52 protein-coding genes and 2 pseudogenes (2 of these 54 only partly in view) are annotated in these 57,671 nt (G+C 47.1%); 19 read left to right on the top strand and 35 right to left on the bottom strand.

From position 1 onward, the window contains the following. The 6 genes from LEPBO_RS0131620 to LEPBO_RS0131580 form a co-directional block, all read right to left on the bottom strand. On the bottom strand, positions 1 to 1,742 hold the 5' portion of the coding sequence (locus LEPBO_RS0131620) for a type IV secretion system DNA-binding domain-containing protein (protein WP_017291611.1). It extends 169 nt beyond the left edge of the window; only the first 1,742 of its 1,911 coding nucleotides appear in the window; it begins with the start codon at positions 1,740 to 1,742; its stop codon lies beyond the left edge, outside the window. Between the two features lie 70 nt (positions 1,743 to 1,812). Next, positions 1,813 to 2,289 carry a hypothetical protein gene (locus LEPBO_RS0131615; protein WP_026149063.1) on the bottom strand — a complete coding sequence of 159 codons (477 nt, stop codon included), beginning with the start codon at positions 2,287 to 2,289 and terminating at the stop codon, positions 1,813 to 1,815. A gap of 29 nt (positions 2,290 to 2,318) precedes the next feature. Beyond that, positions 2,319 to 2,822, bottom strand: a complete 504-nt coding sequence (locus LEPBO_RS0131610) for a hypothetical protein (RefSeq protein ID WP_017291609.1) — start codon at positions 2,820 to 2,822, stop codon at positions 2,319 to 2,321. Next, positions 2,806 to 3,609, bottom strand: a complete 804-nt coding sequence (locus LEPBO_RS0131605; RefSeq protein WP_017291608.1) for a hypothetical protein — start codon at positions 3,607 to 3,609, stop codon at positions 2,806 to 2,808. The genes LEPBO_RS0131610 and LEPBO_RS0131605 overlap by 17 nt, the downstream gene beginning before the upstream one ends. 71 nt (positions 3,610 to 3,680) lie before the next feature. Then, positions 3,681 to 4,256: a hypothetical protein gene (locus tag LEPBO_RS0131600; protein ID WP_017291607.1), complete on the bottom strand. Its 576-nt coding sequence runs from the start codon at positions 4,254 to 4,256 to the stop codon at positions 3,681 to 3,683. 1,207 nt (positions 4,257 to 5,463) lie between these two features. Next, positions 5,464 to 6,582: a hypothetical protein gene (locus tag LEPBO_RS0131580; protein WP_144056417.1), complete on the bottom strand. Its 1,119-nt coding sequence runs from the start codon at positions 6,580 to 6,582 to the stop codon at positions 5,464 to 5,466. A 641-nt stretch (positions 6,583 to 7,223) separates the two neighbouring features. Here LEPBO_RS0131580 and LEPBO_RS0131575 point away from each other — a divergent pair. After that, positions 7,224 to 7,901: a hypothetical protein gene (locus LEPBO_RS0131575; protein WP_144056416.1), complete on the top strand. Its 678-nt coding sequence runs from the start codon at positions 7,224 to 7,226 to the stop codon at positions 7,899 to 7,901. A 23-nt stretch (positions 7,902 to 7,924) separates the two neighbouring features. Here LEPBO_RS0131575 and mobF read toward each other — a convergent pair whose 3' ends face one another. Further along, positions 7,925 to 10,351, bottom strand: coding sequence for a MobF family relaxase (gene mobF / locus LEPBO_RS0131570; protein ID WP_017291602.1), 2,427 nt, complete (start codon positions 10,349 to 10,351; stop codon positions 7,925 to 7,927). A gap of 865 nt (positions 10,352 to 11,216) precedes the next feature. Then, positions 11,217 to 11,753, bottom strand: a complete 537-nt coding sequence (locus LEPBO_RS0131560; protein ID WP_017291600.1) for a hypothetical protein — start codon at positions 11,751 to 11,753, stop codon at positions 11,217 to 11,219. 621 nt (positions 11,754 to 12,374) lie between these two features. Between LEPBO_RS0131560 and LEPBO_RS42605 the strand changes: the two genes are divergently transcribed. The 7 genes from LEPBO_RS42605 to LEPBO_RS0131530 all read left to right on the top strand — a co-directional run bounded on the left by LEPBO_RS42605 (position 12,375) and on the right by LEPBO_RS0131530 (position 15,863). Beyond that, the gene (locus tag LEPBO_RS42605; RefSeq protein WP_144056415.1) at positions 12,375 to 12,593 is read left to right on the top strand and encodes a hypothetical protein; all 219 of its coding nucleotides are present in this window, start codon (positions 12,375 to 12,377) and stop codon (positions 12,591 to 12,593) included. A gap of 80 nt (positions 12,594 to 12,673) precedes the next feature. Next, positions 12,674 to 12,817: a hypothetical protein gene (locus tag LEPBO_RS43130; RefSeq protein WP_017291598.1), complete on the top strand. Its 144-nt coding sequence runs from the start codon at positions 12,674 to 12,676 to the stop codon at positions 12,815 to 12,817. 229 nt (positions 12,818 to 13,046) lie between these two features. Further along, complete coding sequence (locus LEPBO_RS43730; RefSeq protein WP_051077906.1) at positions 13,047 to 13,502, top strand: ArdC-like ssDNA-binding domain-containing protein; 456 nt, start codon at positions 13,047 to 13,049, stop codon at positions 13,500 to 13,502. Beyond that, positions 13,472 to 13,966: a zincin-like metallopeptidase domain-containing protein gene (locus LEPBO_RS43725; protein WP_017291597.1), complete on the top strand. Its 495-nt coding sequence runs from the start codon at positions 13,472 to 13,474 to the stop codon at positions 13,964 to 13,966. Before LEPBO_RS43730 ends, LEPBO_RS43725 begins: the two co-directional genes overlap by 31 nt. A 126-nt stretch (positions 13,967 to 14,092) precedes the next feature. Beyond that, positions 14,093 to 14,812: a JAB domain-containing protein gene (locus LEPBO_RS38945; RefSeq protein ID WP_081614818.1), complete on the top strand. Its 720-nt coding sequence runs from the start codon at positions 14,093 to 14,095 to the stop codon at positions 14,810 to 14,812. 118 nt (positions 14,813 to 14,930) lie between these two features. Continuing rightward, the gene (locus tag LEPBO_RS38940; protein ID WP_017291595.1) at positions 14,931 to 15,332 is read left to right on the top strand and encodes a DUF6876 family protein; all 402 of its coding nucleotides are present in this window, start codon (positions 14,931 to 14,933) and stop codon (positions 15,330 to 15,332) included. Positions 15,333 to 15,500: 168 nt separating this feature from the next. Then, positions 15,501 to 15,863 carry a hypothetical protein gene (locus LEPBO_RS0131530; protein WP_017291594.1) on the top strand — a complete coding sequence of 121 codons (363 nt, stop codon included), beginning with the start codon at positions 15,501 to 15,503 and terminating at the stop codon, positions 15,861 to 15,863. Positions 15,864 to 16,131: 268 nt separating this feature from the next. Here the strand turns inward: LEPBO_RS0131530 and LEPBO_RS43125 are convergent, their stop codons facing one another. Then, on the bottom strand, positions 16,132 to 16,284 hold the full coding sequence (locus LEPBO_RS43125; RefSeq protein ID WP_154660847.1) for a hypothetical protein: 153 nt from the start codon (positions 16,282 to 16,284) through the stop codon (positions 16,132 to 16,134). 175 nt (positions 16,285 to 16,459) lie between these two features. Between LEPBO_RS43125 and LEPBO_RS0131520 the strand changes: the two genes are divergently transcribed. Both LEPBO_RS0131520 and LEPBO_RS0131510 read left to right on the top strand, forming a co-directional pair. Then, positions 16,460 to 17,629 (top strand): hypothetical protein, encoded by a 1,170-nt coding sequence (locus LEPBO_RS0131520; protein ID WP_017291592.1) that lies wholly within the window; start codon positions 16,460 to 16,462, stop codon positions 17,627 to 17,629. 142 nt (positions 17,630 to 17,771) lie between these two features. Next, positions 17,772 to 18,962: a glutathionylspermidine synthase family protein gene (locus LEPBO_RS0131510; RefSeq protein WP_017291590.1), complete on the top strand. Its 1,191-nt coding sequence runs from the start codon at positions 17,772 to 17,774 to the stop codon at positions 18,960 to 18,962. A 79-nt stretch (positions 18,963 to 19,041) separates the two neighbouring features. Here the strand turns inward: LEPBO_RS0131510 and LEPBO_RS42600 are convergent, their stop codons facing one another. Beyond that, the gene (locus LEPBO_RS42600) at positions 19,042 to 19,269 is read right to left on the bottom strand and encodes a hypothetical protein (RefSeq protein ID WP_144056414.1); all 228 of its coding nucleotides are present in this window, start codon (positions 19,267 to 19,269) and stop codon (positions 19,042 to 19,044) included. A 279-nt stretch (positions 19,270 to 19,548) separates the two neighbouring features. On the opposite strand from LEPBO_RS42600, the gene LEPBO_RS42595 reads away from it, so the two are divergent. From LEPBO_RS42595 to LEPBO_RS42590, 4 genes and pseudogenes are all read left to right on the top strand, one after another. Further along, on the top strand, positions 19,549 to 19,734 hold the full coding sequence (locus LEPBO_RS42595) for a hypothetical protein (protein ID WP_144056413.1): 186 nt from the start codon (positions 19,549 to 19,551) through the stop codon (positions 19,732 to 19,734). A gap of 16 nt (positions 19,735 to 19,750) precedes the next feature. Beyond that, positions 19,751 to 20,803 carry a PDDEXK nuclease domain-containing protein gene (locus tag LEPBO_RS0131500; protein ID WP_036047078.1) on the top strand — a complete coding sequence of 351 codons (1,053 nt, stop codon included), beginning with the start codon at positions 19,751 to 19,753 and terminating at the stop codon, positions 20,801 to 20,803. Between the two features lie 934 nt (positions 20,804 to 21,737). Continuing rightward, complete coding sequence (locus tag LEPBO_RS0131495; RefSeq protein WP_026149061.1) at positions 21,738 to 22,163, top strand: hypothetical protein; 426 nt, start codon at positions 21,738 to 21,740, stop codon at positions 22,161 to 22,163. Between the two features lie 174 nt (positions 22,164 to 22,337). Then, positions 22,338 to 22,433: pseudogene (locus LEPBO_RS42590) on the top strand (IS6 family transposase); the annotation flags it as partial. A gap of 53 nt (positions 22,434 to 22,486) precedes the next feature. Here LEPBO_RS42590 and LEPBO_RS0131490 read toward each other — a convergent pair. Then, positions 22,487 to 23,785: a PDDEXK-like family protein gene (locus LEPBO_RS0131490; protein ID WP_017291586.1), complete on the bottom strand. Its 1,299-nt coding sequence runs from the start codon at positions 23,783 to 23,785 to the stop codon at positions 22,487 to 22,489. Between the two features lie 103 nt (positions 23,786 to 23,888). Here LEPBO_RS0131490 and LEPBO_RS43120 point away from each other — a divergent pair, with 103 nt between their 5' ends. Then, positions 23,889 to 24,059: a hypothetical protein gene (locus tag LEPBO_RS43120; RefSeq protein WP_154660846.1), complete on the top strand. Its 171-nt coding sequence runs from the start codon at positions 23,889 to 23,891 to the stop codon at positions 24,057 to 24,059. 72 nt (positions 24,060 to 24,131) lie between these two features. Here the strand turns inward: LEPBO_RS43120 and LEPBO_RS44655 are convergent, their stop codons facing one another. From LEPBO_RS44655 to LEPBO_RS38910, 13 genes and pseudogenes are all read right to left on the bottom strand, one after another. Beyond that, the gene (locus LEPBO_RS44655) at positions 24,132 to 24,260 is read right to left on the bottom strand and encodes a hypothetical protein (protein ID WP_263970852.1); all 129 of its coding nucleotides are present in this window, start codon (positions 24,258 to 24,260) and stop codon (positions 24,132 to 24,134) included. A 36-nt stretch (positions 24,261 to 24,296) separates the two neighbouring features. Then, complete coding sequence (locus LEPBO_RS0131480; RefSeq protein ID WP_017291584.1) at positions 24,297 to 25,088, bottom strand: endonuclease/exonuclease/phosphatase family protein; 792 nt, start codon at positions 25,086 to 25,088, stop codon at positions 24,297 to 24,299. Between the two features lie 28 nt (positions 25,089 to 25,116). Then, positions 25,117 to 25,386 (bottom strand): hypothetical protein, encoded by a 270-nt coding sequence (locus LEPBO_RS38935; protein WP_071596254.1) that lies wholly within the window; start codon positions 25,384 to 25,386, stop codon positions 25,117 to 25,119. A 112-nt stretch (positions 25,387 to 25,498) separates the two neighbouring features. Beyond that, positions 25,499 to 26,641, bottom strand: coding sequence for an IS4 family transposase (locus tag LEPBO_RS0131470; protein ID WP_017285525.1), 1,143 nt, complete (start codon positions 26,639 to 26,641; stop codon positions 25,499 to 25,501). A gap of 103 nt (positions 26,642 to 26,744) precedes the next feature. Continuing rightward, positions 26,745 to 26,900, bottom strand: coding sequence for a hypothetical protein (locus tag LEPBO_RS43115; protein WP_017291582.1), 156 nt, complete (start codon positions 26,898 to 26,900; stop codon positions 26,745 to 26,747). A gap of 222 nt (positions 26,901 to 27,122) precedes the next feature. Then, positions 27,123 to 27,341 (bottom strand): hypothetical protein, encoded by a 219-nt coding sequence (locus LEPBO_RS43495; RefSeq protein WP_017291581.1) that lies wholly within the window; start codon positions 27,339 to 27,341, stop codon positions 27,123 to 27,125. A gap of 35 nt (positions 27,342 to 27,376) precedes the next feature. Beyond that, positions 27,377 to 29,617, bottom strand: a complete 2,241-nt coding sequence (locus tag LEPBO_RS0131455; protein ID WP_017291580.1) for an ATP-binding domain-containing protein — start codon at positions 29,615 to 29,617, stop codon at positions 27,377 to 27,379. 277 nt (positions 29,618 to 29,894) lie between these two features. Further along, on the bottom strand, positions 29,895 to 30,278 hold the full coding sequence (locus LEPBO_RS41975; protein WP_144056412.1) for a hypothetical protein: 384 nt from the start codon (positions 30,276 to 30,278) through the stop codon (positions 29,895 to 29,897). A gap of 834 nt (positions 30,279 to 31,112) precedes the next feature. Then, entirely contained in the window at positions 31,113 to 31,817 is a 705-nt protein-coding gene (istB, locus tag LEPBO_RS38925) for an IS21-like element helper ATPase IstB (protein ID WP_071596253.1), read from the bottom strand. Continuing rightward, a pseudogene (gene istA, locus LEPBO_RS44960) lies at positions 31,699 to 33,413 on the bottom strand (IS21 family transposase); the annotation flags it as partial. The pseudogene istA (LEPBO_RS44960) and the gene istB (LEPBO_RS38925), both read right to left, overlap by 119 nt. Positions 33,414 to 34,180: 767 nt before the next feature. Then, positions 34,181 to 34,993, bottom strand: a complete 813-nt coding sequence (gene istB / locus LEPBO_RS0131425; RefSeq protein ID WP_144056281.1) for an IS21-like element helper ATPase IstB — start codon at positions 34,991 to 34,993, stop codon at positions 34,181 to 34,183. A gap of 100 nt (positions 34,994 to 35,093) precedes the next feature. Next, positions 35,094 to 36,539 carry an IS21 family transposase gene (gene istA, locus LEPBO_RS0131420; protein ID WP_225885671.1) on the bottom strand — a complete coding sequence of 482 codons (1,446 nt, stop codon included), beginning with the start codon at positions 36,537 to 36,539 and terminating at the stop codon, positions 35,094 to 35,096. A 66-nt stretch (positions 36,540 to 36,605) separates the two neighbouring features. Then, the gene (locus tag LEPBO_RS38910; protein WP_172410518.1) at positions 36,606 to 40,523 is read right to left on the bottom strand and encodes an NB-ARC domain-containing protein; all 3,918 of its coding nucleotides are present in this window, start codon (positions 40,521 to 40,523) and stop codon (positions 36,606 to 36,608) included. A gap of 186 nt (positions 40,524 to 40,709) precedes the next feature. Between LEPBO_RS38910 and LEPBO_RS0131410 the strand changes: the two genes are divergently transcribed. Then, on the top strand, positions 40,710 to 41,036 hold the full coding sequence (locus LEPBO_RS0131410; RefSeq protein ID WP_017291574.1) for a TRADD-N-associated membrane domain-containing protein: 327 nt from the start codon (positions 40,710 to 40,712) through the stop codon (positions 41,034 to 41,036). A gap of 448 nt (positions 41,037 to 41,484) precedes the next feature. Here the strand turns inward: LEPBO_RS0131410 and LEPBO_RS38905 are convergent, their stop codons facing one another. Both LEPBO_RS38905 and LEPBO_RS38900 read right to left on the bottom strand, forming a co-directional pair. Then, positions 41,485 to 41,832, bottom strand: coding sequence for a DUF6788 family protein (locus tag LEPBO_RS38905; protein WP_017291573.1), 348 nt, complete (start codon positions 41,830 to 41,832; stop codon positions 41,485 to 41,487). A gap of 75 nt (positions 41,833 to 41,907) precedes the next feature. Further along, positions 41,908 to 43,740, bottom strand: a complete 1,833-nt coding sequence (locus LEPBO_RS38900; RefSeq protein ID WP_017291572.1) for a helix-turn-helix domain-containing protein — start codon at positions 43,738 to 43,740, stop codon at positions 41,908 to 41,910. Between the two features lie 1,436 nt (positions 43,741 to 45,176). Between LEPBO_RS38900 and LEPBO_RS0131395 the strand changes: the two genes are divergently transcribed. Further along, positions 45,177 to 48,383 carry a plasmid replication protein, CyRepA1 family gene (locus tag LEPBO_RS0131395; protein ID WP_017291571.1) on the top strand — a complete coding sequence of 1,069 codons (3,207 nt, stop codon included), beginning with the start codon at positions 45,177 to 45,179 and terminating at the stop codon, positions 48,381 to 48,383. Positions 48,384 to 49,438: 1,055 nt separating this feature from the next. Here the strand turns inward: LEPBO_RS0131395 and LEPBO_RS41380 are convergent. From LEPBO_RS41380 to LEPBO_RS0131370, 3 genes are all read right to left on the bottom strand, one after another. Further along, on the bottom strand, positions 49,439 to 49,750 hold the full coding sequence (locus LEPBO_RS41380; protein WP_071596252.1) for an antibiotic biosynthesis monooxygenase family protein: 312 nt from the start codon (positions 49,748 to 49,750) through the stop codon (positions 49,439 to 49,441). Beyond that, entirely contained in the window at positions 49,747 to 50,628 is an 882-nt protein-coding gene (locus tag LEPBO_RS0131375) for a DNA-processing protein DprA (protein ID WP_017291567.1), read from the bottom strand. The genes LEPBO_RS41380 and LEPBO_RS0131375 overlap by 4 nt, the downstream gene beginning before the upstream one ends. A 157-nt stretch (positions 50,629 to 50,785) precedes the next feature. After that, complete coding sequence (locus LEPBO_RS0131370; protein WP_199323920.1) at positions 50,786 to 51,451, bottom strand: Uma2 family endonuclease; 666 nt, start codon at positions 51,449 to 51,451, stop codon at positions 50,786 to 50,788. Between the two features lie 183 nt (positions 51,452 to 51,634). Here LEPBO_RS0131370 and LEPBO_RS43110 point away from each other — a divergent pair, with 183 nt between their 5' ends. Continuing rightward, on the top strand, positions 51,635 to 51,805 hold the full coding sequence (locus tag LEPBO_RS43110) for a hypothetical protein (RefSeq protein WP_017291565.1): 171 nt from the start codon (positions 51,635 to 51,637) through the stop codon (positions 51,803 to 51,805). On the opposite strand, the gene LEPBO_RS0131360 is transcribed toward LEPBO_RS43110, so the two are convergent. The 4 genes from LEPBO_RS0131360 to LEPBO_RS0131345 form a co-directional block, all read right to left on the bottom strand. Further along, positions 51,795 to 53,300 carry a hypothetical protein gene (locus tag LEPBO_RS0131360; RefSeq protein WP_017291564.1) on the bottom strand — a complete coding sequence of 502 codons (1,506 nt, stop codon included), beginning with the start codon at positions 53,298 to 53,300 and terminating at the stop codon, positions 51,795 to 51,797. The two genes, LEPBO_RS43110 and LEPBO_RS0131360, sit on opposite strands and share 11 nt — an antisense overlap. Before the next feature lie 272 nt (positions 53,301 to 53,572). Beyond that, complete coding sequence (locus LEPBO_RS0131355; RefSeq protein ID WP_017291563.1) at positions 53,573 to 54,172, bottom strand: Uma2 family endonuclease; 600 nt, start codon at positions 54,170 to 54,172, stop codon at positions 53,573 to 53,575. A 35-nt stretch (positions 54,173 to 54,207) separates the two neighbouring features. Further along, a complete protein-coding gene (locus tag LEPBO_RS43105; protein WP_017291562.1) occupies positions 54,208 to 54,384 on the bottom strand; it encodes a hypothetical protein in 177 nt (58 codons plus the stop codon). Between the two features lie 73 nt (positions 54,385 to 54,457). Next, positions 54,458 to 55,066, bottom strand: coding sequence for a GUN4 domain-containing protein (locus tag LEPBO_RS0131345; protein WP_026149058.1), 609 nt, complete (start codon positions 55,064 to 55,066; stop codon positions 54,458 to 54,460). A gap of 536 nt (positions 55,067 to 55,602) precedes the next feature. Between LEPBO_RS0131345 and LEPBO_RS44150 the strand changes: the two genes are divergently transcribed. After that, positions 55,603 to 56,313: a thermonuclease family protein gene (locus tag LEPBO_RS44150; protein WP_017291559.1), complete on the top strand. Its 711-nt coding sequence runs from the start codon at positions 55,603 to 55,605 to the stop codon at positions 56,311 to 56,313. Positions 56,314 to 56,331: 18 nt separating this feature from the next. Here LEPBO_RS44150 and LEPBO_RS0131330 read toward each other — a convergent pair whose 3' ends face one another. Then, on the bottom strand, positions 56,332 to 57,486 hold the full coding sequence (locus tag LEPBO_RS0131330) for an HNH endonuclease domain-containing protein (protein WP_017291558.1): 1,155 nt from the start codon (positions 57,484 to 57,486) through the stop codon (positions 56,332 to 56,334). Between the two features lie 41 nt (positions 57,487 to 57,527). Next, positions 57,528 to 57,671, bottom strand: partial view of a hypothetical protein gene (locus tag LEPBO_RS0131325; RefSeq protein ID WP_017291557.1) — the 3' portion only. Its footprint extends 102 nt past the window's final position; only the last 144 of its 246 coding nucleotides appear in the window; the start codon falls outside the window, past its right edge; the stop codon is at positions 57,528 to 57,530.

Here is a 57,671-nt window from a genome sequence, read left to right as displayed (position 1 = left end):
ACTCGAAGACGGGGATCGTCATGAGCAAAGCGCAGATAGCCTGGTGTAGACGTTGGAATAACCTCAAAGCGATTGAGAAATTCCCAAGAATCAAAATGACGATGCAGTCCTTGTTTTGGCACTCTGAACACTGCCCAAAGACCTTGAGCGGTTAGATAGTTTACGTCCGAAAGCATTTGAGGGGGCAAACAGGGGCGTTGCCCCGTTGAGTAATTAATCGATTGTGAGATGCTTCCATCTGCTCCTAGGCTGGTACTGTTTGAGCGTAGCTCAACTTCAAATTGACCATACTGGGTTGAAACCCATTGCGCTGATGAATCATCCAGACCGCAGTAAGCGTGATACCGAGCAAGCCCAAAAATGGACTTGAAAACATTTTCTCCAAACGTTTCGATGCCTTGAGCAACATCCTGTAAACCGAGAATCACGACAACGCCTTTCGAGCGACCAATCGCCATCGCTGCCTCAAGACCCCGATGAATAGATCCTGCTTTTGGCAATTCATCTAAAACAAGCCAGAAGCGCCGAGTTTTATCGTCCGGCAAGCTCTGAAGACATCCCATTAAAAATCGGGAGATTAAGGTGTTTGCAACTTCTACTGTCTCGCTGGCTTCTTCATCTACTCCAAGCAAGCCAACGGCGTTACCGTTCAAGATTTCGGTCAAAGAGATCTTAGGGCAATGCTGCCAAATTGCAGCAATCGGATCGAGTAAGTCTACTCTTGATTTGACGGTAAGAACCGCATCATTCTTGTCTTTCTTGCCTGCTTTGAAGTAGTCTGCAACCTTCTCAAAGTTGCGATGATGCGTTCTCAAAAAATTCTCCATTGTTTGAGAACTAGCACAGATTCTCACTAGATCTAATAAAGTCCAGTATATGCCGAAAGCATCGTGCAGAGCCTCAAGGATATTGGCAAGAAGAATGACTGCTACATCGTAGAAGAATTGATTTTGGTTATGTTTGGTCGGTATCTCATCAAAGATAATGCCAACTGCAAATTGTTTAGCACGGAATGGTCCCACAATGTCCCTAGCAATGTCCCAAGCAACGAAACGTGAATCTAGAGGGTTGAGAATGTAGTATTTGATCTGTTGCCCCTCAAGCCAAGGCACCATATCGCGCTTCGCATCCAGAATCAGTGCGCCCCACTTTGGCAAAACGCCAATCCCTCCAATCACTGATCGCAGCAAATGTCTAATTCTGACAGACTTCCCTGATCCCGTCGTTCCTAAAAAGAGGAAGTGATGCGGTTGTTCGAGAAATGGCACTAGAACATTTCCCCAGCCGAACTCCAGTAGATTAGGAATGGGGGAGGATCGGATCGCTGTCTGCACAATTCCTGTAACGGATGAATTGGGAGATTCGGCACGTCTATTTGCAGTCGTTGCGTGAGTTTCAAACGATTTGGCAATCATTGCTAAGGCGACCCAGCCTGCGACGACTGCTACGAAAAGAAGAGAAGCCGCAAAGAACTGAACGGCGACGACAATAATAATTGAGGCAAGCATTGCAATGAGAATCACACTCAACAGTGGCTTCAGTGCGAGTCGAGTCTTACGCTTCAAAGCATCGATCGCAGCAAGCCCCCACCAAGTGAGAACCAGAGCAGCCATAAATCCAACAAGTTGGGCAAGAGCATAATTTCCGCTGAGAAAAAGCACAATTAAGTAGGAGACAACAAAACTAGAAATCAGAATCGCAAGAATCGCGATCGCATTAGAAGCCGAGCGAAGAAAGTTCATAGTATGTGAACTAATGAAGTGAACTAAGCAAACAACAGCACCAATAGAGCTGAAAGCTGAAAGCGGATCGTTAAAAGTACAAAGCAACAATTCGATTGCTAAGTTGAATCCCAGGCGAGTTAAATAAATTTGCGAGTCCGAAGATCACCACCGCAAACATGGCGATGTTAACTAGCCATTCCTCAGCCAAAACCAATATTGGAAATGAACCTCCAAGGGCACGAATGATGGCTTGGAAAATGATCTTTGCAGCTAATGGGGAGAGCCAGCAAAAGATCACATTGCGCCAAAACAAAAAGGCATAGCGGATGAAAGCCCGTACCGCGATTGAAAGCGGTGAGTTCAGGCAACGAACTTCTTGGACAAAACATTGGGTATAACCGAATGATGCGAATAAGGAATAGATATCACCAAATCCGAGCGTTGTTTTTGTAGAGAAAATTTGGAAGGCCAGTTGGATGATCATTAGAGGGATCATCCATAAAACCGCCAGGTGAAGAATTGCGATAGGAAACAGCCAGAAAAAGGACGAATGTGGGAGCAACATAGAGTTGATAAGAGTAAGGTGTGCATCACCTATCGAGCTAGCGAAAAAAGTAAGCAGGCAAACAACAATCCCAGCACAAACGCGATCGCGATCGCAGCGAGAACAATCGGAAGAAATTGCACGGGAACTTTTGTGGCGAGGCTTTTAGCAGCAGATGGGCGATGAGTTAGTTCACGATGGCGATCAAGGTAAGTGAGTTGTCGATTCAGGTTATCGGAGGTGTGGAGCGCTTCTATGACCTCATGGCTACGAATGACAAACTCATCCGCTTTCGTTGACAGACCGCTAAGGGTAAGGTCGATCCGCACCTTGATTGCCTCAATATCTGAACGAGTTTGTTGAATATGGTCATAGATATCTGCGTGAGAGGCAGTTTGCTTCATCGCGATCGCAGCAATTGCCCAGACAGAATCTCCTGGATTCAAATCATAGAGACGGCGTAACTTCTCCAAATCAGTGCGAATCTCTGGAGGAAGTGAAGCATTGATATCCGCAATGAATTGCTGCTGTTCTTGCTCATGATTGAGGGGCATGAAATACTCCTGAAGCTTCAATTTGGGCACAAGCTTGGTTGAAAAATCGTTGCAAACGATGAGATGAGATCGCCCCCTTAGTTTGGCGAATGACTTTGATTCCTTGAGTAAAGGTCAGGTTATGAGCCTTAATAATTTTGAGTTCCTCATAAGGGATTGCAGGTAGTTCGATGACTGGGACACGATGGGCTTTGATCGCAGCTTGTAGCTCATCGTTGCGCTCTAAATCAGTAAAGTCATCGTTGAGTCCATAGTTCTTGACCAAAATATGTGTCATTGTTGGGAACTCTTTTAGACAACGCAGAAAGTGCCGGATTGCATCAGAGTTACCGGAGGTTACGCACCAGTTGATGATGCCAATTCGATTGTCGGCAGCAAATTCAATCAATCCATCTTCATGAAGTGCCTGAAATAAAGCGGTAGAGACATTGGCTGGAGTGTTCCAAATAACATGAGAGTTTGGAGTTTTTAACGCACTCTCCCAAATTTGATCACCCATTCCACGAAGTCGAATATCTTCGCTGTAAAAACCGTGAGTGATCTCTACTAGAGTTGAATAATCAGGATGTCCAACCAAATTCTGAAATAATCGCTTGATATCCGGTTGGGAGCGATCGCCTTCTACAATTATGACTAGAGTCTTTAGAAGGAAGATTAAGTATTCTATGAGTAAGTGCGCCAGGGTGGATTTCCCTTCACCGCCTTTCTCGCTTAGAAATAGGTGAACATAGGCAATAGCCTGTTGTATGATTCGCTTCTTGGTTTCAGAAGGCATTTTCGTAGGCATAAAGCAGGCTCCTTCATAAATAATTGGGAATTTGAAATAGGCTGGCAGATTCACACCAGCCCATTCGTGTACTAATCGGGAAAGTGCCCCGCAGCGTTGTTGAGCGCGTTTCCTTCTGCAATGCGATCCGAAAATGAAAGGGTACTCACGCTGGAAAGGGGGAGCATCTTTGCCAATCTTGATGGAGATGGCAACCAATTATGTAGCATGGCTTCTGTGATCCCAATCCCCGTTTCCACTCGGATAATTTCAACGATCGATCCAATCGTTTCGCCTTCAGCCAGGCGATCGTTTAGCTCTTGAGCGTGATCTTTAATAAATTTTTTAGCTACTCGCTTGGCATCAGATATGTACCGACGAAGTGTTTCGTGCTGAATGCTTAACCCTTGTTGATCAAGAAGATCCGCAATTGTTTTCCAACTCACTCCACGTCTTCTTGCATCGTGAAGATCGCCACAAAGCTGAAAGCATCGCTGCCGCAGAGTATCTGAGTTTCGTCCAAAGCATTTGGAAACTTCATACGCCTGAAGTGTTTCTCGAATTTTATCGTTCGATGCTGCAATTCGATGAACATTGCTGACATCATGATTTGCTATATCATGTGAGCGATCAGGCTTGGATTCGTCAGGATACGCAGCTACAACCATATTTTGAACATCTCCATTTGAATTGATAAGAGGCACAGATTGAGCAGCTATGGGAGCAGAAGCAGCAATCTAGTCGGGATCAAATCTGCTCTCGAAATTGATGCAATCCTAGTAAAAGCTTCACGAGCAACGTTTATCAACGGAAAGGCAAGTGTAAATTGCTCGTCGTACTTCGACTTCGATTACAGATAGGAAAGTTACGATCGAAACCTGATTTGCATCAGTAAATGCGTTTTCTTTAGTTCTGATCGGTAGCCGTTTCTCAAGAGTGAAGGCGTAGCTATTGAACCCACTTGTGATAATGAAAGCAGGTTCTACTACATACTGCATTGGTTCCTTGAAGTACAATCCAGCTTGAGAGCTAATTGTACTATCAAATGACATAACCAAATTCGGTTGCAACGCGCAGTCAGATGTTTTGATAGGCTGCGAAAGCACAGCATTCAGACGAATACTAACTACCCCAAGGTTAGGCAGAAGTGTCGATAGATCAGATTGAAATTCAGTGGCTACTAAGCGCATCAAAACCCCCTTTAAGAAATTAATGTAGATCTGTGAAGCGGTTTGAATTAGGCACAGGTTGTTTTATGAGAGAGCTAAACTGTGCCGGATTTTCAAGTAGGAACCCCTAGAGCGAGATCGCAAGCTCAGTTCACTCTGAACGTTGAGCTGAATGATTGCGAGGGCGTTTCTCAACATCCTCCAAAAGATTTGTCCGAATTGCCTTCAAGAAATTTGCAACGATTACTTTCTCATTAGATATGAACGATGCATTCCCAGCAGCTTGGGCAGTGAACTGTATTGTGACGGTAGTAATAGCACGGGGATCAAACCTGATCTGCTTTGCTAAAACACATCGACCCATTGGAATCAATAGCGAACCCAAGCAAGCCGTCGTCCGATACTTGAGTGCGGACTCAACATTTTCTAATACGATCACAGCAGATCGACTGCCTAATTGAGAGATCGCCCTACTAGATGAGAGCTGCGTCGTCGCTTGAATCTCACAAAGTCCTTCGTCAAGTAGAGTTTTCGTGGCTGAATTAGATGCGGTAAGATGAAAATACTAACAACGAATATGCAGCTAAGAATACAACCCAACTCGTTCTGGATTGATCCCTTCATCCATCGCAGACACCTGAGTTTTCACCAAACGGACTACAGTTTTGAAATGATTGAAAAGCTCATCGAATACCAAAAATCGCCGTTAGCTAGTCTGATCGCTGCGGTAGCACCGACGTACATAAATTTGATCAGGTAAGTCCCAGCTATCACGGCTCAGAATCAGAATTTCAATCTCAGAAAATCCAAGTTTTTTCCGTGCTCTACCAAATGAAGTTTCGTAAAAAGCAGCAAACGTACGCTGCTCATCGCTCCAATCAGGGTACTCTTCGACAGATTTCTTCCAACAGTGTCGGAATTTAGTCCAATTACTATCTTTCAAGAAACCACCCATGTTTAAAGGAGAAAAGCAGCCTTCTTCCAAAGAAATCTCTTCCAATTTATTGATGGCGTACTCAGTAAAGGAAAGGCGCTCACCAGAAAAAGTCTCCCCTTTGAGATGAGCAACAGGCTGATTGTTAATCTTCGCAATTCGCCCGACCCACATTGCAGGACGACTATCGAGAAGTAACTCAGCATTTCCAGAAGCTTTACTAAAGGCTGCTTTACCCCACTGCAAACGATGCTTTTCCTTTGTCTGTTCATCATGAACGTCCACATAGAAGCTGATCTCAATCAATCCATGAGCCAGCTTTGAACTAACGCTCTCCACGAACGTCTCCTGTCTGACTATGGTTGGAGGTGCTTTAAAGAAATCATCCAGAGCGTTGTTCTTAAGGTGAAGGTTGCGGTTGTATTCAGCACACTGATGACCGTAAAGGATAGACATCTGCTGCAACCCTTCATCAGTATGCGAAGCAGTCATCAAGCGACAAATCATGTTTGTTTCAAGTCGCGCGTGATCTTGACTAGTTCTATTTAAACAGTGATCGTCAACATGCTCGATAGGCACTTTTGTTGCTCTCACAGGATCAAATTTGCACTTTACAGAATCAAGGTATTGAACGACTGCACAGAAACAAATGTGTGCTTCCCGATCTGTTGATTCCCCCTTGCTCCAGCGGCTGAAAGTATCAGGCGAAAAGCCTTTTGGAAAAGAGAGCCAGACGTAGCCAGTGTTATACTTCTGAATTCCCTCCATATCATTGCGACTATATAGATAAAGCAATGATGCAAGACGAGAAATCTCTAACGATCGTCTAGGATAGCCTCGTGTTTCAAGAATGCTCGAAACGTGCTGCTGACCTTCAAGATTAATCTTCAATCTCGATGCCTTTGTAAGTTCATCGATTGGCTCAGCGATCTCTCTCAGGATAGGCAGCAGTTCTTCAATCTCTCTCGGTGTTGAAGGAGAAGACGCTAACGGTAAAGGTTGACAAGTCATTGAGTGTACCTCGCACAGCTAATACATTCATATGACTTCAGATTGTAGACGAATTCTTTTAGGCAAGGGGAATAGGGTCGGGCAGAATTCAGCTCTGCGTTGCCCCAGCAAATTCTTGCATATTACAACAAGATAGTATATAATGCTGCTCCTTAACAAGGATTTGGGCTTTAAGAAAGCTACTTGGCTTGTAAAACCTTCGTGTTGAACTTCTTATCTTGGTTCATATAGATTTTATACACGAAGCAAAATAAGAAGTTCAACAATTAAAACCATTCGGACATCCTTGGAGAAAACCTTGAGGAAATGAAGCCATTCTTGGGACAGCGAAAGAACGGCTTCATTCGAATGTACTAGCTAAACTGTCTTACCAGCTTTAATAGCTATATTCTAAGAGGCGGTCAACTCGAAATTGACACAACTCTTTCACCTTGTTCTTAATAATGTATTACGGATTTAGTAGAGAGTGCGAAATTGTCGGACATAATGAGGTAGCGTTAAGCATGTAGGATCTACAAGCTATGACTATCGAGATTAGAAGGCTAAACGACAGCACGCACTCACACATAGTGCATGGAGATAGCCTATATGTTCACGATTTTCTGGGAACTCCTACTCCACCAGAACAGTTAAAGTCATTCATCACAATGACTGTCTATCTACCAGGATATAACAACAATCTTGTTGAAGAATTGCCTCTGTTAACATGGCAATGGTACGGTGATCAGCTTGCAGACTCACTGTTACATCATAAAAAAACCGTAAGGCTTGTGGGAAATTCACTGGGATGCATGATCTCGTTGTACGCAAATCATAAATGTTCAGAACTTATCCAGGAGATTCTGCTCTACCAGGTACCTCGTTTTGGAGTGTTGAGAGAGCCTGTTAAGAAGAAGTACGGTGAGATTGCAGATTTACTTATCAGTAGAGAGGCGTATCTGGAGTTTCGAGAAACCATTCAAGATTCGATTGAACCTAGAATCTTATCCGTAATGGATCAACTGGGATGGCAAAAACTTCAGCACCTTTATCGAGGAGCAGCTCTTTCAGATCTTGTGCTTGAGAATCAATCAATCACAACTCCAGTAACCTGGATTGATGATGGAAGATTTAGTTGGCAACATCCTATTGAAGCAGTTGAAGCGCTCAAGCTTCAACTGCCATCATTAAAGCGAGTTTCTATCGAAAAGCACATCTAAAGACTTCATTTATCTCTTGCTAATTACTGAGTTCGCGTCTGCTCAATCTCAACCGCAAGCTGATAATCTCGCTCAACCTGCATTGATCGAGCGAATTCCCGCAAGATGGGGCTACCTGTCTGCCAACTGTGCAAATGCATTCTCGCACTAAATTGTGATATCTGCGCGAGTGTATGTTCTCTACATACGCCCTCTGTCAACACATAGGCCTGAGCAGGCACTCTTGTCCCCAACTGAGTCGATTGCACGGCATATCCTAACTTGACGTTTTGAGTAGGTTGTAACGATATTACTCGGCGAGCGCCATTATCAAGCTGTACTATTGCCGTTCGCATCAACTTACTGAGCTTCAAAACTGTTGCAGTATCTCCCTTACAAATTCCATCTAGCCGATGATGTTGCTGAAACTGAATCCGATCGCCAACATGAAGCAATATTGATCCCACGCTTAACGGTGTTCCTTGTAACAATCCATGCCGCTTTAAAGTAGCCTGTGCTGTTTGATTCACTTCATGCGCGAGCAAGCGAGAATCAACAATTATTTGATGGTTTCTGAAATCCTGTGGGGCATTTTGTGCCCATTGTTCCACGATCGTGTGAATTGCTTCTCGGCGGCTTGAATGGAGCGTCAATTGATTCCTTTCTAATAAATTCTTGAGTGCTTTCATCGTTTTGCCATCAGCAATCTCTCGAATGAAAGCACGATCACGTTCCTGCACCTGCCGATGAAGTTCTTTCAGTTCAATTGAAGGATGCGATCGAGTGATTGCTTGAAACGCACTACTAAACTGAGATACTTGCCGATCGCCCGATAGGACTAGTTTTGCTTTAGAACGCTCTACCGCAGCCATAAGGCTACTCATTTGAGGCAAACTAAGCCGATGAGCATCATCGATTACAACAACCGACGAGCGAGATAGAGAGATCTGCCCTTGCTCCAATCGCCACAGCAATTGTCCAACGGTGAAATGTTGGGGCTTTTCTTTCAATAGGGACGACAGCAATGATCGCGTCTGCTGAATTCGATCGCTCAGGGATTGTGGGAAATTCGATACAGTGACAACTCGATAGCCCGCCCGAATCAGCGCATCAGAGAGGGAAGCAACTACCTGCGTTTTTCCAGAGCCAGATAGCCCAGTTAGTACTTTGAGTCCAGACGGAGACTGGCATAAATGCTTGAGACACTGCCCCTGCTCTTCGGATAATCCGTAGTGTTGAATCGAGTCAGCTATGATTCGCGATCGCACCAGTATCGGAGAACGACTCTGAATTTTTTCAATTGATCGCATCAACGATTGTTCTTGTTTATACATTCGATGCGTGGTGAAGCGTTGCTCTCCTCGATGCTCCCCTAGAGATCGCACATAACGACTGGCAAGAACTGTCTCAGCAAGTTCGAGGATTCGAGCGGCATTAATTCCTTTACCTTGTGCTGCCTGAGCTAACGAACAGACAAGATCGCGTTTAGAAAAATGGCTCTGGAATCGTACCACATCAGTTCTTGCTTCCCGGAGACATTTCCATTCATTCCACCGCGATCGCAACCAGCCGCTTTCTCTACCGGACTGAATCAAGCGCTCAATGTGTTTCTGAGTTACACCATAGCGTGATGCTAGCAATCGCGTTTGCTCGCACACCTCTTGCCGCGATCGCAGATCTTTATTCGTCGATCGCGTTACCTTAGCAATATGCGCCGCTCCAGATGGATCTTTGGGCTGCTGCTGCTCGATCGCAACACGGCGAGAGGACAGCGTATCCATCAACGATCGATGGATTCCCTTGGCACGAGAGAATGGCTCAATTTCAAATGATTGCTCCGTGCGTCGAATTGCCAGTCCAAGCTCGGATTCTAGTTTTGCCGCATATTCAGCTCGATACAATGCGCCAGCCGCTTTCTGATAACGATAAAGTGTGGTGCTATCGATCGCACCTGTAAAACCATACCCAAGTCCAATATTCGGCACGAGACAGTGGTGATGTAAGTGGGGTTGTCCATCTTGATTCGTACTATGCCCAAAGGCAGCGATCGCAAGCTTAATCGGTTGTCGATCTGATCCGTCTGCGCCGCGACGGCTAAAGGTTTGCGACTCTAGCCAAGTGATTGCCTTTGTCATCGCTTGGGTGTGTAAGGCTTCAATTTGGTTCTGAACATCCTCCGGAGCGATCGCCCAAAATAGCGATACTGATTTGGGTGCTGCAAAAACTAAGTCCCATCCCGCTACGCGATTAGGATGGTCTTTGACCAGCTTTTCACCATAGATGTCTTTCCCATCGAGCAGCAATCTCAGATGCTTTGCTTTAACCATTTCCGGTAAGCCAAGCGACGGAGGCGCAGAGCCGAGCCAAATGCCCGTAGGTTCTCCAGGCTGAGTTCGATCAAAAGCCTGGGTTGAAGTTTGGCACTGCCGCAGATAGTAATTTGCATTGTTAAGCTTGGAGACCGTCAGCATTGGAAGTGCGATCGCGAAAGGTCACACCTAATCTAGCGTCTATAGAGATGAGGTTACCAAGATAGTTGAGTTGATCGCATTTATGATGATTAGCTAAACGAATGAAGTAGAAAGTACCTTTAGCAATGCTGCTGGGATTGTTACAGCAAGGAATAATAAATACTCTCGGAGGGTTGCATTTAGAGTATCTCTTAAACTATCTCAGTTTCGGTTCACACACTACTTCTGTAGCATTTCAGAGAGACCTCAAAAGTATCTCAGTTGCTATCTCACCCGCTATCGCAGGAAGCCTGTAAGAGATGTTCGCTCACTATCTAGTCGATATTTCAGAAACGTCTGAGCAACTTCATCTGCCTCCCTTGATTCATCTTGCCAGCCTCCCTACACTTGATTTCACTACTATCCAATTCGCTTCCTAAATGGCTTTTAGCGTAGTGATCACGGTTCGCTTATTATCTACAATAAAAAAGAAGTCTGACTTCGGATACAAGGAAGAACCTATGAATGAGGACGAAATTACAATCCGGCATCAAGTGATCAAGGATGCGGTCAAAGATGCAATCGCACAGGCGTTGAGTCGCCACCGGAAACTCGGTGAGTCGTAACCTTCGGTTCAGCAAAGCCGTTCGCAGAATAGTAAGACGGCAAAGTAGTCATTTTGAAAGGAGATGAGATTCCAGATGGCAGCCCAAACGCATCATCAGAGCCTGAATTAGGATCTGGTAATCCGAGTTCGATCGAGTCTTGAAAAGATCAGTAGCACGGTTGAAGCTTTCCTCTGTAACGCTGATCAAAAAATGTCCCTACTTCTTTCCCTCCAAAATAACCAATATGGGATGAGACAGTCTCACCCCATCATCCCAGCTCATGTCACAGCCGTATCCCGCAAGAGGATCTGCCCGTGGTCGAAACAACATTCCATCAATGAAGCGCGATCGCTCCCAACCTTAGTCATGAGAGATTCCACGATCACGATCGCAATCTCATCTTGAATATCCTCCTCACATTCAACCGTAGCAAGCGCATCGAGCAGCAGCAGCGCATATTGTTCTACGCCGACCGACTCTACAAACTCGGAAAGCGAACAAGCCCTTAGTTGACAGAGCGAACTACTTTCGTAGTCAAGCAAGCAGCGACGAACGAATTCTTGGCAATACACAATCACTCCCTTGCGGTTCGCGAGTTGTAACTCCTGTTTGAATTCACCCGATCGATCGCTATTGGCGCGAGCTTTTTTAACCTTGAAGTTCCCGATCGAAATTGCCTCAGACGCATAGTGCAGCAACCGCTGAAAGCTTTTCTGCACCAACTCAAAAGCTGCCTCATAGCTAGGCACATCCGATTCTGGTTGGAAGTCTGATGTGCAGAACTGAAATCCTTCTGTCACTTGATCATGAGCCATATAAACCTCTTGTCATAGGGACAGCAAGTAGGGTAACGAGCTGACACAGCGAATCAAGAGAAAAGCGCGATCTCACTCAATTTTTTTCAAATTCAGCGCCGCGATCGTTCACCCATTTTCCTCAGACAGAATGAGAAAAAAATCTCTGGCACGTCATGCACTTACAAATTGCGCGATCGATGAACGTTCAAGCCTTATCAGGAAAAGATTTGAGGGTGTCTACACCCTGTAGACAATTCCACCTTCTTAGTGCTTGAAATACTCTCTGCTCTATACCGTTCCATGTGTCTACAGCGGTTCATTAAAATCGTTTTCACGTACCCAACGTATTCCAAAATTGTTGTTATAATCAATGATGTTAGTGATACTTGTCAGTTTGATTATGAAAGGTGATTAGCGCAAGTAGTCCTACAATTGGATCACCTTCGCTACAGTTTCAAGATTAAAGTTCGAGGAGTCAGCACCTACTAAAAATCCATTTGGATTCTTGGTAAAGCACTGACGAATTGAATTGAGCGTCGATTCAATCTTCGAGTGTTACGAGCACTCAAGGAGCGATCGACTTTGGCAAAAACGAGAGTCATCAGAGACTATTCTGAGACTCCCTTCAGTAAGGATTGAATGTCACACCAAAACATTCGTCTCTTTTTTCTCGTAGGAAGCATTCTAGTCACGTTGTGTCTAGTTGTCACCTACCCTCAGCAACTTTATGCCGGATTATATTGGCTCTATGAGGATGGTTGGGAGACCATTTCTCAAGGGTTCTGGTTAGGCTTTCTTCTCTCATGGTTTATCGTGGGTCGAAGATTTCACCTAACGCGATATGTCCGTCGTAAGTAGCTATAACCTTTTCAGCGGAAAGTGGAATTTTGCTTCAGTAAAGCAGAATTTCGCTTCCGCCTTTTTTAGTGGAGTACGTTATGAATTTACTTCGATATTGGCTTACTCAATTTCAGGAGAACATCATGGATGACGATCGATCGTTCTTCATCTATATGGGCGGCTTGGTCACGGGATTCTTTTTAGATTTACTGAGTATGCTCATTTACAATCTGTTCCACTAGCGATGTTACAGAACGCTACATCCTGCGATCGCGTCGTTGGAACGGATGACGAATGCAGTAGAGTTTGTCTGCCCGCAATGATTGATCAACTTTTGAAAAGAAGGATGAAAACAACTAAAGAATGATTGAGGAAGCCATCGGGCAACCTCTGAGATTTGTATTGGGATTGTTCAAGGGAGACCAACGTTGCCGCGTTAGTCTCCCTTTTTTCTTTATATGGAACTGAAATATGGATACTGCAACTACAACAAAAAAACAAGGAGAAACCTTTGATATTTATCAGGAGGTAACAAACGCGATTATTGAAGCGATCGAAGCTGGGGTAGGGCGGTGGAGGATGCCGTGGTACTCCATTACGGAACTCCCTCGCAACATTGATAGTCAAAAAGACTATCGTGGCATCAACACGCTTATGCTCTGGTGTCAGTCTATTCGACGAGGGTATTTATCACCCGAATGGGGGACATACAAACAGTGGGCTGAACAGAAGACACAGGTTCGCAAGGGTGAAAAATCCACATTGGTAGTCTTTTGGAAGGTAATCGATCGAGATGACAAGCCGGATGCGGATGAAGCAGCGATGTTGAAAGCAAAACTGTGGTCGGTAAGCAAGTTCTCTTCGCTCGTGGATACAGGGTTTTCAATGCAGAACAAGTGGATGGCTATGACCTTGGATCAGCGCTGAAGAGATCGAGACCAGAGCGGATTGCGATCGCGGATCAGTTCTTTGATTCGCTGGGTGGAACAGTGCGTCAGAGTAATCATGCCGCTTATCAACCAAGAACCGATGAGTTATTGATGCCCCCGATTGAGGCATTCATCGCAGCTGAACCCTACTATAGTTGTCTAGCGCATGAATACACCCATTGGACAGGTGCGGCACATCGGCTCAACCGATCGCTCAGTACTCGTTTTGGATCGGAAGCGTATGCAGCTGAAGAATTGATTGCGGAACTTGGAGCGGCGTTTCTCTGCGCGACTTTGGGATTTAGCACAACTCATCGCTCAGACCATGCAGCTTACATTCAAAGTTGGTTGACCCTGCTCAAAACCGACAAAAAAGCAATCTTTAACGCTGCCTCGCACGCGCAGAAAGCAGCGGATTATTTGCGCTCAATCGCAGCACGCAATCAAGTGCAAGCCGCGTAACCCTAGAAGAAAAATCACGAGCGATCGAAGTAGAAACAAACTTCGATCGCTCACTGAAGAAAACAACTTTGGCGAGACCTTTCTACACTCCTGTAGGAAGGCTCGCCTTTTTTATTGGAACTACTCATGAAAACAAACCGAGCCATGAATCAACTTCCTCTCTTTGCTGCCGAAAATGCAGCGTATGCAGAGCGAGAAACCTGTCAATCTTCACCCCCTTTCACTGCAAGAGAAAAGCTGGAGCGGTATGGAGTCGAAGGGCTATCCGACACTGAATTGCTAACATTGATGCTCCCAAGCGATCGACCGTCGGTTGCTGCGGAAATTCTGGCCGTAATAGATACGATCGCCCCAGAAGCTCTCTACGATTCGCTACGATCACTCAGAAAGATTGGCAGCAATCGAGCCGCGTCGTTGAGTGCAGCATTTGAATTAGTTCGCCGTCGCTTACAGGCACACTCATCCAAGGTAAGGGGACCAGAAGATGTGGTGCAACTGCTGTCTTACTTAAATCACAAGGAGCAGGAGCATTTCATCTCGATCTCGCTCAATGGCGCTCATGAAGTCAAGCAAGTTCGAGTGCTGACCGTTGGGCTTGTCAATGTCTGTCAGATTCATCCCCGCGAAGTTTTCAGCCATGCCATTAGCGATCGAGCGGTCTCTCTGATTGTTGCTCACAACCATCCATCGGGGGATACCACGCCTAGCAAAGAAGACATGCGGCTGACTGAAAGACTCGGTGATGCGGCTGACCTCATCGGCATTCCGCTGCTAGATCACATCATTTTTGGACATCGAGGGTTTCTCAGCTTCAAAAGTCAGGGTTTAGCACTTCGCAGTAGTTGATAAGGTCGATGAAATCAGTAGAGATTGCGGTCGGCAATGAATGCGATCGTATGAAACTGTCTACGGCGAGGCGCTTGACCAACGGGGAGGAGTCTCGCCCTTTTGATTGGAATATTCTATGAAAACCAAAGAACAAAAACAGCGAGAACTCCAACACTTAGCTGAATTCATTGGCAATGAAATCTACTATCGCTACAATCCACACCTCTTTCCGAATTTGCTATTGACCGATGGAGTTCGGTTTCTTGCAGAAACAGCCCAATGTTTTTGGCTGCTAGATACGATCGCATTGCTTCAGAAGCATCCAGCAATCTGCAACCATCCCCAGCTACAGCAGATACAGTTCTGGACTCTGCAAGTTGATGAGAATGAATCGGCAACGTTGCGATGCGAGCAGGATACAGATGAAGTAGTCTACCAAGAGAAGCTAGAGTGGACGGATTTTCCACTTCGCATACAACGGCTCTGGGTTTGTCTGGAAAATAAACTTGTTGTGATCATGCTTCCAACCGAGTACTAGAAGAAGGGTTAGTGTTGATTATGACTTGGCGCTATCAACACCAACCCCCACCATTGTGAGGGTTGGGTTAGTCCTCTACGATTCATCCACAGCATTTGTTTCTGGAGCAGCTTGCTTGCACAATTGCTGTGAATCAGAATCGGCGATCGCAAAAAGAAAGAGACTGGAATGGCAAATACAGTAGATCAAACTTGTGTTTGGAAGGGGTTCGGCGATCGCTTTGGCGAATGGGAGTCTCGTTGCCGCTTACGCATCTTCAATGTTCATCCAGAACTCTCGATCGTGATTATCTCGAACCTTAGATGCGATAACGGCACGATAATCACGAATTGTGCAGAGCAGCTTGCGACCAACGTCGTGAAAGATTTCAATCTCGACCCACGATCGCTCACGTGGATAGAGCATCTTCCAGACTCAGAAACCGAATATAGTCAAGTTGAGTTTGATTGGGATCGCTTACAGGCAAGTTATCCCTGCTGGACGTTTCTGCGTCCAGAGCAGGTTGAGTCAATGATTGGAGAGCGTCTCTAGCTTGAAATCAGAGAGGTTCGTCGGGATGAGAAAGAAATTTCAGTTTTCTTGTGTAATAAATCCGAAATAGCTCCCTTATTACACAAGAAAAGCGATCGTTGCCTTGATGAAACCGACGGGGAGTTGCAATTCTCTTGGGAATCGTGCGCCTCGGCTTGATTAGAGATTTCTATCGGATGTTCAATCGTCATGATGCTCTAATTCACTGCCGTTTCCAGATTTCTCAGCATCGAAAGACGGTCGCACCACTCGATGCCTCGTCGTGCTTCTAATTTCGGGGATCATCATGTTTAGAAGGGTGAATCACTGTAACTCGACGAAGCTCGATCGCAGGCTCGAAAATCGGGCGGATCGCTGCCATTGATTGTAGATGTAGGCAACCCACATCAGCCGAGAGTACTGCCCAGCATTTTGAACTCATTATTGATTGAGATCACTAACATCGCAAATTGCAATAGGACATTGATGCGAGTCCCTGCACTTCATGACTGCTGTAGATTAAGCCAAAGACTGGGAATCCTAGTGTCAAGATAACAAGCTGGTTTTATCCAAATTGTCTGATTTAGTCCCCGTTCACTTGAATTCTCATCGCTTCTATGAAACTGAAGCAATTTGTCATCATTGCAACTGCCGCTGTTCTAAGCTGGTTTGGTATTTCCCAAGGGACTAGATTTGCTCAGGCTTATGCCAATCAGCAAAAAACATTCAGTCAGGTCGCTTCTCTTGTCAACGAGATTGGAGACCCAAATCAAGCCCCGAACTTAGACGCTTTGAAGCAGTCCCAGACGAAGCTGCAAGGCACGATATCAGGTCTAGAGGCAATCCCAAATTTTCCAGGATTTGAGTCGGATCGAGCGAAGACTGAGCTTGCAAGATTGCGTCCACTATTTGAGGCAGTCAGCGCTCGTATTCAGCGCGAGGAGAAAGCCTCAGCCGATCTTGCTGCTGCACTCAAATTTGACTCTGAAGCCGCAGAGATGGTCAAAAATTCGCCGCATCCAGCAGAAGTGTGGCAACAAGCTAGAGAGCGATGGCAGCAAGCCATTACTCTACTGGACAAGATTCCCGCCACTTCATTTGTGTCAACACAAGCAAAGACAGGACTTGAAGCCTGTCGCATCAACTTCAAGATTGCCGATACGCAATGGATGGCTGAATCTCAGGCATTCAAGGAAGTTGATCGGGTCATTGCTTCAGTGGAGCAAGCAAAAAAAGCGATTCAAACTCGCCCCTATCAACTTGTAGAACTCTTGAATGCGCGAACTCAGTGGCAACGCTCGCTAGAGCGTCTCAACAAGATTGCAGAAACGACAACCGTTTACTCTGATGCCCAACTCCTAGCAACCTCACATCAAACTAACATCCGTAAGCTGGATGAAGCGATCACTCAAATCAGAAATTGTCAGGGTCGGTATCAACTGACTGAAGTCGATTCAACCAGTACAAGTTTGTGCGGCTATGATGTGAGTCTGGATTTGGAGAATCCAATCGATATCCTTACAGCACAAGCTGAGCCTGAAGTCGATGGGGCAGAGTTCGTTGATGATACAGACGTTACGATCGTTTCAGTGCCAGATACTTCGACAGGCTTTTATTCCCGTTACCGCCAACGTAGAAGTAGCAGCTTCCGTGGAAGCAGTGGAAGCAGCACCACCTGGGTTCGAGGATATACTCGCAGCGACGGGACTTCGGTGCGTGGCCATCATCGCGGGGGGGCTAGAGTCAGTGGAATGGGTTCATCGCGTTCTGGTGGAGCAAGTTCTTAGCGAATTCAATCGACAAATTATAGGTTGTGATGTGAGGAATTCAATCGATGCAGTTAAAGTTGCTGAGGACGAGTATCGTTCAATGCTCTCGCAAAAACGAACAAGTAGATCGTGTCGGAGCGATTGATTCAGGAGCAGGTGCATGATGCTCACACGATCGCAGTTTTATGAACAATATCAGCATTGTTTTAGCTGGTATGACACGGACGAATATGCTTGCTTTGATGTGCTACCTGTTTCTTCTGAGAACATTCAGGCCATTCGCCAAGCCGCAGAAGATGTCTGGCGGGTTTTGGTGGCAGCAGGCGAATTCATGAAAACGTTCGATGATGAGACGCTGTTGGCATATGGGTATCCGATCGAGACTTTAGATTTGATTCGGACCAGTTCTCAGCCCCCCTTTATTGCTCGATGTGATTTCGCAGTCACGAAAACGGGGATTTATCTTCTGGAGTGTAATGCAGAAGTCGCAACGTTTGTCGTTGAGACGTTCAAGATGGATGATCTAGTGGCGCAGCACTTTGGTAGAGCGGGGGTAAACACCGATGCTGAGTCGATTTTGCGGCGAGAGCTAAATCATTACATTGAAGTTGCAGCACATTCAATTGGTAAAAGACCTGAAGACTGTCGGATTGTATTTTCAGCTTTGTCTCAAGCGATCGAAGATATTGGGACGGTTGAGTATCTACGATCGCTCTGTGACTATGACGCGCACTTTTGCGCGATCGAGTTTTTGTCGATGGATGAAGACGGTATCTACGATCAAACCGATGAACCTGTCGATTTAATTTATCGGATTTATCCAACAGAATGGATGATTGAAGATGCAGATCCAGTCAGTGGAATTGGATTATGGGATTATCTAGAGCCTTTAGTCTTCGATCGCAAAGTTGCTTTGATTAATCCTATTTCTTCATTCGTACTGCAAAACAAGGCATTGTTAGCACTCATTACTGAAGCGTGGGGCAATCAAATTGATCATCCACTCTCTGCAATCGTCCATCGGCATTTTCTACCCACGGCAATGACTCCTGATTCGATTTCAGTGCCTTACGTGAGTAAGCCAACATTTGGAAGAGAAGGACAGGAGGTGGAAATTGTCAAAGAAGCAGGTGCAGTCCTCTACAACGCTTCAGCAGAGTATGCTGTTTTTCCTAAGATTTACCAGAAATACGTTGATTTACCAACGGTAGAGCTTGAAGGTGAGTCAGCAACATTGCAGCTGTCATGCTTCTTAATGAATGGAGTTGCCGCAGGCATTTCAGCTAGGGTTGGGGATGCAGTCATCGGGAATCTGTCAAAGTTCCTTCCCGTCTGCTTCTCTCACTCATAACGGCGTGCCAATGTTGAGTGAGGTTATCGTACCGAATTTTGGGTCTTCATGAGCTAGAGACAGTTAGTTTTTCACACAGCTAGAAAGGCGAGCGAGCGTAAGAAGCACTTGCACCATTGTTGATGCGATCGCGAATTGTCCAGGGTGGGACAATTTTGGCGATTCTGCTTACGCCAATCTTTGGGTGGAGTGAACTGTGATATCTAGATGCCCCGCTGTGCGGCTTTCGTAGTTTGTTCGCCTTGTAGTCCGGGAAAGATACTGCCCAACCATTCTGAACCAGCCATTGGGTTGAGGTCGCCAACATTGCAAATCGCGACAGAGCGTTTAATATCGATCTTTGCCCGTTACCCCGCAGCGCAAAGAGTTTGCACCAATTAACGTGCAGGGTAGCTTTCACGTGTTTGCCGCAGTTCCAGACCCGCTTGTTAAATCAGAAAATCTGTTGCTGGTCTGGGCTATCCACGCCTTTGAGACGAATTCTTTGTTTTTCACTTTGAGCGTATCTCCATCAACCACACTCATTATGCCAGTGACTTGACTAGCCGAGATTGCGGGGCAGGGAAGGAGGACACTGAGAAGAAGAATGGCAGAAAATATCGTATTCTCCCAATATCCCACCTTAATGTTGTGCGAAACGGGCGAGATTCTAGCTCAAATACTCGCACTAACGGTGCAAGAAATGACTGGAGAAATATCGGGCTTGAGAAGCGATCGCATCTGGAATGAAGGCTCCGTTCTATGGCACGATCCAAAGGCTTGTTCGCCATAATTCAAGGAAGCTTCCTTTGCCCCGACAACTTTCCTTTCTCCCCGACGATTATGATGAGTTTCTTCGCCTACTGAAGGAACGCATTCGCACAGCGCAACTGCGAGCCGTCCTCTCGGTAAACCGTGAGTTAATACTTCTCTATTGGCATATCGGACGAGAAATTCTCCATCGCCAGAGGCAAGAGGGTTGGGGAGCAAAGGTCATTGAACGATTGGCAAAAGACCTGAAGCGAGATTTTCCTCAGATGAAGGGGTTTTCACGCTCAAATCTCACGTACATGCGGGCTTTTGCTGAAGCATATCCTGATGAGCAATTTGTCCAACAGGTTGTTGGACAAATTCCGTGGGGTCACAACGTGCGGCTTCTAGATATGGTCAAAGACCCAGAGGCGCGGCTTTGGTACGCTTGTAAAGCAATTGAATACGGCTGGAGTCGGAATGTCTTAATCCACCAGATTGAGAGCAATCTTCATCAGCGCCAGGGCAGTGCCATCACCAATTTTGCTCAAACCCTACCGCCATCTCAGTCCGATCTCGCGCAGTCCTTAATTAAAGACCCGTACATGATGGACTTTATCACGCTGAGCGAAGGGGCTTTGGAGCGCGAGTTAGAGCAGGCACTTGTCTCTCACATACGCGAATTTCTCCTAGAGTTGGGGGTTGGCTTCTCTTTCATGGGCAACCAATTCCCGATCGTGGTTGATGGGAAGGAGTACAAAATCGATCTGCTTTTCTACCATGTCAAGCTTCGCTGTTACATTGTGATCGAGTTGAAGATGGGCGATTTCGAGCCTGCGTATTCAGGGCAGATGAATTTTTATGTGTCCGCAGTGGATGATTTGCTGCGACATCCTGACGACCAACCAACGATCGGGCTGATTCTCTGTCGTTCAAAATCTAAGACGACTGTGGAGTATGCACTGCGTAATGTCAGCACTCCGATCGGAGTTTCGACTCATCGAGTACCAGATCAGTTTAAATCAACGTTGCCTTCGATCGAAGAATTGGAACAGGAATTGGAGTCTGCTGCAACCGCCCTAGAAGCAGAGATTGATGTAGACCCAAGCTGAGCAGTTGATCCCATTAACTGCTAATACATGGAACGAACCGCGATGAACTGCGATCGCATCTTGAAATTGAATGTATCTATCAATAAACGCTCGTCTTCTGAGCAGACATAGAAATGACTGCTGCTAATTGTTCCAACTGCATTTTCACCTTTTTATGAAGAAAGAATGAGTTCAGGAAGCCAACTTCGCTGAGTGAGATAATACGAGACATGACTCAGAATAAATTGGCGCAACAGCCAAATGAGTATCATGATCTAATGATTTAAAGAAATAATTGCTTCTGGAGAGATTATGCTGATTCTTGACTGAAACAGCAGATTGAATCAGAAATGATACAAAATCTGTCCATATAATCAATTCAGGGAAACCTCGGTAGAAAATAGTATGACGTTCAAAACGCGTTAAATAGAGTTAGATGGCTAAGCTTTTGACTGCCAAAAATTCTACAGTGATGATTCTGAGTGCAATTGGTTTTTTGATAGGTTACGAACTAATTCGTTTCGGTGCTATCTCTGAGGAATGTAGTAAGCATTTTATTCAAACCAACCCATTATCCAGTGTATAGCACTGCTTGATTGGTATGCAGACTGCACTTTGGTTTATTTTAAGTAAGCCATTATGGAGTGCGTTGGTTGCTCTTAAGCCAAACTTTAAGGGTAATTGCAAAGAAATTTTTCTATCTCTTTTTATACTAGCGTTATTGTTTTTCGGATTACTCTATGCAGTTCCTTTTCGTACTGGCTCCCCACTTCAGAGCCATATCTACAAAATCAGCATCCTGACGTTAATAGCATTTTGCCTCATAATGGCTCCAGCGTGTGTCGGGATTTAGCTTGTTCAAGCTGCTCTGGGAAAAATTAGTTATATTGGACAGCCTACTACAAGCACAATCTTGCATTTTCTTGACCTTCGAGACCGCCTACAGTTCTTTCTTGTGATTGCTGGAACAGGCATCAGTGCTGCAACATTAGGTTCAGGTGCATTGCGTAATACTCTTATTGCTTGGGCAAAATCAGATACACTTTCTTTGGCTTGTATTAAAGTAGCCAAGTCAGTAAATTTTCCAGCCGAGATGGTGTTACTTTATGGGCTATATACGACAGCGCTCCTGACACTTGTTTATATCCCAACCTTTATCGCTTTCCAGTCCAAAGGGCGCGAAATTTGCGGCTCCACCTATCCAAAGCCATCATTCAATTCAGACGCTTCAGATTCGTGGGTGAATTGGTATTCAAATCAGAAAAAGGTAGAAGAACTTCTCAAACTTCAATTAGGTGCAACAGATAGTTTAAAGACAGGCATCTCAATCCTAGCTCCACTTGCTGGCAGTGCTATTTCCTTATTGCTAGGTAGTAAATAGTTGGCTCAGTTATCTCTAAGGTGTACCGTATTGCCATATTTTGAAAACTATCCACTCTGTCTCCCAATTTTGTCAAAAAGCAACCTATTTTAATAGGAGCGAAATTACGAGATCCTGGTTGTGTCCCAAAAATGGTAGGGTGTGGAAGCTCAATTTTCTCTGGCCTTACTCCAAATGACGACTGTCTTCTTGTTCAAATGGCGGCACTTCTTGCCAGAAATCATCTTGCTGAATGTACGCTGGTACTGTCGTTACTCTTGTGCGATTCGTGTTTGTCTTTAAAGATTGCCTGTTTTGCCTCGGCTAATTTAATTCCCAATCGATCAATTCTCATTCAGCGCCTTACCTGTGGAGCGCAAGAAACCACAATTAGCGATCGCCTCCCGGATCACCTTCATATCGCCCTGGATGTATTTCAGCCAGAATGCTCTAATTTTTTCTTGTAAGCTTTCTAAATCCCCATCTTCATAGTCTGAAATGTCGAGAATTGGCACAATACCAATATGGTTCCATTTTGATTCATCAATTTTACATTTGCTTTTCAATCCGCTAATGTTGAGCGTGTTTAGTTCTTGATAAATCGCTTGCTTGATTTCCATCCTTCCAGGACCAATTACTAGATGAACACAGAGATTTTGAGGCTCGTTCCAAAACTCAAAGAGGAAGATTCGATCGCTCCCTGTCCAGCCAGAGCAAGTCTTTTGAAATGCCATGCCATCCCACTCCTTTGGAGCGACTCGAATGTATCGTTTGTCAATGGAGTCTAAATCAATATTTTCTGCTTGAGAAAACTCCTGGATAAGTTGTTTTATGTAGTCTTCGACATCTGATCGCATATCAGGGCGATGCTCGTAGATCAGATCGATCGCTTGACGGTGCTGTTTGTATATTTTGCGGCACAGTTCAGCAATGTCGGACTCGCGCATAATATGTCTCCTGACTAAATCAACGTAATGGCGTATTGCGATGTAAATATCATCTGTAAGGCTTGATCTTCGCTCGTTACATACGGTTTCGATGATCTCTGCGATCGCTCCATAAGCGAAGGAGATCCATCGAGGGCGAGAGGCTGCTGAACCTTCTCTAGTGAGAAAAACAAACATTTTTTTGCAGTTTCGAAACTCTTTGGCAACCACATCCTCGTAGGTGCGGAGTTGATTGGGACTTTCTACGGCATCTACTTTGTTTTCGATGACGCAAACGAAGGAGTTGATGGGCGAATAAATCAAGAGATCGATGTTCTTCCATTCGCGCCGAATCTCGGCATCGGAGAAATCGGAGCGAGCGATATCAAGGCTATCTATAGGGGCTTTTTCGGCATCGGCGAGGATGGCGATCAGGAGTTTTTTCAGGAAGAGATCACCGAGTCGATGTTTCTCGGAGGGGTTGAGGAGAAATTGAATGAAGTTGGAATGCTTGATTTCCTGGCGAACCATGCCAACGGCTTCAAAAATATTGAACTGAGATATTTTTGCTTCTAGGGCTTCCAGGTCGGGATTGTGGATAATAAATTTCTCAAGGATTGCTCTCTGTTCTTCAAGCGTCATGTGAATTGGCTCTGTTTCTGGAATTGCTGGTGTTTTTTGGGAGTCGCTTTGTGAATCACGGGTTAGTTCAGTCATACGCATTCACTCTGTTACAACAGCTTGAGTTGTTGCTCGTCTGGTTCAACATCCGGCCATTGCTTTTTACTAGTCTTCCCTTTTGCCTTCTGCCCCTTGCCTTTTGCCTTCTTTTTATCGTGCAAGCTCTGGGCAACTTCTTCGGCGTAGCATTGATGGTTCAACTCCAACAGTCGATGCTTCAACGCACTTCATGTTCGAGCACTTCCCACCGTGCAGTCTCGCTGATGGTAAAGCGGATGCCTTGCTTGGTTGGGTGAAAGTCGTGCTCTAAGTCGAGATCTTGCTAACCATAAGCGATCTCAACCGCTTGATTCATTTCGATCTTGAGTCCAAACTGATTGTCCTACCATTCTTCAGATGTTGATCGCAGCAGCTTCAAATGCTCCGGATCATGAGCATCTAAGCCTGTGGGGAATACCTTGAGCAGCACAGGCAGGCTCAGAAATGAACCCGATGCTTCAACCAGCGACAACCATTCAGCGTGATGACGTGCAGTAGACTTAGACAGTTAAGACGGCAGGGTAGAAAGGAGAGTTATATCAGATAGGGGAGTATCAGCAGACGGATTCGATTCTTCAGAAAAAGTTGCAATGACCGGATTATGGTCACTCAGTTCCTCCCACATTGGAGATGTCAGTACCTCACATTTATCCAAATAGCGATACCATGCAGCCGGAACAAAGATGCCATCACAGTGATAGGGAGTCACTTTATCTCGGCTCCAACGTAAAGTTTGAGTAAGATTACGGTTCGGGTTTGCTGCCTGCCAACAACTCATCAAGCCAAACTCTTTCCGCAATCGCTTCAGCAACCATAAATCCTGATCCTGTTGCTGTTCACCCGGATGACGCACCCCAACCGTCAGGTTAAAGTCACCCCCGATGATCAGATCTGCATCATTAGTGAGGGTGGCAAGCCAATCAAGGATTCGATTCATGGAGGGTTTATACGGGGCTGGTGCATGGATGCTAATCACCCGTAGCTTCTGTGCTCGAACAGCTGACCACGCAACGCCTTCCACCTCTACCCCGACCACATTCCCCTCAAACTGGGGAACCTCAATCTTTTTGACCGAGCCAGATCGGACAAAGACTGCGCTCCCCCAAGTATTGTTTCCAACCTTTGCCCACTGCACCTGATGCCAGTGACTCTCCCAAAATCGGCTGGTCACGTACTGTTGGGGATGACAGGTCTCCTGAACCAGGAAGATATCGGGATTCGCAACCTCAAAAATTTGACTCCAGTGGACGCGCTGACCCGCCTTTCCACCATATCGAAGATTGTAGGTTGCGATTTTCATGGCTGGTTCTTCTACTTTACGAATTCCATCAGAGTCGGACTGCCGGGTGTTCAATCAAAACGGGACCTTCTGGAATGAATCGTGCTCCATAATTTGCTTTCTTATTCTTCCCACGCAAGTTACCAATCGGAATGGATTTCTGAAGCAGTTCCAACTCCTGTACCTCCCAAAACACAGCCCAGGTTGGCGTATCCGTCACTGTGGATTGAGGGCGGTAGATGGATTTACCTGGATAACGACCTCGACGAGAAGCGACATAGCCCACATACAGCCCTCGCCAAGTGACTTCTGGGTTCAAGGGTTGCTCACCCTTGGCATGAGACGCATAAATGAAAACTTCGATCGCCTTTCCGCCTCGGAGCTTTTCGACCTCGCTAAAGACCTCAAAGTCTCAAGGGGTGACAACGAAGCTAGAGAGCAGACTGGATCAAGGAAATGGCATTGAGACCTCGCTGAAAAAAGGGACGTTTTTGCGGCTTGAGTGCCATCAACTTGGTCGCCAGAGTTGACCACAATTGCAAGGGTTCAATCCACAACCTGCCATACAAGCCAATCCAGAAATTGCTATGTCGGTTTCGGGTTCGCTTCGGCTCCTTGACTCGACCGACGTAGCATTGCACTTGCTTTTGGCGAATGCGTCGTCCCTGAAGCGTTGAGAGCGAATAAGCAATGGCAATCAGAACCAGTAGTGCATTGAATCGGCGTGAATCGGCATGGCAATCTTCGAGATGATAGCCACCGGATTTGTAGTCTTTGAACAGCGGCTCAATGGAGAAGCGATTAGAGTAAGCTTTCAGAGTTTGTTCGGCACCGACGAGATTGGTCAGCAGATACCAAGCATCAGAATTCGATTGACGGTAGGCGCGTTTTTGGCGCAAGACTAAATTATGCTTGCCGAACCCGCGATTTTGCGTGACTTGAATGTGCAGATATTGCTCAGTGATTCCGGGCGTTTGTGGCAAATCGTCGAGGCGAGTAAACGCATCGCTGTCATTCGGTTTGATGGTCGTACTTTTCGGTAAACGGAACACGAATTTGACTTGTTTTTCCACACACCAAGCAGCAAGCTCGATACTGTGAAACTCACGGTCTCCGAGCAAAATGAAGCGATACTTTTTCAACAGATGAAATACCGGACATAACACTTTTCGTTGTTCAGCCAGCGAACTCTGTCCTTGCTTGTTCAGCCACATCCAGTGCAATGGGATTGCCCGCTTCTGGTATACAAGACTCACCATGATCAAGTTATGGTTTTGCCATTGCGTCCGGTCAACCACCAGGTGAAGCGGAGTTCTACCTGAGTAATGTCGTTTGATCCACTGCTTGACAATCGGAAACCAGATCGCTTGTGGAGTCAGTTGCGGCAGACTCAAGAATCGCTGAATATTCCGCCGTCTGCTCTCAAATAGAATCGGTTGCGGAAACAGGGTCGCTATCCGTTCAATCGTAATTCTTCGCTCTTTTTGCAACAGTTCGACCAAGATTTCTAGCGTCACAAATTGCGCTTCCGTTAATTGCGATTGTAAACAGGTTTGATAGAATGAGGGCAACATCTTTTAGATTGATGGGGTGAAACAAGTGGAATCACCTCATTTTTTCTGTCTCTCAATGCTGCTATCCGGCATCCTTTCTACCGTTCAGTCGTGTCGTCACCCCTTAAGCCTCAAAGTCCATACTGCCGAATGCCACTTTGGGCATGTGGTCAGACGGCAAATCGTCTGAGTCCAGTTGAGTAGCAATGGCTTCTAATCCAGAGATCAGGTGCATCTCTGGAACCGGGGCAAGAATGGCGAAGGTATGAGTTTTTTGCATGAATCAAACGCTTTGAATCAGAGATCAGCTTTTCTAGCCTACTAGGGATGGATCAGCTTGTGGGGAATTAGGAATGTGACCGCTAGAGGGAATAATCAAGCCGTTGGGTGTTCAAACCAATTGCGAATCAGGCTCGTCTCCTGTTCAATCTCTCTGGGAATTTGTTCTGCCCTGGCTTTAAGACTGTTCATATTGCGCTCAAACTGCTCCCGTTCTAGCGTGCTAAAATAAGGTCAATTGTTCGACCTGCGGTTCCTCCAACTCCTTCAGGATGATCTTCTGTAATTCCGTCAGAATGGCAGTGATATCGGTAATTTCCTTTTCTGCCCGGTTCTGCAAATCCCGTTGCAGACTCGTGCTACGTTCCCCTTTCCGCACTTCCAACGCCTGCATCAAGGGGTCGGCATACTTGTCCCACATCTGGGCCAACTTTTGCGACACAACCCGAGATCCCAGGGCGATGAATCAAGTTTGCATTAATTCACAGCAACCAACGGCTCGATCTCATCTTCATCCACAAGAGATCGCTGTGACGGTTTCCGATAGGTAAATCTCAGCGTTGTTCCACTGGCAATAACCCGACGAACTTCGTCATAGAGAAGATAATCGGAATACGTATGGGCATCTTTGATTCCCGATAAATGTACCCAAGCTTGAGATCGCGTTAATGCCACAAACAACTGGTTGCGTAGTAAAAGATTGTCTTCCTGTTGAGCAACCGATTCGAGACCAAGGATATACACGAATTTCGCTTCGTGCCCTTTTGCGCGATGAATACGCGAGACGGTTATTGCTCCAGACATCCAGAACGTATCAACATTCTGATTCATCCCGGTAGTAGGTTGATTAGTAGTCGAGGCTCCTGGTAAGTAGTAGTCGATTCCATGCGATCGCAAAGTTTGGGCAAACTGGCGTTGAAGCTCAAAGCTTGCACTATGTCTCTGTGATGACTCCTCAGTCTCAGCACCACCAAGAACAATCACAAGTAAATCACGACTCGGCTGCAAGCCTTCTTCGTCGATATGATGACGTAGCCGCTTCGCGATCGCGTTAAATTGAATTGCACGATCAGAGTACGCTTCAAATTCTAGTAACGGTTGCTGCCAAAGCTGAGGGACAGGATTGGGAGAATTTTCTGGAGGGCGGTGCAATTTGATGGGCTGATGCGATCGACGAAAATCTCCTTCTACTTCGTAGCCCATCTGCTGCCAATCTTGTTGGGTTGTGAACCCACTGAGCATTCCTGTCGGGCGTAGTAAGCCCATTCCCAAGGCATGAGCGGCAACGAGAATCGGACCAGGAGTACGGTAGCACCGTTTCATCACCTCGCTCTTTTGAATCCCACCTGGATAGCTCCCGCCTGTGCGCTGCCCCGAAAGCAACGCTCCTAATTCCGTGCCAAACACTTCTCGGTACGACGGAACTTTCAACGAGTCTAAACTCTGAGCTTCGTCATATGCCCAGATGAGACGACGGATATCAGAATGAGGGTTAACAGGGCGTAAAGCTTGCCAAGCCAACCAGTAAATTGCTTGCTTGTCTTCGATTTGCAGTGTTTCACGAGTCAGTAGGTCTTGCCCCTCATCAATGAGAATGGCATCGAACGTGGGTTGAATCGGGTGATTTTCAAGCAGGCGTTTACAGTTTGCTGCGAGTCGTTCTGGAATACTTCCCGTTACAGGCGCAGATGTTAAGACACTTCCCCCTGCTTGATTGCGCAACAGCGAATAGAGACCTGCACGATCGCGAGCACCCCAAGCGTGAAGCACTTTGAGTTTACCATTGACGAAGTCTGGCTCAAGCTCTCCGTTACTCCATTCGTGTAGCCAAGTTCTCAAAATTTCTGGCACAAGCTGATAGAGGCTTCGCGTGAAAAAGACCAATGCAATATCCCAATCCGGATGCTGAAGGTGCATTCGGGCTGCTTTCTGGCAAAGCAATAAGGTTTTCCCTGATCCCGCAATGCCTCGAATCCGTTGTGGACCTGGCGGAATTTGAATGCCAATCTTCGCCTGCTGCTGATCAAACTCCCCGATAAATGTTTGCAGTGTTGAGAGAACATCTGATCGAGATTGAATCGATGGAGGGGGAACTGGCACAACGGGACGAGATCCGCCAACAATAACGTGTCGAAGTTCTCTCCAATCAGTATTACTGAGATTCAAGGGTTGTTCTCCGCGCTCGATCGGAAGAGCACGATATTCAAGGGCATCTCGAAGACTGCGTCGTCCCAACTCATCTCCAAAAATCAGCGGTGGACAAGTTGGATGATCCACGTCAAATCCGCGAGCTTGCCATTCATCACGAGTAACACAAGGCAGTGCCACAAGCACTCGTCCTGGCATTCGACCTCTGAGTGCTTTTCGGCGATCGCAGCTTCTCAGAATTTGGCGCAGTTGATTTTCTCCCTGCCGGAACGGATAGAGATAGCGCGTGTAGAAGTTCTGCATCTCCCACTGATTAGCGCGAATCTCAACGAGTTGATCGATCGCAAAGGATTTAACCTCAATGACGGTAATGCCCTGGTCACGATTAACTAATAGAACGTCAGGCTGATAGCGCAATTGTCGATCGCGATTGAAGTAGGTGTAGTTAAGACAGGCAATCCCTTCACCCGTCCCTTTGAGCGCCTGTGTAACTTTTTCCCAGATCAGCCGCTCACCATCCTCGCCGGGTCCTCCAAAAACCTCACTGACAATGAACTCCCAATCTGCCATCGCTACTCATCAAATTGCTGCGTTTAGCGTAAGTGTTCCCGCTCATACCGGATTGGGGACAAACCGTAAAAAAGCAATCCCCTCACAAATTCACTACAAATTTGAGGCGCGAACTCGATCAATTTTGAAAGCAATCCTGTTCCTGAAGACGTTGTCATCTATTTTCTTGTGTAATTAAGGATTTATTTTGCAAGTCTTACACAAGAAAGATTATTCGCGATGAGGTCAAGCATAATGTTCTGAAACTGATGGCGTTCTCTCTAAACGCTTTTGAGAGTTACAACATCGATTGTTCGTCCTCTTTCAACTCCAACTGATAGACTCTCATCGACTGATGTTCTGGCATCATCCGCCAGTAATATCCATCCAGCGGTGCTGGAGATCGATCGTCGCAACGGTACATAAAGATTGGTTCTCGACAGCGGGCAGCTTGTTTAAGCTGCTTGCTCATAACTGGAGTATCTTCAGCTTCCATCCAGAACAAGTGCGCTTTTCCAAAATAGTTGTACTGCATCAAACTGAACATCAACCACTCGATAACCTCTTGAACTGTTTGGGGTAGAACTCCGGAGACATCCTGCCCATAGCTTCTCAATGTTGGAGTTGTACTCTGAGCAGCGGAGGAGGATCGAGAAAAAAGTTGAGAAAAAAAGCTTTGCATAGGCTTGAGTGCATCGTTGCCCATTCATAATGCCCACTGATTTCGCTTCTCAAAAAGTTTTTGTCTCGCTTGGTTCTGAAATCTCAGTGCTGGAAACGGCAAAGTTGAAGCGAGCAATTTGCCATGACCTCAGTTGATTTAATTATCGAGCGTGAGATAGACCTCATGTTTCTGAAAAACCTTCTTCCAGATACTCACATCGCAGACCTCGTTTTTTACGCAACGAATGGGAGATAGCCAGTCTATTCAGCAGTATGCACGTTACTCTGCGATCGCGCTTGTCCAGTTGTGGTTGTCCTGGAGTTTCAGTATCCAGTCGCAATCCAAGAAAAATTAGATTGGCGACCACGCTATTGTTCCCTACAAGGTATTGCTCGTCTCCCCAGCGATCGCATCGATATTTGATACATGCTTCAAAAACTAAGTTTCCGCTGAATTCAAAGTCGAGTCTTTCAGAAGAGTTCGATCTCCTTACCCCATCCTAAGTTCAGACACTCTAACGGCACTCAGTTATTCAAAAATTGATTGAGTTCTTCTCTAGGGTCATTCAGCAAGTGGCTTGACAGTTATCTCTGCTGTTCTTCAATGAGCTTGGATGCATTGCTTTGTCAGCGGGAAGGCAATTGTTAGATGTCAAGCACAAGTTCGAGTCGCGACAGTGACAAAGACGGGCTAGTAAGAACTAAGAACATTCTTGGTTAGTCGCGAGATCAAGAACAGTAATCGCTAAAGAATGACAGATTAAAGTTGTGCAGAATGCTCAAGGTAACTGCACGACAATGATGATCAAAATGACAACGAAGATCGAGACGACAATTAAGATCGAAACGACAGCTAGGAACGTTTCGGTTGAACGGTCTCTTTCTTGGCGGTCTTCGATGCTTCAGAACGAGACACTGCCGATTGTTTGCGGTAGCTCTCGGTCTGAATTTCAACAATCAAAGCATGATGCACCAAACGGTCAACGGCTGCGACTGTCATCATCGAATCGGTGAAGATAGCATCCCATTGGCTGAAGGGCTGGTTGGCAGTAATCAGTAAGCTTTTGCGCTCATATCGATGAGCAATTAGCTCAAACAGCACGGAGGTTTCCGCCTCAGTCTTTTTGACATAGCCCAAATCATCAAGCACGAGTAGGTCAAAGCGGTCTAGCTTCTTCAGCATTGCTTGCAATTGCAGTTGCAGCTTTGCTTGCTGTAATTGCTGGACTAGAGCTAAGGCAGAAAAGAACCTGACTCGCTTACCAAACTCCACCATGCGGCGCGAGACAGCGCTTGCTAAATGTGACTTTCCAACGCCTGAAGCTCCGAACAACAAAAGGTTTTCGGCGCGTCCGAGCCAAGTAGGATCATCCGCCATCTGCATCAAGGGAGCAGGGTTGAAGCTCGGACAATGGGAAAAGTCAAAGTTGGAAACCGTTTTTCCGCTTGGCAGTTGGGCTTCTCTCAGAGCGCGTTGGATACGGTTGCTCCATCGGTGTTGGACTTCCGATTCGCACAGAACCAGCAAGAACTGTGCGTAAGACCAGCCTTCCTGCATCGCTTGTTGTTCGAGTGTTTCCCAGTGATGCAGCCATGTGAGGTAGGTGCAGTCGTTTGAGGTGGAGGCTGAGATTCTGATACGGACTGGTGGGCGGGTTCTCGGTGCAAGAGTTGGTCATAGTGTTCTAAATTGTGTTGAGTCGTCGTGAGATTGGGCAGGCTTAGATCGCTCAAGAGTTGAAACTGCTTGCGGAGTGTAGCCAGGGTCAGGCTATTTGCATTGAGTTGTGCTTGCAGGTAGCTTGCTACTGCGATTTCTTTGTCTTGCGTGGTCGCAATGTACAGAGCTTCTACCATCAGCACCGCAGCACTGTCGAGGTCGAACCGGCATTTGAGTTGCGACCAAAGCTCCCGCCATATCTGATTTGGCAGAAGTTCTTGTTGCCAGGTACAGTACAAGAAAGCTCTGGGCTTGAGACGTAGCCCTTCTGCAATATGCCGATAGTTGATGCACCGAGCGCGCCGTTTTGCTTTATCACTGACTCGAATGCGAGGGAGCTCCACGACTGAGTGACGATTGAGGTAGCCGATAATCCGGTCATGGTAGAGATGCAGTTCGAGTGACTGTCCAATCAGTCGAGATGGAACCGTGTAGAGCACACAGCGCACATCAATCGTACTGCGGCAACTGACCGTTGCGGTGAGCACCTCATAGTCAGGCACTCGATACTTAGGCAAGGGTTGCAAATATTGTTTCTCCTCCTCAATTTTTCTGGGATGGAGATCGTTCAATTTGGCAATCGCTCGATTGATCAGGTCTTGATAGTCAGCGATGCTGTCAAAGTCATGACTGCCTCTAAGTAAGAGCATTTGCTTGATGCGATTCTTTAAATGTCCGTGCGGTGACTCTATCCCTCCATTCTCATGAGCGATACCAGTATTGTTGCGCGTTGGTTGCATTCGGTAATGACTGCATAGGTCATCATACAAGCGCGTCAAGGGCTTATTTCGCGCTCCACCCATGTTGCGATAAGCCGCACTGAGACTATCGGTACGATGTTGCTTCGGGACTCCTCCACAAGCAAACAGCGCATTCTGTAATCCTTCCGACAATGCAATAAAGCTCTCACCGCCCTGAATGATCTGAGCGTACTGCCAGCCACTGTAAGCCAGTCGGTAATGATACAACAAATGCTCAAATGGCTTGCCCGCAATCCTGATCTCAATTCCTTTGAGTTCGGTGAAATCCGATAAGCCCATCATCCCCGGTTCATGCCGTAGCTCGAACATGATCTCTTTCGGTTCGCCATGCAAGGCTTTCCAGGCGGCAACTCGTCGTTGCACCGTGCGAAGCACTTGGGGATAACTTGCCGGGATAGCGCTCTTGCAGCCATTCAAATAGCGTTGTCGGCTGAAGACCAGGATTTGCTTTGAGCATGGGTTCAAGTTCAGATTCCCAAACTTCTGCTAACGGATCAGGGGTGCTGCGCCAGTCACGGATGCGTCCTCGATTCGGTTGATGGTCGCCTGCTTCGATGCGCTGTCCGGTTCGGGCAGAAAAGCCAGCCAGTTCTGCGGCTTCTACTTGCGTGAAGCCTTTTTCTCGTGCGGTCATATACACTTGGACTTGATATATTTTGACTTTTCCAGACACTCTTCGCGTCTCCATGTATCGATGGAACTCTCTCAGAGTGTCTTTTTCTTGCTCGGCACTTGACTCGTCGAGTCAAGCAGTACGCAATCGTCCGGAGAAAGGTTTAGCTCGCCAATACCCTGACGTTCGTTCGCCAGTTGTATTGTCACCTAACAGGCAATCAAGACAGCTATTTTAGCGATCGCTAATTTGAGTTTCTTAGAATGATGCAGGTGCGATCAAGCAGAGCAGCATTTCTGCTGATTCTGTCTCCGGCCCATTATTTTGCGTTATTGAACAGTGGCAAGTTAGTTCGCAAACGTCTGACAAAATTTGGAGATCTGGCTTGACCAGTGTCTAATCTGTTCGCCCGTCACCAGTTATTCGATGTAATCAGATCGTTGAGGTGATCAAACTGCGATCGTGGAGCAGAAATAATGTAATCAACAGTGCGATAGCAGTTTTATAAATCCGACATTATAGTGTGTAAAACCAACATCCATCCCTGTCAGGGGCATCTTCTGAGAGAGTTTATCCGTTTAGCAAAAGCTTTATTCTCTCTAGCCTTGAGGCTTTTTCAATAGAAAATGTAGGAGGGCATTTTGCCCTATAAATAAAGGGGGCTTTTAATGATAGAACGTTAAACATTCGACCTTTATTGCCACTCCTGACATACCTCTCGCATTGCTCTTAGCATTTCTTGCAGCGCATCATTGCCACCTGTGGATTCCGGAAACTATGGCAGTTGAAAGGAGAAAAGATTCCGGAAATTATGGCAGTCCATTTACTTATGCAATAGTAGGTTGAGAGTTGTCAAGGCTTTTGTCAGTACTATCAGTTTTTTTAGCTTTAGTGGTTGGTGCAGCATCAGGTAGATCGAGGTCAAGTTTACGCCCTTTCAAGCGATAGGAGGGACCAGAAAGCTTGAGATAGTCGCCATGATGGAGAGTGCGGTCGATGATGGCTCTGGCGAGTTCTTCATCATGCAAAACTCTTCCCCATTGAGCTAAAGGTTTATTGGTGGTGAACAAGGTGGGCTTACCTTGATGATAACGATGGTCTACAAGCTGAAACAAGACATCAGCCGCTCCTGCTCCATAGCCCAAGTAACCCATCTCATCAATGACCAGCACATGGGGCTGAAGGTAAGGTTTGAGAGCCGCATTGCGGTCAGGAGCAATCCGCAACTCGTTGATCAAGGTAGCAGCAGTGGCAAATCGAGCAATGAAGCCATTTTGAATGGCTTTGTAAGCAATGGCAATGCAGAGATGTGTTTTTCCAGTTCCGGGTGGACCTTCTAAAATCAAGCAACGATGTTCACTGACTAATTCAGGACCGAGAAAGCGACCGAGCATTTGCCGCTTGAGGTCACTGCGAAACGTAAAGTCAAAGGTTTCGATGGTGGCATGAAAGGGGAACTTCGCACGAGCGATTAAATTGGCAATCCGACCTTCCGTGCGTTGAGCAATTTCTTCACTCAAGAGGCGTTCTAGAAAGGCAGTATAAGACCACTGCTCCCGTTCAGCTGTCGGGATCAATTCGTCAAGAATGCGATGGATGGCATTTAGCCCCAATCGTTTACACAAAATATCTAAGGTCATTGGCTTGTGTTTATCCATGCTAGAGAACGATGAATCAGGCTAAAAAGCTTGACTCCGTTTTGATTGAGCAGAGCAGCGACCCATGAGCGGAAATCAGCCATCAAGCCTGATGGAGAAGCGATAAGAGATCGCAAACTGAAGCGCTTTCCTGAACTATCGCAATCAAGTACTCAGCGCCGAAGCATCGTTGTTCTGTAGCTAATGCAATCGCCGCTAATAAATCGACTCGCCCAATACACTGGTAGAGATCGTAAATCTGCTCAATGTCCTTCTCCCAACCTTGGGGGCGACGATGCACTAGCTCTGTGAAGTACGGTTCTACACTGGGGTCAAGGTCTAGTAGTAATTGACGTTGAGCATACGGCTTCCCGCGACGGAATCGAAATAGCTCTTGAGCATGGTCAAATTGTACACTGCTTTTGCCATTGTCTGGCATCCTCGGATGCTCGCACAGCTTGCGTTCTCCCAAGTAGATCACTATCGACGATTGTTGAAGATGCAACGTTACCGTCTGTCCAATCGTCTCGGCTGGAACAGAGTATTCAATCCCACGATAATGCACCCGTGCGGTCGGTCGAACGACCACACTCACTTTGAATGCATAAGTGTCAGCCGAATGCCCGCAGGGTTTGAGGGATTCTCTCACTAACCGAGCTTGTGGGATTTCTCCAGTTGCATCACAGACTCGCTCAGTGTTGACGTACTCAACCCAGCTCCGTAACTGAGCTTCGAGGTCGGCGCGATCTACAAAGTTGCGCCCGCAAAAGAAGTTACTTTTGACAAACCCCACTAAGTTCTCCACGGACCCTTTTTGCTGCGGTCGGTAGGGATAGCAAGCCAGGGGAATAAAGCCACAGTCCATCGCAAGTTGCCCAAATCGTTGCGTCCAGTTGACCCGGATTGTGCCATCATCGAGTACCTCGCGCGACTGTACGACCGTACTCATGTTGTCAAACACGCTCATCAGTGGCACTCCACCGAAATGAGCATAGGCTCGTAGTAAGCTTCGGACGACGGTTTCTTGCTGCTCGTTATCAACCACTTGCACATCCACAAATCGCGAGTACTTCAATCGGGAAACAAAGAAGCGCACCACCGCTTGAGTCCCATCGCTATAGGTCACTCGTCGTTGTCCAAAGTCATGCTGGGAAAACTCCCCAGGTAGCCCCTCAAAGCGGACGATGGGAATCGGGGTCTCAGTCGGTCGTAACCGTCGCACCATTTCGTACACCGCACTCTTGCCACCCTTGTAGCCTTTCTGCCGCAGTCGGGCTAAGACTTCGGTGCCCTTCATTTCCCCATCTTCAGGCTTACGTGATTCTGCTAACCATTGGGCGATCTCTGCTTCAAATTCATCGACCCCGCTCGGTCTTCCCACCTTTCGGCTTTTCCGGAATTCCTCTTCGTCTACATCTTCAACTTCTGGCTCGTGTTGAATCCGATGAATTGTTCGCTCACTGGCTCCGGTGAGTTTGCTCACTTCTGCCACTGGCAGCTTTGCTTGCCGTAATTTCTGAACCATATAGCGCTCCAGGGGGCTGTACATCTGAGTTTTTCAAGGAGATCACATTCCCCTTCTTCTGGGTTTTTGCGATCGTCCCTGAGGAGAAACTCATCTGCCATAATTTCCGGAATTCCCTCTGCCATAATTTCCGGAATCCACACCACCAAGAGTTAAGACGAAGGAAGTTAAATTCGCTAGGGTTGCTATTAATTCATAGCGATGTAGAGCAGAGAAAGCGTGTAAGGTTTCAGACCAAAAGCGTGGAGTAGTAGATATGCACGTCAATTGTTGTGTAAAGCATTGAAGTGCTTTTGCTTTGTAGTAGAGATCCCGCATCTTCTTTACACATTCTAAGGATTCGTTGATTGATGATTCTGGCAAATGAGGCACTAAAGCACACAACGCAGAAGCACGCGCAGACTCGTTCCCAATTTCACGTGTCACTGCAAGTGCTTCACCCGCCAGCTCCGGCAAGCGAGGTACTAAAGCACACAAAACATCAGCACGCGCAGACTCGTTCCCAATTTCACGTGTTATTGCCAATGCTTCGCCCATCAATCCCTCTGACAGATGAGGCACTAAGGCACGCAGAGCATTACGTGCAGACTCGTTCCCAATTTCACGTGTCACTGCAAGTGCTTCACCCGCCAGCTCCGGCAAGCGAGGTACTAAAGCACACAAAACATCAGCACGTGCGGACTTATTCCCGATTTCACGTGTCATTGCCAACGCTTCGCCCATCAATTCTTCCGACAGATGAGGCACTAAGGCACGCAAAACATTAGCACGCACAAACTTATCCTGAATTTCACGTGTCACTGCCAGCGCTTCACTCATCAATCCCTCTGACAGATGAGGCACTAAGGCACGTAAAGCATGAGCGCGCGCAGATTCATCCTCAACCTCACGTGCCACTGAAAGTGCTTCACCCGCCAGCTCCGGCAAGTGAGGCACTAAAGCACACAACGCAGAAGCACGTGCAGACTCATTCCCAATCTCACGTGTCACTGCAAGTGCTTCACCCACCAGCTCCGGCAAGTGAGGTACTAAAGCACACAAAACATCAGCACGCATAGTCTCATTCCCAATTTCGCGCATCACTACTAACGCTTCGTCCAACAGTTCCTCTGATAGATGAGGCACTAAAGTCCGCAACGCAAAGGCGCGAAAGTACTCAAACTGAATTGCGCGTGTCACTGCTAGCGCCTCACCCATCAATTCTTCCGACAGATGAGGCACTAAAGCACACAAAACATCAGCACGCGCAGATTCATTCCCAATTTCACGTATCACTGTCAACACTTCACCCCTCCATTCTCCTGATAGGTAAGGTATTAAAGCACGCAATACATCAATGCGATTAGACTCATTACTAATTTCACGTGTCACTGCCAGCGCTTCACCCACTAATCCTGGTAGGTAAGGTACTAAATTGCACAATGCAGAAGCACGGGCAAATTCATCCTGAATTTCACGCGTCACTGCCAGCGCTTCACCCACTAATCCTGGTAGGTAAGGTACTAAATTACACAATGCAGAAGCACGGGCAAATTCATCCTGAATTTCACGCGTCACTGCCAGCGCTTCGCCCATCCATTCTCCTGATAGGTGAGGTATTAAAACACGCAACGCATCAGCACGTGCAGACTTATCCTGAATTTCGCGTGCCACTGCTAGCGTTTCACTCACCAACTCTGGCAGGTGAGGCACTAAAGCACACAACGCATGAGCACGTGCAGACTTATCCTGAATTTCACGTGTCACTGCCAGCGTTTCACTCACTAACTCTGGCAGGTGAGGCACTAAAGCACGCAATATATCAGTGCGAACAGATTCATCCTGAATTTCACGTGTCACTGCTAACACTTCGCCCATCAACTCTTTTGGCAAATGAGGCAAAATTGTCGCAATTGCATCAGCACGCCGCCTTGCCTCTGGTATTTGCTGTACATAAGCTAACCCCTGGTTCGGCTTCCAGAATCCCTTCTCCACCAACGCTGCAATCAATTCTGGAGGAATGTTGCTCGCTAGACTATTGAGCGAACCATAGATCAACAGATAGCGACATTGCCAATAAATCGCACCCACCGGATTAGTTTCGCACTGCTGATCCGCCCATTGCCATGCTCGCGCTACATCTTTGACAAAATTCGCTGTCTGCCCTAACGACTCGCAAGCAACAAACCACCCGTTTTGCCCTGTTGTTGTACGCTCCTTCAGCAGGGCATGAATCTCCTCAACCTGTCCCGCCTGCTCCAAATGCCATGTGAGTTGACTGTGAATATAGCTATCTTCCGGTAAGCTGTGCCATCCTCCCTGATCCGTCTTCTCCCTATACCGCTGCAAAAACTTAGTATGGGCATCTACTAACGTCATTCCCAATCCCGGCAGATCCTGCTCATACTCCGGTTCAGGACTACCTGTGAGTAAACGTTTTGCCAAATTATGAATCAAGTCATGAATCCGATAGGTCGGCTTTTGTCCCACCTGCTGCACGCCCGCTAGGAGCAAGGCACGAGATCTCAACACCCGTAGCGCCGCCCCCGCTTGCCGCGCCGTCATCTGCCACAATGTTGCCGTCACCTGCTCCGTTACCAATACATCCTCTGGCAAGACACCCAACCAGGCAAACTGCCGTTGTTGCTCCGACGATAGCCGCTGCACACTCAAATTCAAAGATGCCAACAGGCTATACCGCTTACCATAGGCGGCACTCACTTCCACCGGGCGATCCAACGTCTCTAATCGTGCTGTCTCCGCTTGCAGATCCTCTAACAACTCACTAAACAGCACACCATCATCAATCTGGGCAGCTGCCAACTCCAACGCCAGTGGCAAATGCCCTACGGTTTCTGCCAACTGTGCCGCTTGCGATCGCTCCATCGCAATTAACTTTCCCGGATACTTCTTCGTCAACAGCTCCAGCGACTGCTCCGGCTTCATCTCTTCTAGGTCATAGCGTTTGGCATCCGCGATCGCTGCCTCCCTTGTCGTCACCAACACCCGACACCCCGATCGCCCCACCCGAAACGGCTCTACATGCTCCGGCGACCACGTATCATCCACCACGAGCAACACCCGCTTGTCATACAACAACGTGCGCAGATGACTTGATGCACCCGAAATCGTCGTCGGTTTATAGTCGCGATCGCCCAATGCCTGAATCCAATCGCAGAGAAAGGAGAGAATATCAGGGTCTTGCCCCAAGGTTGCCCACAGCACGCCATCGCAGAATCGCGCTTGCACCTCCGCATCATGGGCAAGCCACGCCGCCAACACTGACTTCCCAATGCCGCCCAACCCATGAATTGCACTCACAATCAACGTGGCAGGTTCATCAAGGCCTTCCCGCATTAACAGGAATTTCACCGCATCCTGGTGCTCTGGACGTTCCACAAAATAGTCGGGAAGAGGTGGCATTTGTAGCGGTTTGCCAAAAGTCGGACGACCCTGCCCCACAAACACAGGGACGTGTGGAGCGTGAATCTGAATCGCTTGTCCTTCTTGATTATTTTGTTGATTTTGCAGTGATTTGCTAAAGAGAAAATTAAGGCCACATTTCTCTGGCTTTATAGGCGTGGGTTCTGAGGACGCAACTATCGGATTTACGGTTTGTTGTTCCTTTGATTTGAGTGGTCGCTTAGTTTCCCAGAATTGGTCAAACTGATTTACATTCTCAGTTGTATCTCTTGACCACAGCGTTAACTTGAAGTGCCAATGTTCAGTTCCTTTTGGATTTTCTCGAACATCTTCCAAAATGTTCAGGAAATCTTCCATGCGGCTTAAAGCTTCTCGAATCTGGGGTTTGGTTAACGGCGTTCCGAATCCATCCTTTTTACACAGTTCTTCGAGTGCTCTCAGGGTTGTTCGCACAATCAACGTTGGCGAGTCTGCTTCTGGCTGCCAGGAGCATCGAACTGGAATCTGCTCAACGCCCTCTAACTCATCTTGGGCAAATGCTGCGATCGCAGTGAAGAGGCGTTTTGCTCGATATTTGACTCGAGGACCATAGGTAGCTCTGGGCATGGGATAGAAAGGGCAGCGACGAATGGGAAACAGAAAGTTTGGGGCACCCCCTTGGGGTATCAGGTACCCCGAACCACTGTAACATCCGCTTAGGGTACCTACTTGCCCCTCTGAATCTTGGTTTGCATTGGGGTCTACCCGCAACGTGAACATCAATCTGTAATCTTCGTTCAGGTTCTTTTAACAATGGAAAACCCACATGATGTTCACACCCAATCTTCTTTAAGTCATCAAATCGCAGAAGAAATCTTGCGTCAGAGCCACATCACCTTCAATTCAGCTCATCGGAGTTTTCAAGCTGCACTGATCATGACAGGGGCAAGCGCCCTCATCAGTATTGCCGGAGTCGGTCTCCTGCTCACAGAGCGCACGTCTGAAGGCGCGATCTCAACTGCTAGCGGACTCGTTTCAGGCAGCAGGTTTCTCACCCTAAAAAATGAGGCAGAAAAGCGCCTTCAAGATGCTAACGATCGCCTTGACAAAATCCTGGCGACCCTATCTGACGCAGAATAGCTACGCTCACCCGCGCCAACTCTCCGAAGTTGGCGCACTATTCCTGATGAAGTTTAGGAAATGCTTCCCCTGTCAAAAAAGGGGTAAAAACGCAATCAAAGGAAGGTAACACAGCATTTTTCTAGCTCATCAGTAAAGGAGCGTTTATTGATGACGTACAAACGATCTATTGCATGACTCCTGTAATCTAATAGCAGCTAAGAAACCGCAGAACGCTAGGAGAATCAATTGTTGAGAGATTGCGATAAGTTTAGTCCCTAGGCACATCAACAGATCTCTTATGCAGATCTGAACCTGTCGAGTGGAGAACCGCATTCAGGATCTCGCTATGTTTCAGGAAAATTTTCTTGTGCAATAAGGGATTTATTTTGCCTATCTTACACAAGATTGGAGTTTACCTGTTTCCCATGAACTGCATTCTTCATCTTCAAGTCATTGATCGCATTTCTCACCCCTCAGACATCGCCTCTTCCATCCAAGGAGGACGTTTCCCAACATAATGATTCTGCGTTTTTCCGCTCTCATGCCAGTACGCATACCAGTAGGGTCCATGCCCCACCTCCGAAACCTCTCCATCCATACACGAGCAATCCGCCCGACCACAGCGCCGCTTCTGCAACACATAGGTTTTTCCTTGATAGTTGCGCGTCTCAACTCCGCTTGGAGCTACATCAGCTCCAAGCATTGAATTTTCTTGCAGCCGCTGACCGAGCCAAATGTAAAGCTGCTGCTGCTCATCGGAACTCAGACGATTAATGGAGGCTTGCAAAGACGTGATCGTAGGTCGGCGCGGCATAATTTCTTGTGTAACTATGATTTTATTGTACCTAAATTACACAAGAAATTGCCCCGTATTTGGAAGTTAGCTCAGCTAACTCTCAAGGTCTCCGAGGATCAGTTTAATTTCAGCCTGATGTTTCGGCTGAATCTTTCTTTGCCCCTTAAGCCAGCGTGTCACCAATGAGCGATCGACGTTCAATTTGTCTGCTAACTCTGCTTTGGTCATTCCTTTCGCATCCAGTGCAGCTTGAATTGCCTCACCTGTTAGAGCCGGAGGTTGAGCGGGAGCCGGAGGAGCCTTCAATGCAACGGGAGAATGATCTTCGAGCTTTTCTTGGATTTTTTCGGAGGGCTTGATGATCACGATCGCTTTAAGCCAGGTCGCTAACCAATTACGAGGACGATAGCTCGTCGCATCGACCTCATCACTCACTGCCCAAGCGGGTCGAATACTCTCTGGATACGTTGCTGGATCAAAGCCAATTTCCCATCCCAGCTCTTTCAGCGTTAGCAATGCACTATCCCATTGATTGATGACCTTCGTTCGACGAACCCGATTCTCTCGAATTTCTTCTAGTAGTTCAGTTGGCTCCAGTCTTTCCAGGAGAGTTCTGACTTCATAACGACCTTCTTCCCGAATCCGACTCATGATTGTGAGGAAAATTGCTAGCTTTGAAGCCAAGCGCTGACGATAAGGGTTAATTTGAAGGGTACTTTTTGCGAGATAGCCATATTGAAAGAGCGCTTCCTTCGCACTCACATCACTCGCATTCAAAAACTTTTCAGTCCAAATTCCAGGGCGCACTTTGATGTATAGCTCATCTGGTTCCCCTGGTTCATAGCTTGGAGAACCAGAGCGATTCGCATTGACCGTCAAAGCGAGTTGACCTGAATACCCCAGCCCTTCGAGTATCCACATTGCACCTCGCTCAACGTTGTACCGTTTTTCACCAATATTGATGTTACTAACCAGCACAGCAAGGCTACAGACCAATTCTACTAAGCTGCCAATCTTTTTGAGCTTCTGCGCGATCGTAATGTCTGTGCGTTTATCCCAGCCAAACAGTCGGATCAGATCCGTCCCCTGCAACCGAATTTGGTCAGCCCACGGCTCCTCAGAGTCAGTTGCATACGAAGCGAAGATGAGAAAAACATATGCGGCTTCAGGACCAAAATTCTTAATAATCTCCCAAGCAGCTTGCCCTGGAACCAATTCCATCTGCTGGCTGGAAGGGCTTTGACGGACAATGTTGTGCTGGATGAACCCGCCACCTACTAGCTTTTTCCAGTAAGGATATTCGCCATTTTCCCATTGAGAGTTGATCAGTGCTTGAGCACCCGTGAGAATGGGGTAGCCTGTCGCAACTCGTTCAATATCTGCATCCTGGAATAAAGGTTCTCGCGTTTCCTCAGAATCAACGGTTTCAATGCCTAACAATTTATCAATTTCAGATGCTCCGTATGTCGGAAGATTCAAGTGTCTCAACCACTGACTCGCTGTATGCCAAGCACAGGCACTCGTAACTGAAGACTCGCGCCACTTATCGCTATCTATCATGTCACGCTCTGACATGATAGATAGCACTCCAAGCTCTGACGGCATCCGTGATTCTTGTTGCCACTGATCAAGATGAACCAGAATCCAGGTCGCTGTCTGATGCCAAAACTCATCTGTCTTGAGAACAGAACGAAACCGTCGCTCCAGGCGTTGAATCGATCGCTTGTCTAAAGCTCCAATCCTCTCAGTCTCTCCATAGAGATTGACAACATCTTTATTCCCTTCTAGGCGTGAGTGATCAGACTGCAATCTGAACTGATTAATTCCTGCTGCAACATTCACAAGAATCAAGCGCAAAAATGACTTATCCCCCTTCAGTTTCGCAGCATAAGCTTGCACCCGAGCTGAATTGAGGGAAGCGCTCATCAATTCAGAAGCATCGGAGTTAGACAATACCGATAGTGAGTGGGAGTTGTCTAATTGAGTCACATTAGTAAAAGAGATCGACATGCGGAAAAGTATACCGCTAAGCGCTAAAAACCACTTTGCTAAAGCGAAACTGTCAACACCCATGCTTCAGGATGCTGTGACCTCGGTAGGTGTAAGGTTCAGCTTCTGCAGAGGATTGATGCGATCATCGAGTGTCTTTTCTCTAGTTCAGAAAGACTAGAATCGCGAAACATTCACTCTAGAATCCGCTAACATTTCGTGCATTTGTTGATCGTTGCTCTGATTGTCAACGCGGCTCAATTAAACTTCATCACCGTTCTGGCGGCAGGTTGTGCAATTTAATCAACAAACCTTCCATGTTGAATCAATTCTATAAACTCTTAATAAATCGCAATAATTGACAGAGTTGACTGAATGACTCGTATGTAGAAACATTCCTGCGGGTACTTCCACTAATGTGGTCGCTCACCGTGTTGACAGAATTGACCGCTCATCTAGAATCTCGCAACATATCCCAGCCTATCCCAACCGACATCTCAATCCTGTTGCCAGAATTGACTGTCCAACTCGCATCTTGAAACATTGCCTTGACCTAGTTCTAGTCATGCGACCGCCCATCGTGTTGACAAAATTGACCGTCCAACTAGAATCTCGCAACATATCTCAGCCATACCCCAACCCAGTTCTTGATCGCGTTGACAGAATTGCCATCACAACTCGCATCTTGAAACGTTGCCACGATCGCCTAATCTTTAGCGCTCTCATCTTCTAGAATCGCGACACGAAAAAAAGTACTACTGAATTTTAGAGACTAGGATCTGACAACAATCGCAGTTGCAAAACCCTTACAACAAAGCAGGTTCAGCAACAATTGACAACTCTAAGGGAGTTTTCGTATTCCATTGTTGACTCGCTCATTCTGGGCAAAAACAGGGTGTTTAATGATCCCACGACCTTCGGTTGCAGATCTTTTGATCTAAGGTAGGATCGAGCGCAATAGGACAGGCGTTCTTTTGAATTAACAAAGGAGGACTATTTAAAAAGCAAAACCCCGACTGTTTGCGGCAGTAGGGCTGAGCTTAATCTAATAAAACTTCTCCAATCGGAGAGAAGGTACAGGATACCTTGACGGGCACTCTAACTGCGACGAATTGGACACTCGTGGAGCATTGTTAGAAGTGACCGTAGTTACTTCGTGTCTCTATTATGTCATATCGAAAGATGAGCGCAATATCGATCGAGATGTTTTTTGGGATTTCACTGGAATACAAGTTGAGATAGAACGCGCATTTTTTCTGATCCAATTCGTTGAGACACGCTTGGTATCCCTTTCATGCACTTCAGAAAGGGATTCAAAGGGTGAAAAGTCGCGCTTTGAATCTCCCGAACCTTAATTCATCGGGAGCAATAAAATGACATCTTTCAATGAGGATGCTCGGCAATCGCAGGAGCATTCCTTTGATGCAGGCATTTTGACATCGCTTCGGTCAAATGTGCTGCCATCCCAAGAAGACACCCAATTCGAGTCTTCTTTTGCCGACGTATTTCGACGCGAATGTTTAGACGGCTCTGCGATCGCACCAGAGCTATTTGAAAGCACCATCAAGGTTGTGTCTGACATCCAGGTCAGTTTAGGTGGGGATGTCGAATCTCCGATCGCCGATGCCTTGAACTGGGTCTATAAGCGGTTTGGCAACGAAGCTCGCCCCCATCAAATGGCAGCCCTGTTCACAAACGAAGACGGCACCATCTGGCAAGCCAAACTAGAAACACCGTGTTTTGATCGCGAGAAAGGTAAACCTCGGAAATATGAAACGCCGATCGGGAATGGTTCCCGTGCTTTCTTGCCAACGATTCCAGCATCAATTCGCGATCGCATCTCCGCAAGATATCACGTTGAAATTCCACAGGAGGGATCATTCTGGACGTGGTTAGAAGCTCGACCTAATCTGCCGATTATTTGGACTGAAGGCGCTAAAAAAGCGCTGGCTCTCCTTACCCAAGGCCATATTGCAATTTCACTATATGGCGTGAATGGGGGATATCGTCGTTTGTTCGACGGAAGCCGCGCTTTAATCTCGGATGTCATTCGCTTTTGTCAGGTGGGACGACCACATTTCCTAGCGTTTGACCAAGATGAAAGTCCTCAAACGCGACAGCGGGTTGGGTGTGCGCTGATTCGATACGGCAATCTACTAGAAGCAACTCAGAGTCACGTCTCTGTAATGACCTGGAAAGGGGCAAAAGGAATCGACGATCTGATCGTTGCAGAGGGCATTAAAGCGTTAGAAACGGCTTATACCGATGCGCTCAAGCTCTGTCACTGGAAGTTGGAACATAATTTATTTCATCCACTTCAATCGCCGGTTGCGCGATCAGTGAATGCCCCAGATTTATCGAGTCTGAGTCAAGCCACATTCCCACAAGCAGGGATTGTGGCATTCGTGTCGCCGAAAGGAAGTGGAAAAACAAAACTGCTGCGATCGCTCGTTGAAACAAGTCCCAAAGTTCTATCCGCCACGTTTCGGATTGCACTCGGCAGAAATCTCGCAAACCGTGTGGGCTTAGATTGGCGCGGCGATCTCGATAAGGTGAATGGATCATTTATTACCGGAACAGGCTACACACTACGCGTTGGGTTTTGCGTAGATTCCCTGCTCGCAATCGATCCAGAACAGTTTCAAGACTGCGACCTAATCATCGATGAATGCATTCAAGTCGTTCGTCATTTGCTCACATCAAGCACCTGTGCCAAAGACGGGAAGCGCCCTGCGCTACTGGCACGATTTCGAGAACTGCTAAAGGTAGCAAAACGGGTATTCGTCGCCGATGCAGACTTGAACGATGCTGTCCTCAATTATCTCCAGGATTTGCGTGGTGATAGTACCCCACCTTTTATTGTTCGCAATGACTATCAGCCTGATGGTTTTCCAGTGACGCTTATCGAAGCCCCCGATCGCACAGCCGTGACTCAGAAGCTGATCGATGCGATCTCTGATCTGCCAACTGGACAAACGATCTTTGTTGCTACCGATAGTAAAGCAACGAGTCAGGCGATCGCCCAAATTCTTGATCGCACGTTTCCTGAGAAACGGGTATTGGTCATCAACTCCGAAACCAGTGGGGGACAGATCGAGCGGGAGTTTATCGAGCAGCCGGATCGCGTTCTGACGCAAGGCATATTTGATGTCATCATTAGCTCGCCCTCGATGGCAACCGGGGTCAGCATCGAAATTCAGGGGGTGATTCGCGAAGTGTATGGCATTTTTACTGGAGTTGCCGGAACTGATGCCGATTTATCTCAAGCCCTAAGCCGAGTGCGAGAGCCTGTTCCTCGTACCGTTTGGTGCACCCGCATCGGCAGTAACTTCTCGAAGGTGAGTCGCGCTACGCATCGGCGAGAGGTGAAAAAGCACCTGTTTCATTCGACCTCAGCAATGGTGCGACTGATCCGCTCCAATCTGCGCGAAGACACCGCACTGTTTATCGATCGCTATTCCTGGGACGATGATCCCCACCTCAATCTATTTTGTGAACTGAGTGCCAATCAAAACGCTGCGATGTATCAGCTTCGCGATGCGCTCTATGTTCGGCTGCGGCGAGAAGGCAATGCTGTAACCGTCTGTTCAGCGACAACGAACTTAGCGGTTCAAACCTTATTCAAAGAAACGCGCAAAGAGCAGCGTGAACAATCTGCGATCGCGATTTCTCATGCTCAGGATCTGAGCTTTGCTGAGATCAAAGCCATTCAGGAAATGAGCTTAGATCACCAACCAGGAGCACAATCCAACGAGCGAATTTCTCCAGAGCATCAACAGGCAATGAGTAAGTTCCATCTCAAAGAGTTTTATGGATTGGAAACCGTGACTCCCGAAGATGTGCTGTGGGATCAAGACGGCAAGCGCCGAGTTGAGATTACTTCACTCGAAGTGCAGCTTGAACCCTCACTTGCCCAAAACCGCAGTGTCAAAAGTTTGGAACAGCAAGCAGTTTGGGGGAAGTCCCTGTGTGCATGGGATCTCAATCAAATTGAATTGCGGCGAGCCTTGCGAGAAGAGCTTGGCATCACTAAATTTGTCGATCGCATCATTCAAGGTGCGGAATGGACAAAATACGACCTCAGCGAGATCGCGCAAAAGGCGAGAGAGGCTCACCATGAGGTGAAAATTGCGCTTCACTTCAGCATCAATGCCACAATATCCGATACTCAAATCGTTCATGAACTTCTCCTACAGCTTTGTCTAAAAGCAACATTTCGTTGGAGTAGATCGGTGGCAGGACATGAAGGTGAGAAGCTCAAAGTTTACTCGCTCAACTCAGAACACTGGCAAAAGGTTGAGGCAATTTTAGAACGTCGCAAACACTGGCGAGACGCTGGATCGCCCCTCTGTGAGGAATTAATTAATGATACGGGTGATCCAGATGTAGACGACGCACCCGAACCGGAATGCGAACTGCTCGAAGACGCACAGGAGTATGGCGAGGAAGTCATCGCGATCCTTTGGCGGGGAATGCGGGAATCGGTGAAGGCAAGGATTTTGCCGAAATTGCCTCCCGCGATCATGCAGATTATTCGTAATGTTGAAGCCTACCCACTGTTGTATCAAGCAACAGGCTAGGTGGGGTCAGAGATCGCTTTCGCAAAGCGGCAGAAGGAAATTCAGGTACAGTGGAGTATCAATTATCACTTCCACTCCCCAGAGTCTATGGTCGAATCCCTTCACCATCCAATTTTTTGTTCCTGACGGAGATCCAGAGGGCGTGCGAATCATTGATCGTATGAACTGGACAAGGTTAGGGATCGTATTTCCGCGTGAGAAGTGGTAAGACACTCGCACTCGTATCGAATTCGATCGCACAGGGGTCTAGATTCTGGTGGGCTACCGACAGGATGAGGCAGATGATCTACCAATTCTGTATGTCGGGCAAGCTGATGAAGTACGATCGCGAATTGATGCCCAAGACAAGCAAAAAGGATTTTGGAATTGGGGCATAGTATTCGTCTGCATACATTTCAGTAATTGATTTCAACATTGTGGTCGAGAGTAGCCTCGGAAACATCAAAAACAATAATATAGTACATAACAACTAAACACTGCGCTATGATTACGCCAAAAATTCTGCTGGCAGGAGTACTGAAATGGAAAATCGTGAAGCAATTCGAGAATTCATTTGTTCTGTAATCGTTACGCTCCACAACCCACAGACACTTGAGCAGATGATGGTAAGATGCCCCCTCACTTGAAAGCCTAATTGCCGCAGCAATTGGAGGTGGACTCCACAGCGAATTAGAAATTTCAGTATCATCAGAGCAAGCGGACCAAGTTTGTACTGTTCTGGCTGGCATCAATGCCCAACGCGATAGCTTTCAACGAGAAGCCGCCTCAGAACAAATCACGCTAGAAGCGTTGTATGCCAATAGAATCGTTGAGGTTTCATATCTCACTGTGAATGGTAGAATGCCGTTGAGTCTGCCTGATATCCCTGAAGTGCCTGACAATCTACTTGATTCAGTCAATAGTCTCTATACTGCCGCAGAAGAGTTTAGAGATGTCCTATTGTTCGCTTTAGCAAAGCTTCCTAAAAATGTTGTTGATGAAATGGAATCGCATCTAGGCTATGTTGAAAATCTAGAACGCATTCTAAATAAGTGGAAAGTTCATTTTGATCGAGATCAAGCGATTGAGGAATCATTAGAGAAAATCGCCTCATAATGTTCCACCACAGGAAAGGGATCGTAGAAGTGGTGCAGGAGCGATCTCCATTCTTGGTACCGCGGGGACTGGCGGAAGCCAATGATGTGATCTTCCAGCGTTTGCCAACGAACCAACAGCACATAACGAGACGGCTTTTCAAGGCAGCACTGAAGTTCATGAGAAACATAACCCGGCATCGAAGCAATAATAGTTGAGGCGGTCTCAAAAGCAGTTTCAAACTCAACTGTCAGTTCCGGCTTCACATCCAAAATAGCAACTTCCAATATCACCGTAGGTGCTCCAACAATTCTTTCCCGTTTTCGATCGTAATAGCGCCCAGTGCTAGGAATCGCCTAGTCCACCGGAATCCGCTTTCAAAGCAAGACTTGAGAATGAATAGTTTCCGCCCTTGCGCGATCGCAGCTTGAGCTTGAATTAGGCAACCACTCGTATCTGACGCTTCCACGATTACCGTTGCCAAACTCAACGCCGACATTGTTTTGTTCCGCTCTGGGAAGAACTCGCGATTTTGCTGATAGTCCTGTCGGGAATATTGAACGAACGGAACTTGACTTACCACCAGATGCTGTCGAACAAGTTCATTGTGTAGAGAAGTATTCTGGCGTGGATATACACAATTCAAAGCAGTGCCAACGACTGCGATCGTTTTGCCGCCAGTCGCGATCGCTTCTTGATGAGCAGCCGTATCAATTCCCTCAGCGAGACCTGACATCACGGTGAATCCGTTTTTTATGAGAAGACGGGCAACCTTGCGCGATCGCGCGATTCCATTCGCAGTAGCTTTGCGAGACCCAATTACTGCCACCGACTGCGAGGAAAGCAGATCCAAGTTGCCTCTGTAGTAGAGTACTTCGATGGGTGACTGTGCATCCTGCAATCGTGTTGGGTACTCGAAATCGCCATAGAACAAAGCAGAATACTTCCGAAACGGCATAAGCCGCTCCGTCTCATGTTTGACTCGTTCAATCTCCGCGATCGTAAATCCTTCCGCTTGGGCAACTTGTGACGGCAAGGCATGTCTGTATCGTTGGAAAAGAGCTGCCATTTGCACTGTAGTTGAGTATCGGGTCCACAGGGACTCATAAGCTGCAATTTCCCAAGTTGGACGAATCACATTGAAGCCGATATTGAACGTTTCTGTCAGCATGTTTTAACCTTCTGCTGTTGAGCATATCCAAAATGTCAATCCTCGTGAGCGGAAAAGTAATCTTATGGATGAATAACAAACAATTTGAGACGATTGCACGATGCTTGACACCTGCAAGCAACGCCCTCAAAGGTTCGTTTCACGCTAATCACAGACCTTACAGTTTTGCCTGAATGATCTGGTTTGCCGTTAATTTGAGATTTGGAAACGTAGGAATATTAACAATTTCATCTCCACGGTAAACGGCTTCGTCGTAAAGTCCATCACGCAGCGTAAGAACGGTGACTCGCTGCTCCATAGGCTTCTTGTTTTGGTTCACTTTCACCCAGTCAACCAAGATATAGCAACCGATCCCCAAAATGTTGTACTCGGCTCGTTTCTTGCGGTGGTCAGTGATCTCAGTGCCTGTACTGACTACTTCAACCACCAAAGGGGGAGGGGGTTCATCCAGTTCAATGACCGCTTCCCGCTCTGCCATTTCTACCCATTGCTCAGTTCCCATCACTACAACGTCTGGAACCCGACTTGTATCGCGCCTTCCCACCTGCGGAACGCGCACCGCAACTTGTCCACCCATTTTAGAGATCCAAGGCAGGTTGGTTTTGGCAATTTCTGCTTTGAACTGGTCGTTGAGGAATTCCATGATGTCCCCATGTCGTCCTCTGGCTTGTCCCATTTCAACTAACACCCCACGATCAAGCTCGTAGAGGGCATCGGTGCCATCTTCATAAGCAAGCCATTCCTCAAATGTAAACAGTTTTGATAAGGTTGCAGTCATTGCGATCGCGCCTTTGAGAGAAGGGAAGAATCTGGTTTCAACCATCTTGCTCTTAATCATAGCCCTAGCGTTAGGTCTTGAGGGAAGAGGATCTAGACCAAGGGGCGCATTCTATCAAAAACAGGGTGAACACGTATTGAATCATGCCTCTTTCCAAGAATACGGTATTCAATTCTGTATAAGCTGGCTAAGATAGCTGACTGTAAGCCTTTAGGCAGGAGACTTCTTATGCTGGAAGAATTGCGACAGCGACTTGCCGTAGCAGAAGCTCAGGCAGACAGCGGAAAATTTTCCAACGCATCTGCAAAAGACATCATTCGGAAAGGGAAAGAACGGCTTGAACCCCTCCACCCGCCGAAGCGAGGCAGATTCTGGCTAGGAGTTGGAATCAGCTTCTAAGCTTCCGCTTTACCTGGCTGACTGTTCCTAGCTTTGTTGCCATCCTCTCTGCCGGAGACTGACGCTGCGGACTTTCGGACTCGCCTACTCGTTTCGAGGATTCATACACTTGCCATGCGGCAACCAGGATCGGTTCCGACCCTGCGTAGCTTTCTCTCGCTACTGGCATGTCAAGTCTGTTGTCAGTGACAAATCGACTCAGATACGCTGAGAACAAATCGCGATGCATCACTACCCCGGTTTGATCGTGATGTACCCGCTCTGATAGAGACTTCTTGATTCGGTCTCCGTTGAGATGCGTTTGCGATAGTGCCGTCGTTTGAGTCGAAAACATAACGAATGAACCGCCAGCACTTTCAGCCTTGCGCTTCAATTCAGACTGGAAAAATCCGGGAGACTTTACAGCGATCGCTTTGCCATATCGCTTCTGCCATCCCTTCACCGAAACCTTTTCGGTTTTGATATCCTTGCCATGCCGCAAAATTTCATTCACCAAGCTGCGATTTTGGGATTTGGTGTAAGCAGCTTTACGCTGTTGTAGATTGCGCTTTTTCTTAGCAAGCTTCTGGTAGGTCTTTGACTGCTCCCAGTTTCGTGCTCCCTTTCTCACCTTGCCTTTCTTCTTCACTATCTTGCGACCGCGACGTACCTCAAAGTCAGGCTCATAGTTGTTAGGATTAGCAACTCGCTGAGAGCGCTGCATTTGGCGTTGGATCTCGGCAATCTCCTGCTCGAAGGTGGGAACATTTTTTGCAAAGGGTAGTAGTCCTGCTTGTGCATCTGCCACAAATGCCACGTTACTCACGTTGAGATCCAAACCGATGATGCCCTCACTGATAGAATTAGAGGGTTTCTGGAACGGATGCCCTTCTAGAATAAGTTGAACGAACCAACGACGTTTACCGTTGAGTTGGCGCTTAAGGATGCGGCAGTACTTCACTTTGCTCGACAACCCATGTTGGTGAACTGGATTTTTCCAGTCGATGATTGGCTCTAACTCAAAGCCCTTGCCCCAATGTAATCGATTGTTTTTCCACTTCAGAGGGTGAGTGTTCCCCTTCCCTTCAATGGAGTTGAACCGATTTGGGACTTTGAATCGCACCTTCTTTGCCTTGCCAAATAACACTCGTTCCGCCGCTCTAAAGGCGCGAGTCGCTAACGTTTGAACAGAGTTACTATCAATCTTTTGGGCGATCCAAACAGCGCGATTCCCCATTACGGTAGCAAATGCCTGCATCTCATAATCGGTGAAGCGATATTGTTTGCGAGCACTGCTAAACGCTTCTGAGCGCTGCTTTGACTTGAGGGGAAGTTGTTTTGCAGCTTGATACTCAACTGAATTGCGAAGCTCCTCCATGCGTTTGATTGCTTCAGTCAAGCAACCGTTGTAAAGTTGCCGTCCAGCTTGGAAGCGACGCAACAATTCAGCATCCGCCTGCGAATCAACCACTAACGGCAGTTCCAAGATAAATGATGGTGTCTTGCTTCTAGCCATAGCGAAAATTCGCCCTTGAGTCGAGAAGTGAATAATTCAAATGTACCATTTATCTTAGTGTGCATTGTCAGCATAATCAGATAGTGCTGCGGCTAAAGCCGCCTGTTGCGTTTTCCACCCCGGTCTCAAGACACGGGGCTGTCAACACTATCTTTTACTGACTCATGCGAAACGACAGCCACAGTAAGTTTAGGCTGATGTTTCAAGCTGAAAATATTCGATCGACATGTATGAATACGGCGTAGTAGCAGCTTCCAGCACATAACCTTCGTTTAGTTTTTAGAAAGTGCGTCTCTAAATCTTATAACTGCTTCTAACCAGCCCGTTTCACCTGCTAAAACGCATTGCGTTAGTAATTCAAAGTCAAGCTCTGCTAATTCAGGAATTTGGCTTTTATAGATCCGAATGTAGCCGTTCTCTCCCAACCGATACAGGGTGAACAGCCCATCTTCCCAAAACCACACTTCCGGGACACCTAATGCCTGATACCGTTTCAACTTCGTCGCGGAGCCGCTAGTGAAAATTACCTCGATCGACAAGTCAGGAATCGGTTTCACACTACCGAAGCAGTAAGACTCATCGGCTTGAGCAGAGGCAACCCCTTCCTGCTCCTGAGTCACAGATCCAGTTGGAATGACTCTAATTCTCCAGTGCAAAAAGAACGCCTCAAGCAAAGAACCGATGATCGTCTTGAAAATTTCGTGCGGTTGTCCAGGCATGAAGATCTCAACCACTCCTTCGAGAAATGCCAGTCTCACACCCGGAGACCCTTCTAGTCCTTTCTGAATATGTTTGAACTGTTCCCAAGAACGATCGTGGTAGACCGTGATCTTGTCTTCTGACGCTCTGAATTTCTCAAGTGCCTGAATCATACCAGTCGCTCTGTCATACTTTTGAACTCAATCTATCATTGTAACTTGTTCTCAAATCTTCGCCCGTCTTGAGTGAAGCCTTCTTCTCGTAACATCATCACACCGTTAGGAATGTTGCTATCCGCAGCGCAAGCCGACTGCGTTTGCACAATGTTCTGGCTGACATCAACACGCGATCGCTGTCCGCAAGAGGCTACTTTGGAGGAAATCACGCTCGTAAAATTGCGTGCTCATAGAATTGTTGAGAACTGGTGGAGACTTCAAGCTTCGGCCACATTCATCCAGTTATTTAATGTTGCACTGTTGCAATCGGATTGGCATTTCTCGAATCCACCAGCCGCCGAACGCATTCTTGATTCCCGTCTTACCTGCGGGTCGAAAGGGAAAATACCCAACTGGGACAGTGCTAGGATCATTAATCAGCGTTGGTTGATCAGAGTTCCAACCAACCTGCTGCTCAAATCGTAGGGAATCCTCGTAGCTGGCTCCCTTGAGGTTTCGCCAAACAGTTGCTTGAGTACTTAATCCAAAACGCCCATTGCTGGTACTTTTCCAAAGGCGATCAACAATCTGTAAATCTGAACAAGCTAAGCTCTGGATGTCTGTGGCTCTCAAGTAGCCTTGGTGCTCCTGACGGGCAGCTTTCAGGATGAGAATCGAAGTCAATTGATTTGCTTCTTGCCATTTTCTATCCTGTAGAAGCTGCTGAAGCGGTGCGTAGTCAATCCCTTGCTGCGATCGCAAGGTGTTTGCAGCGACTGACGGTTGCTTTGACAGTTTTGGCACCCCCACGGGAACAGAGGAAGCAAGCAGACGTGGAGCAAATAAGCCGCCTAATCCCACTAAGCTGAGTCCAGCAATTAACCAATACTGGCTGGAAATTTTATTGAGCATTGCATTCACCCGGTCGATCTATGGAGCTTTTGGTAAAGACTACAGTAGGAATTTGAGAGTTTTCGACAACGAACCAATCAATTTTTTTATGTTGTCCAAGCAACGCCCTCAGATGCTTCGATTCCGTTAGTTTCTCCAATCCCCAACGCTACCTCTAGGTCGATCTCAACTCCAAGCATAGAGGCTTCTTCTCCAACCGACCCAGCACAATCTTCATCGCGCTGCTCAAATCAACGATCGCGAATCTCCTGGAGAGGAGTGATTTGGTTACACTTGGTAACATTTCAACTTCTACGCCGAATGATTCTGAACCTAAGAGTCTTCACTTGCTCTAAACTAGCTAGCAGATGACTGATCAAGCTGCATCAACAGCGACTGTAATTGCAGCGATTTCTCATACTGTGTCGAAGCAGAGCGCGGCTTTAACACTTACCCCAATGCTCCGTTTGGGCTGAATCGGGATCAGGATGGTATCCCCTGTGACAAACTTCGCTGATTGGGGAATTCCTGGAATGAGTGGCGTTTTGGATTGATGAATGAAGAAGGTATTGATTTCGACGATCGCACTTCTGCTGATGATGGGTCTACCCGCAATGAGCGCAGAGCGGAACTCCAGAGAAACCGCTCAGGTTCGTTCACCTGGCAAAGTGGTCTCAGTGGGTGATGGTGATACGATGCGAGTGCAGCAAGGTCATCGCATATCAACCGTCAGATTAGCCTGTGTGGACGCTCCAGAAATAAAGCAGGCTCCTTATGGGCGGCAGGCAGCGAATCGCCTCAAGCAGTTGCTGCCTCCAGGAAAAGCGGTGCAGCTACGCCCAGTGACCACCGATCGCTACGGACGCATGGTAGCTGAGGTTTATGTAGATGGAAAATCGATTAACCTGGCACTCGTTCAAGAAGGACAAGCCGTTGTTTACCGCGAGTATTTGAACGGCTGCTCGGAGACCCAATCTCAGTATCTCCAGGCCGAAAATGCTGCTCGGCAAAATAAGCGAGGGTTCTGGAATCAGCCAAATCCCGTGATGCCTGCTGATTTTCGTGCAGGACGATCGCAGCCTGCTCAGTCGTCTTCAAAACCAGTTCAACAGCCGACTTCACTACCAGCTTGCGTCAATTCAGACTGTGATTGTGGGGACTTCTCCAGTTGGGAAGAGGCTCAACGGGTACTTCAGGCTTTTCCAAATGATCCGTTTAGGCTGGATCGCGATCGCGATGGTGTTGCTTGCGAATCATTGCGTCGATGAGACTGCTGGGTTCAGCCTTTATCCAAATCGACTCAAATTTCGAGTTTCCGCAACTTGTTCAATGAAATCAGCGACTGCATGAGCTAAGGATGCAGCAAAAAGGTCTTGTTGTAGCTGCGAGAACCGGATTTCTGCGTCCTCCCGAAGCACATCGGACAAGGATTCTGAAGCGCTGTATTGACTGTATGCCAGTTCAAAATAGGGCTGCGCTTGCTGGAGCCGTTCAATGGTGGGTAAGCGATCGCGTTTGACATGGGAATTGAATTTTGGATCGGCAGGAACGAGATTCCACAGCTCGTTGATCGGGTAAATGGAAACAGGCATCAGATGGTCTAGATCATAGGCAACACCTGGAGTAATTTCGCGGTGTGTCCAGGGGCAAATAAAGGTATGACCTTCGAGGATCAGTAAGTCAATTTTGTTGCGCTCCCAGGTCAGCGGACGACGGTTATCAGGGCGATCCGTGAGCAGCGAATAAATGTGTCCTCGTTCTGCCTGCTCATCGACCGTTTCGCTAAACAAACACCACTCATGGATACACAGTGCTTCGACCCACAAAGACATCGATTGAAACGTCTGCCATAACTCGGCTGAGACAACCACACAGCGCTCATGGGGTCGGCTACTTGGGACAGCAACAACGGTTGCCTCTAAGCGATCAAGGCGAGTAGGACGATCAAACACACTCCATTCGCCCGCTCCAGCGTACCGGATCGGTTGCTCGATCGTTCTGCGGATAGCGGAGATTGTAATATCGTAAGCCTCTAGCAATGAGACCGGATACGTTTGTCGCTTTCTGGGAACGCGCAGTTCGTTGACGATAAAGAACCCATCGCTGGGTTTGCCCAATCCTCGATTCAAGTGCTCCCACTGTTCTCGGAGTATGGTCAGCGAGGCGCGAAATGATAGATCACTGCGAAGTACGCCATCTCGAAACGATCGCGGTCCTTGCCAGATTGAGCAATCTCGCTGCACAAACGGCCAGTAATAAGCAACCCAGCGTTCCGCCAACATTCGCAGTGGAATGGCAACCGCTTGATTGGAATTGCGAAGATCGGGGAACATCAGCACGATGTCATTAATCGCTCGCAGCAGGGCAATCTTGTAACTTGTCTGCTTCGAGTCATGCTTCAGAATCGTACTGATAACGCTGCCTGCTGGAATCAAGCTCATGAGGAAGAGTGTATGAGAAGAGCTTCATTAATGATGGACTGCTAAGACAAAATAAACGCATCTAGCTTATCTAGAGTATGAATGATCTGTGATTGTTCTACTTGATATGCTTGGGCTAATTTAATGCTGGCAACCAATACCCTGTATTTTTGGATGAAGTGAGTTCCTTGATGTGGTTGATAAGG

It is taken from the genome of Leptolyngbya boryana PCC 6306, assembly GCF_000353285.1.
GTDB classification, from domain to species: domain Bacteria; phylum Cyanobacteriota; class Cyanobacteriia; order Leptolyngbyales; family Leptolyngbyaceae; genus Leptolyngbya; species Leptolyngbya boryana.
The sequence above is the reverse complement of the archived record's forward strand: the minus strand, read 5'-3'. Positions and strand labels throughout refer to the sequence as shown.

Bases quoted from the DNA above. Each gene is read 5' to 3' on its own strand.
- LEPBO_RS0131615 (WP_026149063.1), bottom strand. From the start codon at position 2,289: ATGTTGCTCCCACATTCGTCCTTTTTCTGGCTGTTTCCTATCGCAATT.
- LEPBO_RS0131610 (WP_017291609.1), bottom strand. From the start codon at position 2,822: ATGCCCCTCAATCATGAGCAAGAACAGCAGCAATTCATTGCGGATATC.
- LEPBO_RS0131605 (WP_017291608.1), bottom strand. From the start codon at position 3,609: ATGCCTACGAAAATGCCTTCTGAAACCAAGAAGCGAATCATACAACAG.
- LEPBO_RS0131600 (WP_017291607.1), bottom strand. From the start codon at position 4,256: ATGGTTGTAGCTGCGTATCCTGACGAATCCAAGCCTGATCGCTCACAT.
- LEPBO_RS0131575 (WP_144056416.1), top strand. From the start codon at position 7,224: ATGACTATCGAGATTAGAAGGCTAAACGACAGCACGCACTCACACATA.
- mobF (WP_017291602.1), bottom strand. From the start codon at position 10,351: ATGCTGACGGTCTCCAAGCTTAACAATGCAAATTACTATCTGCGGCAG.
- LEPBO_RS0131560 (WP_017291600.1), bottom strand. From the start codon at position 11,753: ATGGCTCATGATCAAGTGACAGAAGGATTTCAGTTCTGCACATCAGAC.
- LEPBO_RS42605 (WP_144056415.1), top strand. From the start codon at position 12,375: ATGTCACACCAAAACATTCGTCTCTTTTTTCTCGTAGGAAGCATTCTA.
- LEPBO_RS43130 (WP_017291598.1), top strand. From the start codon at position 12,674: ATGAATTTACTTCGATATTGGCTTACTCAATTTCAGGAGAACATCATG.
- LEPBO_RS43730 (WP_051077906.1), top strand. From the start codon at position 13,047: ATGGATACTGCAACTACAACAAAAAAACAAGGAGAAACCTTTGATATT.
- LEPBO_RS38945 (WP_081614818.1), top strand. From the start codon at position 14,093: ATGAAAACAAACCGAGCCATGAATCAACTTCCTCTCTTTGCTGCCGAA.
- LEPBO_RS38940 (WP_017291595.1), top strand. From the start codon at position 14,931: ATGAAAACCAAAGAACAAAAACAGCGAGAACTCCAACACTTAGCTGAA.
- LEPBO_RS0131530 (WP_017291594.1), top strand. From the start codon at position 15,501: ATGGCAAATACAGTAGATCAAACTTGTGTTTGGAAGGGGTTCGGCGAT.
- LEPBO_RS43125 (WP_154660847.1), bottom strand. From the start codon at position 16,284: ATGAGTTCAAAATGCTGGGCAGTACTCTCGGCTGATGTGGGTTGCCTA.
- LEPBO_RS0131520 (WP_017291592.1), top strand. From the start codon at position 16,460: ATGAAACTGAAGCAATTTGTCATCATTGCAACTGCCGCTGTTCTAAGC.
- LEPBO_RS0131510 (WP_017291590.1), top strand. From the start codon at position 17,772: ATGATGCTCACACGATCGCAGTTTTATGAACAATATCAGCATTGTTTT.
- LEPBO_RS42600 (WP_144056414.1), bottom strand. From the start codon at position 19,269: ATGTTGGCGACCTCAACCCAATGGCTGGTTCAGAATGGTTGGGCAGTA.
- LEPBO_RS42595 (WP_144056413.1), top strand. From the start codon at position 19,549: ATGGCAGAAAATATCGTATTCTCCCAATATCCCACCTTAATGTTGTGC.
- LEPBO_RS0131490 (WP_017291586.1), bottom strand. From the start codon at position 23,785: ATGACTGAACTAACCCGTGATTCACAAAGCGACTCCCAAAAAACACCA.
- LEPBO_RS0131480 (WP_017291584.1), bottom strand. From the start codon at position 25,088: ATGAAAATCGCAACCTACAATCTTCGATATGGTGGAAAGGCGGGTCAG.
- LEPBO_RS0131470 (WP_017285525.1), bottom strand. From the start codon at position 26,641: ATGTTGCCCTCATTCTATCAAACCTGTTTACAATCGCAATTAACGGAA.
- LEPBO_RS43115 (WP_017291582.1), bottom strand. From the start codon at position 26,900: ATGCAAAAAACTCATACCTTCGCCATTCTTGCCCCGGTTCCAGAGATG.
- LEPBO_RS0131455 (WP_017291580.1), bottom strand. From the start codon at position 29,617: ATGGCAGATTGGGAGTTCATTGTCAGTGAGGTTTTTGGAGGACCCGGC.
- LEPBO_RS41975 (WP_144056412.1), bottom strand. From the start codon at position 30,278: ATGCAAAGCTTTTTTTCTCAACTTTTTTCTCGATCCTCCTCCGCTGCT.
- istB (WP_071596253.1), bottom strand. From the start codon at position 31,817: ATGCAGGAAGGCTGGTCTTACGCACAGTTCTTGCTGGTTCTGTGCGAA.
- istB (WP_144056281.1), bottom strand. From the start codon at position 34,993: ATGACCTTAGATATTTTGTGTAAACGATTGGGGCTAAATGCCATCCAT.
- istA (WP_225885671.1), bottom strand. From the start codon at position 36,539: ATGTACAGCCCCCTGGAGCGCTATATGGTTCAGAAATTACGGCAAGCA.
- LEPBO_RS38910 (WP_172410518.1), bottom strand. From the start codon at position 40,523: ATGCCCAGAGCTACCTATGGTCCTCGAGTCAAATATCGAGCAAAACGC.
- LEPBO_RS0131410 (WP_017291574.1), top strand. From the start codon at position 40,710: ATGGAAAACCCACATGATGTTCACACCCAATCTTCTTTAAGTCATCAA.
- LEPBO_RS38905 (WP_017291573.1), bottom strand. From the start codon at position 41,832: ATGCCGCGCCGACCTACGATCACGTCTTTGCAAGCCTCCATTAATCGT.
- LEPBO_RS38900 (WP_017291572.1), bottom strand. From the start codon at position 43,740: ATGAGCGCTTCCCTCAATTCAGCTCGGGTGCAAGCTTATGCTGCGAAA.
- LEPBO_RS0131395 (WP_017291571.1), top strand. From the start codon at position 45,177: ATGACATCTTTCAATGAGGATGCTCGGCAATCGCAGGAGCATTCCTTT.
- LEPBO_RS0131375 (WP_017291567.1), bottom strand. From the start codon at position 50,628: ATGCTGACAGAAACGTTCAATATCGGCTTCAATGTGATTCGTCCAACT.
- LEPBO_RS0131370 (WP_199323920.1), bottom strand. From the start codon at position 51,451: ATGGTTGAAACCAGATTCTTCCCTTCTCTCAAAGGCGCGATCGCAATG.
- LEPBO_RS43110 (WP_017291565.1), top strand. From the start codon at position 51,635: ATGCTGGAAGAATTGCGACAGCGACTTGCCGTAGCAGAAGCTCAGGCA.
- LEPBO_RS0131360 (WP_017291564.1), bottom strand. From the start codon at position 53,300: ATGGCTAGAAGCAAGACACCATCATTTATCTTGGAACTGCCGTTAGTG.
- LEPBO_RS0131355 (WP_017291563.1), bottom strand. From the start codon at position 54,172: ATGATTCAGGCACTTGAGAAATTCAGAGCGTCAGAAGACAAGATCACG.
- LEPBO_RS0131345 (WP_026149058.1), bottom strand. From the start codon at position 55,066: ATGCTCAATAAAATTTCCAGCCAGTATTGGTTAATTGCTGGACTCAGC.
- LEPBO_RS44150 (WP_017291559.1), top strand. From the start codon at position 55,603: ATGAAGAAGGTATTGATTTCGACGATCGCACTTCTGCTGATGATGGGT.
- LEPBO_RS0131330 (WP_017291558.1), bottom strand. From the start codon at position 57,486: ATGAGCTTGATTCCAGCAGGCAGCGTTATCAGTACGATTCTGAAGCAT.